The sequence below is a fragment of the Kitasatospora sp. NPDC127111 genome, assembly GCF_042677465.1.
In the GTDB taxonomy this organism is placed as follows: Bacteria; Actinomycetota; Actinomycetes; order Streptomycetales; family Streptomycetaceae; genus Kitasatospora.
This window is the reverse complement of record NZ_JBHXTG010000074.1, coordinates 1-47,085: the sequence shown is the minus strand read 5'-3', so window position 1 is coordinate 47,085 and position 47,085 is coordinate 1. Positions and strand designations below refer to the sequence as shown.

The window sequence follows — 47,085 nt, the reverse complement described above, 5'->3', positions numbered from 1 at the left end:
CTGTCGGGGTCGTTCTGGTCGCCGAGGAGTTCGTTCTGCCAGAGGGTGTAGTCGGCGTACTGGACGGGCAGCGGGGTCCAGTCGGGGGCGTGGCCCTCGGCGCGGGCGGCGTACGCCTCGGTCAGCTCGCGGGAGAGCGGTCCCATCGACCAGCCGTCCGCCGCGATGTGGTGGGCGACGACCAGCAGGGCGTGCTCCCGCACGGACAGCTCGAACAGCTCGGCTCGCAGCGGTGGTTCGGCCGCCAGGTCGAAGGCGTACCGGGCGCCCGCAGCCAGCGCGTCGGGCAGTTCGGCCTCGGTGGTCGGGGTGACGGTCAGCCGTGGCGCCGCCTCCGCCGCAGCCAGCACCCGCTGGTACGGCGTGCCGTCGGCCTCGGGGAAGACCGTGCGCAGGCTCTCGTGCCGGGCGACGACGTCCGCCAGCGCGGCGCGCAGCGCCGGTACGTCGAGGCGGCCGGCGAGCCGGATCACGAGCGGGATGTTGTAGGTCGCGCTCGGCCCCTCCATCTTGTGGATGAACCAGAGCCGTCGCTGCGCGGAGGACAGCGGGATCACCGGCGGGCGTTCCCGCGCGGTCAGCGCCAACCGCCCCTTCCGGGCGCCGTCCAGGCGTGCGGCCACGGCGGCTGGGGTCGGTCCCTCGAACAGTGAGCGCAGCTCCAGTTCGACCCCCAGCTCCGTACGGACCCGGGCGATCAGCCGGGTGGCGAGCAGGGAGTGGCCGCCGAGCTCGAAGAAGTCGTCGTCGACGCCGACCCGCGGCAGGCCGAGGACCTGCGCGAACAGCTCGCAGACCGACTGCTCCCGCGGCGTGCGCGCCTCCCGGCCCGACCCGGCGAGGGTGAAGTCCGGCGCCGGCAGCGCAGCCCGGTCCAGCTTCCCGTTCGCCGTGAGGGGCAGTCGCTCCAGCGGGACGACGGCGGCCGGGACCATGTGGTCGGGCAGCCGGCCCCGCGTGAACTCCCTCACCTGCTCGGGCCGGAGGGCCTCCCGGCCGACCACGTAGGCGACCAGGCGGGAGTCGCCGGGCTGGTCCTGGCGGACCACCGCGGTCGCCTGGGTCACGGCCGGGTGCGCGAGCAGCGAGGCCTCGATCTCCCCGAGTTCGATGCGGAAGCCGCGGATCTTGACCTGGTGGTCGGCGCGGCCGACGAACTCCAGCTCGCCGTCCGGGTTCCGGCGGACGAGGTCGCCGGTGCGGTACATCCGGCCGCCGGGTTCGCGGCCGTAGGGGTCGGCGACGAAGCGTTCGGCGGTGAGGGCGGGCCGGCCCAGGTAGCCGCGCGCCAGACCCGGACCCGCGACGTACAGCTCGCCCACCACGCCGGGTGGGACCGGCTGGAGTCCGCCGTCCAGCACGTGGGTCCGCAGGTCGGGGATGCCGACGCCGATCACGCTCGCCGCCCCGGCGGTGACCCGGTCGTGGGTCAGCGGCTGGTGGGTCACGTGCACGGTGGTCTCGGTGATGCCGTACATGTTGACCAGGACCGGAGCGTCGTCCGGATGCCGGCGGTACCAGTCGGCGAGCCGGTCCGGTTGCAGCGCTTCTCCGCCGAACACGACCCTGCGCAGCGCGAGTTGGCGTTCCGGACGGGACGGTTCGGCCTCGGCCTGCGCCAACTGGTAGAAGGCGGAGGGGGTTTGGTTGAGGATGGTGACGCGCTGGTCGGCCAGCAGGTCCAGGAACGCGCCGGGCGTCCGGCTGGTCTCGTGGGGCACCACGACCAGCCGTCCGCCGTGCAGCAGGGGCCCCCACAGCTCCCAGACGGAGAAGTCGAAGGCGTAGGAGTGGAACAGCGTCCAGACGTCGTCCGGACCGAAGCCGAACCACCCGCGGGTCGCGTCGAACAGCCGCACCACGTTGCGGTGGGTGTTGACCACGCCCTTCGGCACGCCGGTGGAGCCGGACGTGTAGATGACGTAGGCCGGGTGGTCGGGGCGGAGCTCCACCGCGGTGGCCTGGGAGGGCTGCCCGGCGAGGTCGGCGAGGACGGCCGGATCGTCCAGGAGGAGGACGGGCGCGCCGTGTCCGTCGGGCAGTTTCGCCTCGGTCGCGGCAACGGCCAGGACGAGGGCCGGCCGGGCGTCGGTGATCATGTGCGCCAGACGGGCGACCGGGTACTCGGGGTCGAGGGGCAGGTAGGCGGCCCCGGCCTTGAGCGCGGCGAGGACGGCGACGACCAGGTCGGCCGAGCGTGGCAGGGCCAGGGCGATGATGCGCTCCGGGCCGGCGCCGCGGGCTGTGAGGAAGTGGGCCAGCCGGTTCGCCCGCTCGTCCAGCTCCCCGTACGTGAGCGTCGTCCCGCCGCAGACCACGGCCACCGAGGCCGGGTCCGCGGCCGCCCTGGCCTGGAACAGCTCCGGCAGGGTGGCCTCGCTGGTCGGAGGAGTCTCCTCGGCGCCGGCCGTTGCGGCGGCGCGCTCCTCGGCGGTCAGCAGGTCGATCCGGCCGAGCGGCTGGGTGGGTTCGGCCGCTGCGACGGCGCGCAGTGCGGTGATGAACCTGCCGTGGTGGGCGGCGAGTTCGGGCTCCGGGCAGAGCTCGGGGTGGGCGTTGAGGTCGACCGTGAGCCCGGTGCCGTCGCGGCGGTCCCAGACGGCGAGTGCGAGGTCGCCGACCAGTCCGGAGGAGAGGCTGTGCGCGGTGCTGGCCAGGCCGGCGAAGGCCGGCGCGGCGTCGAAGGACATGATGTTGACGACCGGGGCGTACCACGTCCCGAGGCCGCCCGGCAGGTCGAGGTCCCGTTGCAGGTCCTCGGACCGGTAGCGCTGGTGCCGGCCCAGTTCGACGATCCGCTCGGCGACCTGGCGCAGGAGCTGGTGCAGCGTCAGCTCGGGCCGGACGGTGAGCCGTAGCGGGAGCACGTTCGAGGCGGTGCCGGGCGTGCGGCGCTGGAGCCGGTCCAGTCGTGCGGGGACGGGCAGGCCGAGCACCACGTCGGTCACGCCGGTCACGCGGTGCAGGTGGACGGCCGCTGCCGCGATCACCAGGTGCGACCACGGCGCCCGGGCCCGTCGGGCGGCCTCGCGCAGCCCGTCCGACTCGCCGGGTGCGAGTGCCGTGCTCCGGCGGAGGTAGCGGTCCGGGACGGTCGACGGTCGGGCGACGATCCCGGTCGGTTCGGGGCGGTCGGCGAAGTGGCCGGTCCAGTACTCCCGGTCCCTGGTGAACTCTTCCGAGGCGCGGTAGTTCTGATCGGCGGTCAGAAAGCCGTCCAGTGACCCGAAGGTGCGCGGTGGCACCGGTCGGCCCTCGGTGAGCGCGGTGTACACCTCGGCGGTCCGGCGGGCGATCAGCACCGAGCCGAAGGCGTCCATCACGATGTGGTGGTAGCCCTGGTACCAGTAGTGGCGGTCGGTGCCCAGGCGCAGGAGCGCGTACTCGAACAAACGCTCCCGGAGGTCCATCGGCCGGGCGGCCGCGGCGGCCAGCCAGTCGCGGGCGGCCTCCTCGGGGTCGGCTTCGGCGCTGAGGTCGACCAGGGCCGGCGTCCAGTCGGTGGGCGGCCGGACGGCCTGCCGGACCTCGCCGGCTTCCTCGGTGAAGCGGACGTGCAGTGCCTCGGCCTCGGTGACGACCAGCCGCAGAGCCTGTTCGAAAAGTGCCGGATCCAGCTGTCCGTGGATTTCCAGATATTCGCCCACTCGAAATACCAGGTTCGCCTTCGGCAGCCGTTGCTCGGCGATCCAGATTTCGCGTTGCGCAGCCGTGAGCGGCAGCACGGAATCGGCATTGACAGACAAGTCTCCACCTCCGATAATTCCCCCGCGCGGACGGCTGGAGAGTGAAATGGTGAGAATCTTGCGACGGCCCGAACGGGGTGTGGCTCATTCGGGGAGCGTCGGAGAACCGGCGGCCGGTCGCCATTCGGGCGGAGGGCCGGCGCGCCCACCGGAATCGGGCGCGGCTGATCGGAAATCAAGGCCATCGGCAACCTAACCCGGGGGCGCGGGAGGGTCAAGGAGTTCACTCGCCGTTGTCCCGCCGGCGGGACAACGGAGCGAAGCATGGCCGGTCAGATGCCGTGTCGGGGGCGTCCTCCGCTGATCGTCGGCGTGCTTGCCCGCCGTCTCGCGGCCGTGTTAGCTTCACGGTCGCCAAATGCCGGAATCATTGTTCTCCGTGATCCGGCCTTCTCTGAATTTCCCCATAAGAGGAAGCGGGCATGGCGCATACATGGTGGGGGGACCGGCTGCTGGGTAGCGGCACGGACGACGAACTCTGGGCGATTTCCAGCGCGCCGATAACCCGGGGCGAACTCCGCGCCGGAGTCGAGGCCCGGCGTCGGATGTTTCAGGAGCGCGGTATCACCGAAGGTACTTCGGTGGTGTTGCGGATGACGCCGAGTTTCACTTACCTGCAGGTACTGCTGGCCCTGTGGAGCTGCGGCGCCCAGGTGGTTCTGGTCGATTTCCGGCTGAAACCGGCCGAGTTCGAGCCGCTGATCGAGCTGGTACGGCCGCAGTACCTGGTGCTGGCCGCAGGGGCGGGCGGGCCGGCGGCCGGATTCCGTCAGGAGTCCGCGTTCGAGGTCCGGCGGCTGGCCGGCGGGCGGCCGGCCGCCGACGGCGTCGTACTCGTGCAGTTCAGCTCGGGATCGACGGGCCGTCCCAAGGTGATCGGCCGGCCGGCCGGTTCCGTCCTGGCCGAACTCGACCGGCACGCTGCCGTCCCGGGCATCCCGGGCCGGGGCGAGCGGGTGCTGTTGCTGAACTCGGTCATGCACAACATGGGTCTGATGACCGGGGTGCTCCAGGCGCTGGCCGCCGGGGCGACGCTGGTCGTCCCGCCGACGTTCCGCCCGGCGGAGGTGCTGCGGCTGATGGCGCGGACCGAGGTGTCCGTCGTGTACGGGACGCCGGTCCACTACGACCTGCTGACCCGGACCGCGGACCGGCCCGACCTGCCGTCACTGCGGCTCGCGGTCTCCGGCGGCGAACGGATGCCGGAGGAGCTCCACGAGCGGTTCCGGTGGGGCTTCGGCCTGCCGATCGCCCAGGTCTACGGTCTCACCGAGATCGGGCTGATCGCCGGCGACCTGTCCGGGCGGTGCGTCCCTCCGGAGGTCGGGCCGCCCGTGCCGGGGGTCGAGGTGAAGCTGGCCGGCGAGGAACTGCTGGTCCGGATGGACCGTTCGCCCTACCTGTACGACGAGCACGCCGACCGCTTCAGCGACTGTTGGCTGCGGACCTTCGACCGGTTCCGGCAGGATCCGGCGACCGGGGTGCTGAGCATGCTCGGACGCTCCGACTCGCTGGCCGTCGTCGGTGGGTTGAAGGTCGACCTCACCGAGGTCGAGGCCGCCCTGCTGGAGCACCCGAGGGTGACCGAGGCGGTGGTGACCCACGGCGAGGCGATCGAGGCGTTCGTGGGCGGAGCGGAGGGACTCACCGCGAACGAGCTCACCGCCTGGTGCCGGCAACGGCTGAGTGCGGTCAAGATTCCGAAGCGGTTCTTCGTCACGCGGCAGCTGCCCCGCAACTCGATGGGGAAGCTGACCCGCAACCGCGAACTGATGTACGCGCACATCGTGTCGGAGCCGTCCGCCCCGCTCCGGCCGGCGCGGTCCCGGGAGGCTTCGTGATCTCGAAGGACGACATCAGGGCGATCCTCGCCGAGGGCGCCGACCTCGGCCGACCCGAAGAGCTGTCGGACGATGCCGAGCTGGTGATCGACTCTTTCGTCCTGGTCGTCCTCCAACACGGGCTGGAGGAGCGGCACGGAGTGGTCGTCGACCCGAACTTCGAGGACATGGAGCTGTTCACCTCCATCAACGGCATCCACGAGTACCTGACCGAACTCCTGCGGGAGCACTGACCGGTCACCCGCCCCGACCCCCGCCCACCGACCCGGCCCACCGACCCCGCCCACCGAACCCGGTCCACCGCCCACCGCCCACCGCCCACCGATCCCGAACCACCGTCCGCGAGGAGTGATCATGACCAACCCCTTCGAGAACCCCGACGGCCGCTACCTGGTGCTCGTCAACGACGAGGGCCAGTACTCGCTGTGGCCCGCCTTCGCCGAGGTGCCGGCGGGCTGGACGGTCGCGCTCGCCGAGACCGACCGCCAGTCCTGCCTGGACCACATCGAGGCGCACTGGACCGACATGCGCCCGCTCAGCCTCGTGCGCCGATAGGAGAGGACCACGATGGACGACACCGCGTTCCAGCGGCTGCTGCTGACCGAGGAGGACCTGGAGGAGTCGTTCTTCGGAGAGGAGCCCAGCGCCGCCTACGATCCACGCTTCGTCTCCGGCGACGAGTCCGGGCGCACCATCGTCGACCTGACGAACATGCTGACCCACGGCACGCACCCGGAGACCCGGCGGCACGGCTCCGCGCTCTTCACCAACGTGGTGGGCTCGGTGGTGTTCCACCACGTCGCGCAGTTCGACCAGCAGGCCTGCCGCCAGGTCTACCAGGAGCTGCTGGAGGCGGTGCACGCCTGCGGACAGTACCGGATGGAACTCAACGACGGGGTCCAGCTCGACATCACCAAGGTCGACTCGGAGCCGCTCGATCTGGGGGACGGCGGCATCCTGGTGCGCTGGCTGTCCGCCGTCGACCACTTCCGCATCGAGACCACCTGGGCGATCGCGGTCAAGGGCGACGTCCTGTCCTTCGTCAACACACGCATCCCGGACCCGGCCGAGGTCCACCGGCTCGCGCGGATCGCCGTCGGCCGGGTCTCGGAGCCGGCGAAGAGCTGAAGGCGGTATCTGATGAGTCCCACCGGATCCCTGGTCACCATCGAGTCCGCGCTGGCCACGGTCGATTCCTGGCTGACCGAGTACATCTCGGCCAGCCACCCGGAGATCGGCCGGACGGGCCCCATCTGCCCGTTCGTGGCGCCCTCCCGCAAGAACAACACCCTGGAGGTCCGCGTCCGGCTGGTCGGGCACGCCCCCACCGCCGAGCTGCTGGAGGAGCTCGCCCGGAGCAGCCTGCGCGAGTACCAGCTGCTCTCCTGGCAGGGCCGGAACCCGATGCTCCGCGCCCTGGTGGTGGTGCTGCCCGACCTCCGCGGTGCGGACACGGGGCTGCTCGACCAGGCCCAGGCCCGGGTCAAGGACGACTTCGTGGCACACGGCCTGATGATCGGCCAGTTCCACGAGAACTGCGAGGTGACGGCGGCGAGGAACCCGGGGTTCGCGGTCAGCAAGGCGCCGGTGCCGGTCTTCGCGATCCGCGCCATCGCCCTGCACGACATCTTCTTCCTGCACGACCGCCCGCACTGGTTCCACCAGTACCGCGAGAAGTTCGCCAAGTACTACGGCGCGGAGTCGACCGTGCTGGACCCCGCCCTGCTGGAGCTCTACCACCAGGCCGAGCGCTCGTACGGCCGGGCTTCCTGACCGCGCGAACGACGGCTCCGGACGCGGTCGCGAGGCGCGGGTGATCACGGCCAGGAGGCGGGTCGACTCCGCCCGGACCTCGGTGCCCGGTCCCGGTGAGGTGGTCCACTCCTCGAGGACGCACCAGCGCCGGGTACCGGGCGCCAGGCGTCAAGCACCGGGCACCGGGCGCGCGGTCGTCCCGGCGCTCGTCCGGTACCTGGGCCGCGCTCAGCGTGAGAGGCGGGCTTCGATGCCGTCGAGGAGGAAGTCGAGGCCGGCCCGGAAGGTCTGGTCGGCGCTCAGGTGGGGGCCGTCGCGCACGACCGTGGCCAGTGCGGGGAACCGGCCCGTGGCGAAGGTCCGCTCCAGGTACGGCCCGAAGGCGGCCTGCCACTGCTGCTTGTCCATCCCGGTGGCCCGCTCGGCGCGCCGCTCGGTGATCTCCCGGCGCACCGCGCCGATCACGTACGCGTTGACCGCGGCGATCGCCGGCACGGTGGCTTCGAGGTCGACGCCGCCCATCGCGGCCACCACGGCCTCCCCGCAGGCCAGGGTGTGCGGGCCGAGCTGCGGCCGTCCACCGATCAGGTCGGCGAACCATTCGTGCTGGTGAGCGGCCCGCCGGGTGGCTTCGGCCAGGGAGTGCAGGACCTCCCGCCAGCCGTCTCCGGTCGGCCGGATCTCGGCGTGGACCGCATCGACCATCAGATCGAGCAGCTCTTCCTTGGTGGCGATGTAGCCGTACAGCCGCATCGGACCGACGTCCAGCGCGGCCGCGACCTTGCGCAGCGACACCGCGGCCAGGCCGTCCGCGTCGGCCAGCCGGATCGCCGCTCGTACGATCCGCTCCCGGCTCAGCGGGGCAAGCACCGGTCGATCCGACGGCTCCGGCCGCTCCCACACCAACATGCCGCCGACAATACAGCGCGCGCTGTTACAGTGACATCGGTCGATACGGTGTATCGATCGATACGGTGAATCGGGGGGAACCATGACCATCGCCATCGTCGGAGCCGGCTTGGGCGGCCTGCTCCTCGCGCGGGTGCTGCGGGTGAACGGCATCGACGCCGTCGTGTACGAACGTGAATCCGCGCGCGGCGCGCGGGGCCAGGGCGGCATGCTCGACCTGCACTCCGGGACGGGCCAGCGGGCGATGCGCGAGGCCGGCCTGATCGACCGGTTCCACGCGATCGCCCGTCGTCAAGGCCAGGACCTGCGTCTTCTGGAGCCGGACGGCACCCTGCTGCTCCAGGAGGACACGCCCGACGACGCCCCGCTCGAACGACCGGAGGTCGACCGGGCCGACCTGCGCAACCTCCTGCTGGACTCCCTCCCCGAACACACGGTCCACTGGGGCCGCGCGTTCGAGTCCGCCGACAACGGGCACCTGCGGTTCGCCGACGGCACCAGCGCGGGGTACGACCTGCTGGTCGGCGCCGACGGCGCGCACTCCCGGGTCCGCGCACTGCTCACCGACGCCCGACCGGCGCACACCGGCCAGAACGTCGTCGAGCTCGGCATCCCCGACGTCGACCGCACGCACCCCGACCTCGCGGCGATGGTCGGGCGCGGCAACTACTGGGCGCTCGGCAGCGGGCAGTCCCTGGCGGCGCAGCGCAACGGCGACGGCCGGGTCCGCATCTACCTCAGCTTCTACGACACCGCCGAGGACTGGTTCGCCACCAGCGGGATCCCGTTCGACGACCCGGCCGCCGCCCGTGGGCGGCTGATCGACCTGTTCAGCGGCTGGGACCGGCGGTTCACCGCGCTGATCGCCGCCTGCGACGACACGATCCTGCCGCGGTCGATCACCACGCTCCCGGTCGGCCTGACCTGGCCGTCGACGCCGGGCGTCACGCTGCTCGGCGATGCCGCGCACCTGATGCCCCCGGTGGGGCAGGGCGCCAACATGGCGCTGCTCGACGGCGCCCTGCTCGGCCTCGCGCTGGCGGCGCACCCGGACGACCACGCCGCCGCCGTCAGGGACTACGAACGCGAGATGTTCGAACGCACCAGCGCTGCCGGCCGACAGTCCGCGCACATCCAGGAAGTCCTGGCGGCGCCGGACGCCGGCCGGAGGATGCTCGCCTTCTTCCAACCCGGCTGACGACGACCGACCACGGTCCTGAAGGCCACCGGATCCAACCGGGCGACCCGTCCGGGGCTTCGGCGTGGTGGCGTGGTCGCATAACCGCGTGCTGTCGGGTGCGTCGGGCTGACGGGCTGACGGGCTGTCGGGCAGGCGGCGCCGGGAACAGAAGCGGGCCCGGACTCCGGGAACGATCCCGACGTCGCGGCCGACCACGACGCCGTGCTCGGGCCTGCGCGGGACCTCCCGGCCGCCTAGCGTGGAAGGTGTCCGGTGCCACAGGTGGGCGGCACCACAGGTGGGCGGCGCCACAGGTGGGCGGGGGGCGCCCGGCCCGGACACCCCACGGGGGTGAGCCGAAGGTGCCAGGGGAGCGAGGAGCGATGCGGCGCTTGCCCGGCGGGCCGGAGCATCCGGGCCGAGCCCGCCCTGATCCGTCGGTGGTGCACCGTGCCGTCCGGGTCACGGCGGCCGCCTGCGCCGGCTTCTACACCTTCCGCTACGGCTTCCACCAGCCGGTGACGGCCACCTACGCGCTGTTCGGGGCGGTGGCGGTCGGCATCCTGGCCCGGGTGGAGGGCGGCGCGCGGAGCCGGGTGCGCACGCTGCTGAAGACGCTGCCGTTCGCCTGGGCGCTGGTGTGCCTGGGCACCGTCCTGGCCGTGCACGCCTGGACGGCGGCGCTCGGGATGGCGGGCGTGGGCTTCGCGGTGGCCTTCGGTTCGGTGGGCGGGCCGCGGCTGGTCGGGCTGGCGAACGGGCTGCAGCTCTTCTACATCCTGCCGTGCTTCCCGCCGTACGCCCCGGACGGCCTGCCGCAGCGGCTGGCGGGGGTGACGGCCGGACTGCTGCTGCTCGCCGTGGCCGAGCTGCTGCTGTGGCCGGAGCCGTCGCCGGAGGACTACCGCGAGCGCCTGGCCCGCACGGCCCGGGCACTCGCCCGGCTGGCGGACCTGGCCGCCGACTGCACCGGCAGCCCCCGCACCGGCAGCCCCCGCACCGGCGGCCCGCCCGGCGCGGTCGGCCCGCCCGGCGTGGTCGGCCCGCCCGGCGTGGGCCCGCCCCCGGCACCGCCGGGCGGACGTGCCCCGCCGGGGGCGGACGGCGGGGCGCCGAGCACGTCGACGGGCGGGGCACCGAGCACGGCGGCACCCGAGGTGACCGGCGCCGCGGCGGACGTGCCGGAGCAGGCCACGGCGCTCCTGGACGGTCTGCGGTTCTCCCGGATCCCGATGATGGAACGGCCCGCCGGGCCCGGCGCGGTCGACCGCGCGCTCAGCCACTGCGCGACCACCCTGCACTACGTCGGTGCCGAGCTGCTGCGGGTCCGCCGCCTCGGCGCCGTCGGCGGGCCCTACCCGCAGGCGGCCGCGCTGGTGACGGCCACCGCGCACACCCTGCGCGCGGCCGCGGACGGGCTGCGCCCGGGTGGGCCGGTCCCGTCCGCCGCGCCGATCGAGGCCCGGATCGCCGCCTTCGAGGCCGCTCGCACCGCGCCCGTCCACGTCCCCGTCCCGGACCCCGCCCCTGACGGCCCCGGCACGCCGGGCAACCCCGGAAGCGCGAGTCATCCCGACACCCCCGCCGATCCCGGGCGGACGGCCGTGGCCCGCCTCGGCCTCGGCACGGTCGCCCTGAACGCCGCCGAGGGCGCCCGCTTCCTCACCCTCGCCACCCGCACCGCCCGCCACGCGCCGCCGGCGCCCGACGACACGCCCCCCGACCTGCGGCCCGGCCCGTTCTGGTACGCCCACCAGCCGGCCGTGATGCTCTGGTGGCGCCGCATCCGCGGCAACCTGACCAGCCACTCCGTCTACTTCCGCAACGCCCTGCGCACGGCCGGGGCGCTCAGCGCGGCCCGCCTGGTGGCCGGCGCCCTCGACCTCAGCCACGGCTTCTGGGTCCTGCTGGCCACCCTCACCCTGATGCGCACCAGCGCCGCCGACACCCGGATGACGCTGCGCCCGGCCCTGGCCGGCACCGCCGGGGGCGCCGCCGTGACCGCCGTGGTGCTGCTCGCGGTCGGCGAGCACCCCCTCTTCTACGCCGCCGCGCTGCCACCGGCGATGCTGTTCGCGTTCACCGTCGGCCCGGTGCTCGGGCTGGCCTGGGCCCAGGGGACGTTCACCGTCGTGGTCGCCATGGTCTTCACCCAGCTGGCGCCGGCCAGCTGGCGGCTGGCCGAGGCCCGGCTGGTCAACGTGGCCACCGGCGCCGCGATCGGCATCCTCGCCGGGCTCTGCGCCTGGCCGCGCGGCGGCGGCCACGACCTGCGGCGGCGCACCGCCGAGCTGCTCGACCGGAGCGCCGCGGCGCTGAGCGAGACGGTCGCCGTCGTCACCGGGACGGGACCGGTCCGGGGCGCGCTGCGCCGGGCCCGGCTCTCCGCGCTGCTCACCGAGGCGCTCTACGCCCAGTACCGCAGCGAGCGGCACGATCCGGCGGGGGACGAGCCGAACTGGCACGCCGCCGTGCTCACCGGGCAGCACACCGTCCGCGGCGCCGAACCGCTGCTCGCCCGCATCCCGCCCGGCACCGCGGCCGGCGGGCCGGACGGTGGGGCGGCGCTCGTCACCCGCGCGGGACAGGTCGCCGCGGCGTTCCGCCGGCAGGGCGCGGCGCTGCTGGCCCGCGCGCCCGCCGGAACCACGGACCGGGCCCTGGCCGGGGCCCGGGTCGCGCTGCACGACGAGCGGGTGACGCTCGCGGGGATGCCCGCCGACCCGGCCTCGCTGCACACCGTCGACGTGTCCCTCTGGCTCACCGCGCTGCTTGACGACCTGTCCCGGGTCCACGCCGCCGACCCGGCCCCCGGAACCCGCCCGGCCCCCGGAACCCGCCCGGCCCCCGGCACCCGCCCGGCCCCCGGCACCCGCCCGGCCCAGGGTGGCGACGCATCGGGAACACCGACGTGACCACCCTCCGCCGCCGCGCCGGAACGGCGACGGGCCGTCAGACCGTTATCTCCGTCCGGACATCGGCCGGCTCGCCGCTTCCTCCTGCCTCGTAGGATGCCGGTCATGACGACGACGGCACCGTCCCTGGCCACGGAGCAGCGTTCCCTCGGCGATCCGCAGGTCCGCTACCCGCTGTTTCCCCCGCTGACCCACGGCTGCCCGCGCACCAGCACCGCGAGCGTGTCCTACCCGGTGGAGGTGGACTACGACTACGCCCGCGTGCCGGCCGACTTCCTCACCGCGCGGCCCGCCGGCCCCGGGCTCGACCGCTGGGCGGCGCTGCTGCCGCCGCTGACCGCGCCCGGGCTCGGCGAGGGCGGCACGCCGCTGGTCGACCTCGGCGACGGGGTGTACGTCAAGGACGAGTCGCGCAACCCCACCTGGAGCCACAAGGACCGGCTCAACCGCTGCACCGTCAGCGCCGCGCTCGCCACCGGCGCGCCCGGCGTGGTCGTCGCGTCCTCCGGCAACCACGGCGCCTCCGCCGCCGCCTACGCGGCCCGCGCCGGGCTGCGCTGCGTCGTGCTCACCTCGCCCGACGCCCCGCCGGCCGCGCTGTCCTTCCTCGACGCGTACGGCGCCGTCGTCCTGCCCGTTCCCGTCGAGGCGCGGTGGCCGCTGACCGAGCGGATCGTGACCGAGTTCGGCCTCTTCCCGGTCAGCAACCTGACGCCCTTCCACACCGGCAGCGCCTTCGGCCCGGAGGGTTACAAGACCGTCGCCTACGAGACGGCCGCCGACCTCGGGGTACCCGCGGCGGTGTTCGTCCCGACCGGCTACGGCGAACTGCTCTTCGGCATCGGCAAGGGCTTCGCCGAGCTGCGCCGCCTGGGGCTGACCGACCGCGTCCCGAGGCTGTTCAGCTGCGAACCGGCCGCCGGCGGCCCGCTCGCCGCCGCCGTCCGGGACGGACGGCCGGTCGCCCGGGTCGACGTCGGCGGCACCGACGCGTACGGCATCGACTGCCCGGTCAGCGGCTACCGCGGGGTCCTGGCCCTGCGCGGCAGCGGCGGCCGGCCGCTGTTGCTCGACGACCGCCGACTGCGCGCCGCCCAGGCCGAACTGGCCGCCAACGGCCTGTGGGTGGAGCTGTCGGCCGCGGCCGGACTGGCCGGCCTGCGCGCCCTGGACGAGCCGATCGAGGGCCCGGTGGTGTGCGTGTCCACCTCCAGCGGCTTCAAGGACCGCGGAGTCGGCCGCAACCTCCCGGCCCCCGCCGACCCCGCCTGGGACGCCGTCCGCACCCGCCTGCGCGCCGCCGGCCTCAAGGACTGACCGCACCGGCGCGCACGATTGCGGCCCGCTGCCGCCTCTCGGGCTGCTCCACCGCGAGCGGTCGGCAGACCGGCCGGGAGGCCGGAGGTCCGCCGGTTCGCCGATGTCGGGCCGTACCCCGAGACCGGAGTCATTCCGGGTGGATCAGGCGGCTCTCGTAGGCGAAGATCACGGCCTGTATCCGGTCGCGGAGTTCGAGCTTCTGCAGGATCCGCCCCAGGTGGGACTTCACGGTCGCCTCCGCGAGGTACAGGGTGGCCGCGATCTCGGTGTTGGACAGGCCGCGGCCCACCTCGACGAGCACCTCGCGTTCACGGGCGCTGAGCCGGCTCAGCCGCTCGTCACGGTCGCGTCCGCTGCCGTCGGCGCTGCCGCCGCCGGGGATGTGCGGGCGGAAGGTCTCCAGCAGGCGGCGGGTGATCCGCGGGGAGACCACCGCGTCGCCCGCGGCGACACTGCGGATCGCGGCGAGGAGTTCCTCGGGCCTGGTGTTCTTCAGCAGGAAGCCCGAGGCGCCGGCGTCGAGCCCGGCGAAGGCGTACTCGTCCAGGTCGAAGGTGGTGAGGATCAGCACTCTGACCCGCGGGGAGATCCCGACGATCTGCCGGGTCGCCTCGATCCCGTCCGTCCCGGGCATCCGGACGTCCATGAGGACGACATCGGGGCGCAGCTCGCGCGCGAGGCGGATGGCCTGCATGCCGTCCGCGGCTTCGCCGACCGGTGCCATGTCGGGCTGGGCCTCCAGCACGGTGCTGAAGGCCATCCGGAGCAGCGCTTCGTCGTCGGCGATCAGGATGCGGATCGTCATGCGGACTCCGCTCCGGCGCCGTCGAGGAGGAGACGGGTCCGGACTCCCCAGCCGCCGCCCGGCAGCGGTCCGGCGTGCAACGTCCCCCCGTAGGCGGCCGAGCGCTCGCGCATGCCGGGGATGCCGTGGCCGGACGGTGTGGCGGCGGGGCGTGGCGGGCGGGCGCCGCTGTCGGTGACGTCCACGGTGACGGCCGTGGTCGAGCACCGTACCCGGACCTTCGCGCGGGTGCCCGGGGGTGTGTGCTTGAGGGCGTTGGTCAAGGCTTCCTGTACCAGTCGGTAGACGGTGAGTTGTGCGGTGGCGGGGACGTGCGCGTGGCCGCCGTGGACCTCCAGGCGGGTCGGCAGCCCGGCCGCGCACATCTGGTCGGCGAGGGCTTCCAGTTGGGCGATGCCGGGCAACGGGTGGCGCTCCGCGTCCGGTTCGTCGGTCCGCAGGACGCCCAACGCGCGCCGCATGTCGGTCAGGGCCTGTCGGCCGGTCTCGGAGACCTGGAGCATCGCGGCGGTGGTCTTGTCGGGCGACCGGTGCTGCGCGTAGACGGCGGCGTCGGTGAGCGCGACCATGACGGAGAGGTTGTGGGTGACGATGTCGTGCATCTCCCGGGTGATGCGGGTCCTTTCCTCCGCGACGGCCAGTCGCGCCTGCTGTTCGTGTTCTCGCTCCAGGCGTGCGGCCCGTTCCTCCAGGGCCGCGAGGTAGGCGCGCGTGGTCCGCGCGTTCTCACCGAGGACGGCGGCGGCCACGACCATCGCGGTGACCGCGACGAAGGGGGTCAGGAACGCGCCTTCCGTCGCCCAGCGCAGGCAGGCCAGGAGGACCCCGGCCTCCACGACGGCACCGGCGAGCAGCGTGCCGCGGCGGTCCGAGTTCGCGGCCGCCGTGTAGAGGGCCACCAGCAGGGCGACGTCGGCCGGCAGTTGGACGTCCATCAGCCACTGGACGAAGGCCGCGGCCGCCACGGCGCCGAACACCGCGAGCGGGGCCCGGCGCCGCCACAGCAGGGGCAGCGCGAGGGCGGCGGTGAGGGCCACGGCCACCGGCAGCTCGTGCGGCGCGCGTGTGGTCAGGACGTTGGCGAGGAGGAGCGCCGGCAGCAGCGCGTCCCCCACCACGGGCGGCAGCCGGGAGCCCCGGCGCCCGGCGGCTGCCACCGGTCGCGCCGCTCGCGCGGAGACCGGGTCGGCGTACGTCGTCGGTCGTCCGGCCGCCCTGGTCCACCGCACCCCGCCCCGGTCCGGCTCCTGGTCCCGCTCCCGTTCGAGGCCCCGGTAGCGCAGCCGGCGGCGCACCTGGTGGGCATGGCCGGGTTCCGCCGCCGCCTCGGTCATCACACGTCCCCGTCGATTCAGCCCCGCGCCGCCCGGCACCTACCGCGGCCCTGTCACGGTAGGCCGCGGGCCCCGCGGAGCACATGAGTCCACCGGCTGATGACACCGTGCCGGGATACGACCGCAGGAGGAGGCCGGTTACCTCCCGTGGTCGCAGGGCGGCCGCTGGTCCGACGCACTCGATTGCTGCTCCGGTCGCACCGGGACGCGCCTCGGGTGCCACCCCGGTCGGACCCGACGGCGACCCGGGATCGATGTGGCGGGGCGTGCCCGGCGCCGACCATGGCCGGGTGACCGAGATCATCACGGGACTGTTCATGTCCCCCCTGGAAATCCTCGCCCTGCTGGGTGCCGTCGCGCTGGTGGTGGCGCGCTGGCTTCCCCCCGCCGTCCGCCCGCGCGTCACGATCGCGGCGGGGGCGGCTCTCGTGCTGTCCGCGATCGTGCTGAGCGTGGCGGGGATCCGCTGGCAGCTGCTGCCGGTCCTGGCGGGCGCCGCCTTCGCGTCGCCGTTCGCCCTCTCCCCCCTGCTGCGACGCCGTGCCGGCCGGCCGGCACGGCGGGCCCGCTGGTGGCTGGCGCTGCCGGGATCGGTGGCCTGCGTCGGACTGATCGCCACGGGTCCGGTGGCCGCCTGGGCCTTCCCCGTCCCCGTGTTCCCCGAACCGTCGGGTGACTTCGCGGTCGGCACCCGCGTGGTGCAGTGGACGGACCCGCGCCGCCCCGAGACCTTCACCGCCGATCCGGACGACCGGCGCACGGTCGTGGTCCAGCTCTGGTACCCCGCGCGGCGGAGCCCCGGAGGCGCGCGGCGGGCCCAGTACCTCGGACGCACGGAGCAGGAGGCGCGCACCGTCGCCGACGCCCTCGCCCGCGGAGTCGGCCTGCCGGGCTTCCTGGTCGACGGGGTTCCGCGTGCCCGCACCCGTGCGGTCTTCGACGCCCCGGTGGACAGCAGCGGGGGACGGTTCCCCGTCGTCCTGTTCTCGCCCGGGTCGGGCGGAGTGCGCACCCAGAACACCGCCTGGGCGGAGGAACTGGCCAGCCACGGCTACGTGGTCGCCGCCCTCGACCACCCGTACGACTCCGCCGCCGTCGTCCTCGCCGACGGCCGCACGGTCACCACCGAGACCGCCTCCAGCGGCGACCCGGACGAGGACGAGGAGCTGGCGGCCGGCTGGACGGCGGTCCGGGCCGCCGACCTCAGCTTCGTCCTCTCCCAGCTGGAGAGTCTGGACCGGGATGGGACCGCAGGCCCGCTGGCCGGACGCCTGGACACCGGCCGGGCCGCGGTGACCGGCCACTCCATGGGGGGTGCCGCCGCCCTGCAGGCGGCCCGGCAGGATCGCCGGTTCGCCGCCGTCATCGATCTGGACGGCTACCCCCACGGCCCGACGTCGCCGTCCCTCGACCGGCCGACGCTCGCGCTCACCCAGGCCATCACCCCGGGGACCGACCCGCGCTACCTGCCGCGCCTCACCGAGGTGCTCGACTCCGCCACCGCCACGAGTTACCGGCTCACCATCCCCGGCGCCGCGCATCTCACGTTCATGGACGGCCCGTTGTACCTGCCGCCCGTGCCCTCGATCGTCGGCTCCCTGGGCCGCACCGAGAGCCCGCGGGTCGTCGCGGCGGCCACCCTCGCCTTCCTGGACGCCGTTCTGCGGGGCGAGCCCGGCGACCTGGCCGGCGTTCTGCGGGCCTACGGCGACCTCACCGTCCACCACCCGGGCGACGGCCGCTGATCGGCCTTCCGGGGCAGCTCAGTGATGCCGCCGGGTGTGCGGCATCCTGAGCTGGTCGACCAGCCGCCGGGCGGCCTCGCGTCCGTCGGGGCGGGGTGCGGGCACCCGGGGGCCGGCCAGGTGGCGCTCGGTGAGCGACTTGGCGGCGACGGCGGCCCAGTCCGGCCGGCTCACCACGGCGACGTGCCCCTCCCGGTGGGCCTCGGCGTCCTTGTGGTCGTCGAAGGGGGCCATGAGGATCCGGAGGTCGTGGTCGTTCAGCCACTTCAGCCCGAGGACCTGCCGGCCGAAGTCGTGCCGGATGAGCGAGCGGGCGGCACCGGAGTCCAGGTCCAGGAGGAGGAGCTCGCCCTCGAAGTGGTAGCCGCCGTCGTACGCGCCGGTCCCCACCGCGAGCAGCGGGAGCCGCGGGTGGAAGGCCATCGCGTGCACGGGGAAGTCCGTGGTGAGGAGCAGGCGTTGGCGGGCACGGTCGGTGACGTGGAAGAGGCCGACCGTCCTGGCCTCGTCGTACTCGTGCGCGCCGGCCACGGCCAGCAGCTGCCGCCGCCTGTCCATGACGGCGAGGAGGGGATCGCCGATCCGGGCGAAGGGGTCGTCAGGGCCGTCCTGGTCGACGGGGAGCGCGGTCATGCGGAGGATCTTCGCAGGGGCCGGGTCAGTTCTGCGCGAGGAGTTCGAGCGTGTCGATGACGCGGTTGGAGAAGCCCCACTCGTTGTCGTACCAGGCGACGACCTTGACGTGCTTGCCGTCGACGCGGGTGAGCGCGGAGTCGAAGATCGACGAGGCGGGCTGGCCGGTGATGTCGCCGGAGACCAGCGGCTCGTCGGAGTAGTCGAGGATGCCCTTGAGCCGTCCGTCGGCGGCCTCGCGGTAGGCGGCGAGGATCTCGTCGCGGGTGACCTCGCGGGCGACCGTGGTGTTCAGCTCCACGATCGAGCCGACCGGGACGGGGACGCGGATGGAGTCGCCGGACAGCTTGCCGTCGAGCTTCGGCAGGACGAGGCCGATGGCCTTGGCGGCGCCGGTGGTGGTCGGCACGATGTTCACGCCGGCGGCCCGGGCGCGGCGCATGTCGCGGTGGGGGCCGTCCTGGAGGTTCTGCTCCTGGGTGTAGGCGTGGACCGTGGTCATGAAGCCGTGCTCGATGCCGGCCAGGTCGTCCAGCACGGACGCCAGCGGGGCCAGCGCGTTGGTGGTGCACGAGGCGTTGGAGACGATGACGTGCGCGGCCGGGTCGTAGGACTCGGTGTTGACGCCGTAGGCCAGCGTGACGTCGGCGCCGTCGGAGGGGGCACTCACCAGGACGCGCTTGGCGCCGGCCCGCAGGTGCGCGCGGGCGGCCTCGGCCGAGGTGAAGCGGCCGGTCGACTCCAGCACGAGGTCGACGCCGAGCTCGGCCCACGGCAGGGCGGCGGGGTCGCGCTCGGCGAGCACCTTGATGCGGCGGCCGTCGACCACCAGATCGGTTCCGTCGACCGTCACCGGGCGGTTGAAACGGCCGAGCGCGCTGTCGAACTTCAGCAGGTGGGCGAGGGCGTCCGGGGCGGTGAGGTCGTTGACGGCGACCACCTCGAGCTTGCTGTCGCGTTCGAGCAGGGCGCGCAGGCTGTTGCGTCCGATGCGGCCGAAACCGTTGATGGCGATGCGGGTCATGGTGGCTTCCCTTTCGTTCGTTCCGCGATCCATGGTCGGCGCCGGACCGCGGGCCGGACAGGGGCCGGATCGACAAGGTGCGCAAGGATCTCGCCAAGGCGGGTGGACGTCGCCGGGCACCCGAGCGGGCGTCAGGTGGCGGGCGGGGGTGGCGGCACCGGCCGGGCGTCAGGCCTCCGGGGCCGAGAAGGTGTGCCGGTACTCCGTGGGCGAGGTGCCGAGGATGCGCTGGAAGTGCAGCCGCAGGTTCGCGCCCGTGCCGAGACCGACCCGGTCGGCGACCTGCTCGACGCCCAGGTCGGTGCGTTCCAGCAGCTCGCGGGCGAGGTCCACCCGGGCCCGCAGCACCCACTGCATGGGGGTGTAGCCGGTGTCCTCCACGAAGCGCCGGGAGAAGGTGCGCGCCGACACCTGCGCGGTGCGGGCCAGCGCTTCCAGGGTCAGCGGTTCGTCGAGGTGGGCCAGGGCCCATTCGCGGGTGCTCGCGAAGAGGTCGCCGAGCGGCTCGGGCACGCTCCGCGGGACGTACTGGGCCTGGCCCCCGCTGCGGTAGGGCGCGGCGACCAGGCGCCTCGCCACGTGGTTGGAGAGCCCGACGCCGTGGTCGCGCCGCACCAGGTGCAGGCACAGGTCGATGCCGGAGGCCGCGCCCGCCGAGGTGAGCAGGTCACCCTCGTCCACGAAGAGCACGTTCTCGTCGACGGACACCAGCGGGTGCAGATCGGCGAGGGCCTTCGTGTAGTGCCAGTGGGTCGTCGCCTTCCTCCCGTCGAGCAGGCCGGTGGCGGCCAGCGCGAACGCGCCCGTCGAGATGGCCGCCAGCCGGGCTCCCCGGTGGTGGGCGGCCACGAGCGCCTCGACGACCGCGGCCGGCGGCTCGGTGGTGGAGGGGTCCCGGTAGCCGGGGACGAAGACGGTGTCGACGTGCTCCAGGGCCTCCAGGCCGTCGGCCACGTGGTAGGCGAGGCCGTCGCCGCCGGTCACCAGCCCGGGCGCGGCTCCGCAGACCCGCACCTCGTAGGGCATGCTCGGCCGGCTGGAGAACACCTGCGCGGGGATGCCCACGTCGAGCGGCTTCGCCCCTTCGAGCACGAGCACGGCGACGCGGTGCTTCCTGCGGGCCATCGGATCCTCCACTCCCGCCTTCGGGCTACCGGTCGTTGTCCTGCCAGGGGAACGGCGTGAGGTCGGGTTCGACCCAGCCGGCCCTGGCCGCGTCGCCGGCCAGGGTCGCCGGGCGGTAGTGGCGGGTGAGCAGGTGCTTGTCGAGGAGGGCGGGGTGGCGGTCGACGAAGGCGGGGAAGTCGTCCTCGCCGGGCCCGGCCGTGTGGTGCGCGACGAGTTCCACCCAGGCGCGGCTGACGGTGGCGTGGAACTTCTCGGGTGCGCCGGCCTGCCGGGCGGTGCGCCGGATGCCCTCGCTGACCACGTCGATCGCCGCGGGCAGGCCGTGGTGCCGGACGGCCAGCCAGGTCAGGTGGACGTGCTCGCGGTGGCCGAACCGTTCGGCGCCGGCCGTCACTTCGGCCATCAGGTCCTCGAACGCGGGCGTGCCGCCGGTGGGGGCCGGATCGCGCTGGGCGCTCTGCGCGTTCGGTGCGTTCTGCGCGTTCGGTGCGTTCTGTGTGTTCTGTTCGTTCTGCACGGTCATCGGGAGACCTCCGTCAGGGACTGCAGGGCCGCGCGCAGAGCGGTGATCGTCTCGGCGGGCAGGCCGTCGAGTGCGCGCTGCTCGATGCCGGTGACGGCCTTGCGGATCGTGTCGGCGGCACGGCGCCCGGACGGAGTGAGTTCGACGAGCACCGCCCGCCGGTCCTGGGCACTGGCGACGCGGGTGATGTGGCCGCGCTTCTCCAGGCGGTCCAGCACGCTGGTCAGCGTGGTCGGCCTGGTCCCCGCGGCCGCGCCGAGCTCGGACACCGTGCGCGCGCGGCCGTCGGCCAGGTTGGCCAGCGCGTTGATCTCCGAGGGGGTCAGCCCGAGCTCGGCGAGCTCGGTGGCCAGCACGTGCAGCGTGGCGTGGGTGGCCCGCTGCAGCGCCAGCAGCGGCGACCAGTCGGAGGGCGTCGTTCCATCGTTCACGATTTCGGACTATACGATTTCGTACTACCTGTCCGCAAACGAGCCCGCCCGCCCGCGCCGCGCCCGGCGATGTCCCGGGACCGCTGCCGGGGCACGAACGGGACGCCCACCTCAGGTGCCGGGGGCCTCCGGCGCGCGACGGTGGGGAGCGAAAGCGCCCCCCTCCCGGAGGACAGACGCATGCTGCACTACTCGCTCCACCAGCTGCGCGAGGCCGATCTGCTGCGCGAGGCGGACCGGCGGCGGGCCGTCCGGGCCGTGGTCGACCGCCGGTCGCACCGCGCCGAGGCCGCGGAGCGCGTTCGCCGACTCGTCCCCGCCCGGCTGCGGCGGCGGGCCGCCCGCGCCTGAACCCGCCCCGTGCCGCGGGCCCGGTCCACACCGCCGGACCGGGCCCGCGCCCTGCTCGTCAGAGGCTCCTCGGCGGAGTCCCCGGTGGCACGTCGGCCGGCCAGGACCGGCGTGCAGAGTCGCGAGAGCCTGCCGTTCGCGCGAGGACGGGCAGGCGGCCGCGTCGTGCTGCCGGTCGATCGGGCGGTGCTCGGTCCGTGTCGGATCCGGCCCTCCATGCGGGGCGGAGCTGCACCGGGGCCTGCTGTTCGACCTCGCGACCACCGGCGACCGCGACCGCACCGACCGCGCCCTGGGCCGCTTCTGCGAACTCCTCCGCCAGTGACACCGGTGGTCGGCGCGGGCGGCCGTTGTGCGTCCGAGCGTCCGCACGGCCGGGGTGCGGCCGGTGTGCCGGAACGTCTGGCGGGCCGTCAGCTGTCGATGTACTGTCACATTTCATGACCATAGCCCGCCCCGCCACACTGGCCGTCACCCTCGCCGGCGCCCTGGCCGCGCTGCTGCTCCCGACCGCCGTCCCGGCTCAGGCGCAGTCCGCCTGTTCCGCCACGTCCGCCCCGGCCGGGGCCGCGATCGGCATGTCCACCGACGGGGGAGCGGACCCCGAGCAGGCCCGGCTGCGGGACACCCGGACCGCCGCCTTCACCGAACGGGCCGGCCTCGGTGACTTCGTCCGCCGCTTCCCGGCCGCGCTGTGCGCCACCCGCAGCGCCGCGGAGGCCGAGCGGCTGGTCGACGCCTGGGGCGAGGCGCTCTGGTGGGCGGCGGTCGACCGGGCCCAGGGCCGGCGCGGCGGCGGCGACCTGCCCGCCCAGGACGACCGCCCGCTGTACTGGACCCGGCTGGCCATGACCGTCCAACTCGCCAAGTGGCAGCCCGACTTCACCGTGGACGCCAGCCGGTTGCGGCAGCGGTTCGAGGACGCCTCGCGCGGGCTGCGGGACAACGGCTTCAGCGGCGCCGCGGGCGTGCGCCGGGTGTTCGTCAGCGGCTTCGACCCGTTCGGCCTGGACACCGAACTGCGCCGGGCCAACCCCTCCGGCTCGGCCGTCCTCCAGCTGAACGGCCGGCGGATCACCCTGGCCGACGGCACCCGGGCCGAGATCCGGGCCGTCGTGCTGCCGGTGCGCTACGGCGACTTCGACCGCGGCATCGTCGAGCGCGCCTTCGGCCCGCGCCTCGCGCCCGGCTCGCGCGCCGCCGACCAGATCACCACGATCAGCCAGGGCTACCCCGGACTGTTCACCCTGGAGGCGTGGGCGGGCCGCGCCCGCTCCGCGGACCCCTACCCGGACAACGTCGACGCCCTCGCCGGCGGCACCCGCGACCACCCGGTCACCGCCCCGGGCCTGGGCCCCGGCGCGGAGTTCATCGCCACCACGCTGCCCGCCGACGGGATGACCGCCGTGCAGCAGCCGTACCCGGTCCGACTGAACACCGCCGTCACCGAGATCCCGGCCGGTGGCGGCGAGCCGGTCGACCGCGAGGACGGCCCGACCCCCGGCTCGCGCGCCGTGGCGGGGGGCGGCGGCGGGTACCTCTCCAACGAAGTCGCCTACCGCTCCAACCGGTTGCGGCTCGAACTCGCCCCGGCGGTGCCGGGCGGCCACCTGCACACCCCCGTGCTGACCGGCCTGCCCGCACAGCCCGAGCAGCTCACCGGCCCCGACCTGGAACGGAACGAGGCCGCGATCACCGGCGAGGTGCTGGACATCCTGCGCCACGCGACCCCCTGAGTCGCCCCGCCGGTACCCGGGGCGCCTCGGCGAAGCGCACTCCGGCCACGGGGTCGGTCCCGGAACCGACGAGGCGCTCTCGCGCGCGGCGCCCGCGCCACCGCACATCGCCTGCCGGTGCAGCCCCCTCGGCGCGTCGTCGACGGGGTGGCTGCGCCTTCCCCGAGGCGTCATGGCGAACGCGCCGAGGAGCTCGGCGGCACCTTCACCGCGACCAACGCCGCCGTCGGCGCCGTCGTCCGCGCCGTCCTGCCGCGCGGCCGGGCCGGCTGATCCACCGCCCGGCCGTCCCGGCCGTATCCGGCCGCCCCCGGTCGGGCCCCGGTCCGCCCGCGGCGCGCAGCCGGCGTGCGGGGGGTCAGCCGGCCGGCGGTCCGGGCCGGCCCGGCACCCAGAGCGGTACGAGGCCGCCGGGCCTCATGCACCGGGCGGCCTCCTCCTCCAGCCACCGGTCCGCCCGGCCGGCGTCGCCGTCGCTCGCCTCCACCAGCGCGGCGGCGGCGATCCGGGCGCAGGAGAGCAGCAGCGCCAGGGTGTCCTGGCGGTGGTGCCGTTCGCGGACGTACGCGTCGCGGCGTTCGGCGATCCGCCGGTCGTGCGGCTCCCGGCCCTCGGCGGTGTGGGCGCCGAGGGCGGTGATCGCCTGGACGCCGTGCCAGACCAGGGCCAGCGCGGCCGGTTCGGCCGGGTGCGCGGCACCCGTCCGGCACGCCCGGTCACGGGCCTCGGCCGACCGCAGGCCGAGCCACTCCAGCGCGGCCGGAGCGTCCTCCGCGCGGGCGTCGAGGACCAGCTCCGCCGCCCGGTACGCGACGGCCCGCACGACCGTTCCCGCCGGCGCCCGCAGCCCCGGCGCCGCCGGTCCGGCGAACGCCAGCCAGGTGTCCGCGAACGAGGCCGCCCGCAACTGCCACACCCACGCCGGGGCCCCGGCCGCTTCGCCCAGCCACTCGTTCGTGGCCAGACGAACCAGTCCCACCGCGGCGAGCCGGACCGCGTCCGCGTCCAGCCCGGCCCCCAGCAGCCGTCCACTCCTCAACCCGCACCCCCGTCAGCGGCCATCACCTCGTGACGGCACATCCCACCACATCGGGACGGGGACGAACCAGACGGGGGCGCCGATGAGACGCGGGACACACCCGGCCCACCCGGGGCTCACCCGGCGGGGCGGGCCCGGCGGACGGTCAGCATGTCCTGGGTGTGGCCGATGGCGTAGCCGCCGTCCGGCCGGGTGAAGTGGCGCCGGACGTAGGCGGCCAGGTCGGCCCGGTCGGGCAGCGGGTCCACGGTGGCCAGTTCGGCCACGTTGACCATGAACTCGGCGACGTCCAGCGCCTCGTCCAGGCGGTCGGTCCGGTAGTGGAGGTCGAGCGATTCGAGCGCGTACTCGTGGGCGGGCTCGCGCTCGCGCAGGCGGTCGGCCAGCGGCCGCAGGTCGTACCGGACGCCGGTGAAGTGCGCGGCCATCCGCATGCACGGGCTCTCCGGGTTCTGCAGCACCACCAGCAGGGTGCCGCCGGATGCCGTCCAGTCCAGGAGCCGGCGGACCGCGGGCAGCCAGTCCTGCGGCGGCACGTAGTACAGCACGTGCGAGAGGTGGACCAGGTCGGCCGGCTCGGGCGGCTGCGCCCGGTCGATCGGGTCCGGCAGGACCACGGCGTCGGGGCAGGCCAGGCGCAGCTTCTCGCGCATCGCCGCGCTGGGTTCGACGGCCACCGTGCGCTCGAAGTACTGCCCCAGGTACGCGGTGGTGCGGCCCTCGCCGGCACCCACGTCCAGCAGCACCCGGCGGTTCTCCAGCCCGGCGACGACCTCGCCGAGGCGCGCGTGGGTGAGCGGCTTCTCGTCGGTGCCGGCGAGGAACTGCTCGAACGCGCGGCGGTAGTCGGCGCCGGAGACGTCCAGCACCCGGACCGGACCGGATTCCGCGGTCTTCACTTCCATCTGGCACTCCCCGTTCGACGGCGCGCTGTCGCCCGGTCATTGCACCGCGGGCGGGCGCGCCGCGACTGCAGGGACGTTCCTGCCCGCGTGTCGGAACAGCCGACATCCCGTCAAGCCAGCGGCTCCGTCACGCCTCTGATGTTCAGTCGTCATGCGCCGGGCCGGAGTCCGGTTGTCGCACGCCGGGGTCGACGCCGAGCCGGCGGAGGGCGGTCTCGGCGGCGTTGGCGCCGCACATGCCGTGGACACCGGGGCCGGGTGGGGTGGCCGCCGAGCAGAGGTAGTGGCCCGGGACGCCGGTGTCGTACGGGCGGAGGGTGATCCGGGGGCCGAACAGCAGCTGGGGGACGTCCTTGGCCCCGGTCATGATGTCGCCGCCGGTGAAGTTCGGGTTGTCGGCGGCGAACCCGGCCGTGGAACGGACGCAGCGCCCGACGACGCGGTCCCGGAACCCGGGGGCGAACCGTTCGATCTGGGCCGTGATGGCCTCGGTGGCGTCGCCGGAGTAGCCGTGCGGCACGTGGGCGTAGCTCCACACCGGGTGGACGTCACCGACCGAGCGTTGCGGGTCGGCCAGGTATTGCTGGCCGACCAGGACGAACGGCCGCGGGGGCATCCGTCCGGCGGTGATCTCCCGCTCGGCGGCGGCGACTTCGTCGAAGGTGCCGCCGAGGTGCACCGTGCCGGCCCGCCGCGCTGGTTCGGCCGTCCACGGGACGCCGCCGGCCACGGCGAAGTCGACCTTGAAGGCGCCCGGCCCGTGCCGGAACCGGCGGTAGGCGCGGGCGACGCGGGGCGGCAGCCGGTCGCCGAGGAGGTCGGCCGCGGCACTCGGCGCGAGATCGAGCATGGTGAGGTCGGCGGGCGGCAGCTGCGCCGCCGACCGGATCCGCCGGCCGGTCTCGATCGTGCCGCCGAGGTCGACGAGCAGGGCGGCCAGGGCCCGGCTGATCGAGCCGGATCCGCCGGCGGCCACCGCCCATCCGTGCCGGTGGCCGGCGGCCAGGATGCCGAGACCGACGGCCGAACTGAGCGGTCGGTCCAGGGGCCGGAAGGCGTGGGCGGCCACACCGCCGAACAGCGCCCGGGCCTGCTCGCCGGCGAACGCGCGCGCCAGGGTGGCGGCCGGCAGCAGGGCCGGGGCGCCGAAGCGGGCGAGGCGCAGCGGGTGGCGGGGGAGGCGCGGCAGCGGGCGCATGATGTCCTCGGCGAGTTCGTCGTACGTCGCGGCGGGGGCCGCGAACAGGCGGCTCCAGCGGGCTCCGTCCGTGCCGAGCCCGGCCGCGGTCTTCGCGACGGAGCGGTGCAGGACGCCCGCGGTGCCGTCGTCGAGCGGGTGGACGCAGTCGATCTCGGGGAGGCGCCACTCGAGTCCGTAGCGGTGCAGGCCGAGTCCGCGCAGGAACGGCGAGCCGACGGTGATCAGGTGGACGGCGGAACAGTGGTCGTGCAGGAGTCCGGGGAGGATCGCCTCGCCGCTGCGGGCGCCGCCGCCGATCTCGTCGGCGGCCTCCAGGACGGTGACGCGGACGCCGGACCGGGCGAGCCGGACGGCGGCGGCCAGTCCGTTCGGGCCGGATCCGACCACGACGGCGGTGGGCCGGTCGGCGCGCGCCGACCGGCCGCGTCCACCGCTGCCGGCTCCGTTCGTGCCCGGTCCGCCGCTGCCGGCTCCACCGCTGCCGGGTCCGCCCGTGCCGCGTCCACCCGTGCCGGGTCCGCCGTCCATGGCACCAGTCTCCCGTGCGGGGTCGGCGGGAGCGCGGTGACCGCGCCGCGCGGGCGGTGTCCGGGGCGGGCCGGGGGTAACCGGCTGCCGCCCGCCTGCACCACTCGCAGCCGTGCTCGCGGAGGAGCGCGGGTGTCCGGCCGGCGCGAGCAGGGCGCCGCCGCGTCAGGCGAGGGCGGCCGCCTTGCGCAGCAGCACCGACCGCTCGCGGGTGTTGCGGCACAGCCGGGCGGCCAGCTGCAGCTCGGCCCGCGCCTCGGCGGTGCGGCCGAGCCGGGTGAGCAGCTCGCCGCGCACGCCCGGCAGCAGGTGGGAGCCCGACAGGCGGCCGGAGGCGGCCAGGCCGTCGACGATGTCCAGCGCCTCCTGCGGTCCGGTGGCCATGGCGACGGCGACGGCCCGGTTGAGCTCGACGACGGGGGAGGGCGCGACCCGGCCGAGCGCCTCGTAGAGGAGCACGATCCGGTCCCAGTCGGTCGCCGGGACGGACGGGGCCTCGGCGTGGCAGGCGGCGATCGCCGCCTGGAGGCCGTACGGCCCGAGGCCGCGCCCGGCGGCCGTCGCCCGGCCGAGCGCGGCCAGGCCGCGTCGGACCGCGGCGCGGTCCCAGAGCCGGCGGTCCTGGTCCTCCAGCAGGACCGCCTCGCCGTCGGGCCCGGTGCGCGCGGGGAACCGCGCGGCGGTGAGCTCGAACAGTGCGAGCAGCCCGGACACCTCCGGCTCGTCGGGCAGCAGCGCGGCCAGCGTCCGGGCCAGTCGGATCGCCTCGTAGGCGAGGTCCGGCCGCAGCAGCCGGTCGCCGGTGGTCGCCGTCGAGCCCTCCGTGAAGATCACGTACAGCACGCTCAGGACGCCGCCGAGACGCTCGCGCCGCTCCCGCGCCGGCGGCACCTCGAAGGGCACCCCGGCGGCGGCGATCGTCCGCTTCGCCCGGGTGATCCGCGCCTGGACGGTCGGCACGGGTACGAGGAACGCGCGGGCGATCTCCTCGCTGGTGAGGCCGGCGACCACGCGCAGGGTCAGCGCCGTGCGGGCCTCGGGGGAGAGCACGGGGTGGCAGGCCACGAACATCAGCGCGAGGACGTCGTCCTCGATCCGGTCCGGGTCCCAGGGCGGGTCGTCCGAGCGGTCCGGAGCGGGCTCGGCACCGGAGCTGGCCTCGCCCTCGGCGAGCCGGCCCGCCAGCGCGGCGTACCGGTCGTCGAGGGCGGAGCGGCGGCGGAACCGGTCGATGGCGCGCCGCCGCGCGGTGGCGAGCAGCCAGCCCACCGGGCTGGCCGGTTCGCCGTCGCGCGCCCAGGCGACGAGTGCCTGCTCCAGGGCCTCCTGGGCGACGTCCTCGGCGAGGTCGAAGTCGCCGGTGTAGCGGGTGAGCGCGCCGACGATCCGCGCGGACTCGATCCGCCAGAGGGCCTCGACGGCCCGCCGGGCCGACGCGGCGCCCGGCCGGTCGTCGGTCGGGGGGCCGTCGCCCGGCGGGGCGCCGGTCGGCGGGCCGTCGGTCGGCGGGCCGTCGGGTGGCGCGGGCGTCAGACCTGGCCGGTCCGCTCGCGCCATGCCCGCTCCTTGATGATCCACTCGTTGTCCTGCGGGAACTCGTCGATGCCCGGCACCCGCCGGATCTCGATCTTCGTGCCGGGGAAGGGCGGCATGCGCTTGGCCCAGGCGACCGCCTCCTCCTTCGAGGCCACGTCGAGGATGTAGAAGCCGCCGAACAGCTCCTTGGTCTCGCCGTACGGGCCGTCGGTGACCACCGGGGTCTCCCCGCCGAGGTCGACCACCACGCCCTTCGAAGGGTCGTCCAGACCCTCGGCCGCGACGAGCACGCCCGCCCGGATCAGCTCCTCGTTGTAGCGCCCCATCGTTTCGAGCATCTCCTCGAAGGGCGTCTCCGTCATCTTCGCGACCGACTCGTCGCTGCCCCGCATGATCAACATGTACTTGGCCATGGCTGGTCTCCTCACGTCCGGGGGTCCGCTGTCCGACCCTCTCTATCCCAGGTCGAACGGGGCGGCCGCGGATCGACACGGCGGAGAGCCGGAACTCCTTCTTCCCGCCGTCCCGCCGCCCCGCCGCCGGGTCCGCGTCCGCCGCCCCGCCCCCGTCCGAGCTACACCGTGGCCCGCCCGTCCGCCGTCGCCCGGCGGACCGGCGGTGCCGCCTCGCCCCGGCCGTCCGCGTCGAGCGCGCGGAGGATCTCCTCGACGCTCTGCTTCGCGTCGCCGAAGAGCATCCCGCTGTTCTCCCGGAAGAACAGCGGGTTCTGGACCCCCGCGTAGCCGGAGGCCATCGACCGCTTGAAGACGATCACCTGCTCCGCCTCCCACACCCGCAGCACCGGCATGCCGGCGATCGGGCTGGACGGGTCGTCGGTGGCGGCCGGGTTGACGGTGTCGTTGGCGCCGATAACGAGGACGACGGAGGTCTCCGCGAAGTCGTCGTTGATCTCGTCCATCTCCAGCACGATGTCGTACGGCACCTTCGCCTCGGCGAGCAGCACGTTCATGTGACCGGGCAGCCGACCGGCGACGGGGTGGACGCCGAAGCGGACCTCGACACCGCGCTCGCGCAGCCGGCGGGTGAGCTCCGCGACCGGGTGCTGCGCCTGCGCCACCGCCATCCCGTAACCGGGGGTGATGACGACCGACCGGGCCTGCGCGAGCTGCCGGGCCGCCTCCTCGGCGCGGATCTCGCGGTGCTCACCCTGCTCCTCGCCCCCGCTCGCGGAGGCCTCGATGCCGAAGCCGCCGGCGATGACGGAGAGGAACGAGCGGTTCATCGCCTTGCACATGATGTACGACAGGTAGGCGCCGGAGGAGCCGACCAGGGCGCCGGTGACGATGAGCAGGTTGTTGTCGAGCAGGAACCCGGCGGCCGCCGCCGCCCAGCCGGAGTAGCTGTTGAGCATGGAGACGACGACGGGCATGTCGCCGCCGCCGATCGAGGCGACCAGGTGCCAGCCCAGCGCCAGCGCGAGCACGGTCACCGCGATCATCAGGCCGAGGCCCGGGCTGACGGTGAACCAGACCGTCAGCCCCGCGAACGCGCCGAGCGCGCCGAGGTTGAGCGCGTTCTTGCCGGGCAGCACCAGCGGACGGGAGGCGATCCGGGCGGACAGCTTGAGGAAGGCGACGACGGAGCCGGTGAAGGTGACCGCTCCGATGAAAATGCCGATGAAGACCTCGGCGTGGTGGATGCCCAGCAGGTCGGCCGGGACGGCGGTCTGGGCCGAGCCGTGCGACTCCACCTCCAGGTAGCTGTTCCAGCCCACCAGCACCGCGGCGAGGCCGACGAAGCTGTGCAGGACGGCGATCAGTTCCGGCATCTGCGTCATCTCGACCTGCCGCGCCCGCAACAGGCCGATCGCGCCGCCCAGCGCCATCGCGAGGACGATCAGGGCGACCGCGCCGGCGGTGATGCTCTGCGCCGCCACCACGACGGTGGCGACCAGGGCGAGGGCCATGCCGGCGATGCCGTAGCCGACGCCGGCGCGGGAGGTGCGGTGCTGGGACAGCCCGGCCAGACTGAGGATGAACAACAGCGCGGCGACCAGGTCCGCGGCGTGGGCGGCCGTCGTGGAAGTCATCGGGCTCAGCGCCTTTCCGGGGACGTCGAGAACATGTTCAGCATGCGGCGGGTGACGGCGAAGCCGCCGAAGATGTTCACGCTGGTCAGCAGGACCGCCACGAAGGACAGCACGGTGACGAGCACGCCCTGGTGCCCGATCTGCAGCAGCGCGCCGACCACCACGATCCCGGAGATCGCGTTGGTCACCGACATCAGCGGGGTGTGCAGGGCGTGGTGGACCTTCCCGATGACGTAGTAGCCGATCACCACCGCTAGCGCGAACACCGTGAAGTTCTCGGCGAGTTGGGCCGGGGCGAAGGCGACCAGCAGGAACGTCGCCAGCATGCCGAGGCCGATCAGGCCGAACCGGGCCGCCGGGGTGAGCCGGGGCCGCTTCGGCTCCGGCACCGCCGGCGCGGCCGCGGGCGGCGCGGCGGGGGCGGCCGAGACGGCCACCGGCGGTGGGGGCCAGGTGACCTCGCCGGCCCGGACCACGGTCACCGCGCGCTGGACGACGTCGTCGAAGTCGACCACCAACTGCCCGTCCTTGCCCGGCGTCAGCAGCGTGAGCAGGTTGACCAGGTTGGTGCCGAACAGCTGGGACGCCTGGGCGGGCAGCCGGGACGCGAGATCGGTGTAGCCGATGATGGTCACGCCGTTGCCGGTGACCACCGTGCGGCCCGCGACCGTGCCCTCGACGTTGCCGCCCTGGGCGGCGGCCATGTCGACGATGACGCTCCCGGGCTTCATCGCCGCCACGTCCGCGGCGGTGAGCAGGCGCGGCGCGGGCCGCCCGGGGATCAGCGCGGTGGTGATGACGATGTCCACGTCCGCGGCCTGCTCGTGGTAGAGCGCGGCCGCGGCGCGGTCGTAGTCGGCCGACGTCGCCTTGGCGTAGCCGTCGGTGCTCGCCTCCTGGACGACGTTCACCGCCAGGTACTCGCCGCCCAACGACTTGACCTGGTCGGCGACCTCGGGCCGCGGGTCGGTCGCGCGGACGATCGCCCCCAGGCTGGAGGCGGCCCCGATCGCGGCGAGCCCGGCCACCCCGGCCCCCGCCACCAGGACCTTCGCCGGCGGGACCTTGCCCGCGGCCGTGACCTGGCCGGTGAAGAAACGCCCGAACACGTGGGCCGCCTCGATCACGGCCCGGTACCCGGCGATGTTCGCCATCGAGCTGAGCACGTCCATCGACTGCGCCCGCGAGATCCGCGGCACCGCGTCCAGCGCGAGCGCGGTGATCGGGCGCGACGACAGCGCCTCCAGCAGTTCGGGCCGCTGCGCCGGGGCGAGCAGGCCGACCAGCGTCGCGCCGTCACGCAACCGGGCGATCTCCGCGGTCGACGGCGCGTTGACCTTCAGGACGATGTCGGCCGACCAGGCGTCCCCGATGTGCGCGCCGGCCTCGGTGTAGGCCGCGTCGGTGAAGCCGGCGGCCTCACCGGCCCCGGAGTCGACCACGACCTCGTAGCCGAGCCCGAGCAGCCCGCGGACCGTCGACGGCGTCGCGGCGACCCGGGTCTCCCCGGCGGCTGACTCGGCGACCACACCGACGCGCCGCGGGGGGTGGTGGGTGGAGTCCTGTGCAGACATCACTCGTGCCTCTCTCGTCGGAGGAGCCGTTGACGGCGGGATCCGCATCCGAGGGGGGTCCTCCCCCTTGGACGCAGGAACCTACCCGTCCAGGCCCCGCGAGGGCACAGGGCGCAGCAGTGACATGCTTCACCCGTTCGCGCTCCACCCGGCGGTCCGGACCGGTCCACGGGCGGGATCGGCCGGGTCGCGCAGCCGCGTCCGCGTCGCCCGGGCGGGCTACACCGGGGTGGTGCGAACGTGCTGGTGGCCGAGGACGTGCGGCTTCTCGGCCGGGTCCGGCCCGGAGCGGATCACGCTGCCGGTGTCGGCGAATCCGAGCCGCCGGGAGCCGGCCCGGGCGCGCGGGCGGCCCTCGTGGACCCCCGGCATCAGCCGTGCGGCGTCGGTGTCGTCCCGGGCGAAGCCGATCGCCGCGTCCATCAGCGCGCCGGCCGGCCCGCCCGGGCCGTGGTGTGCGCGGGGGAGCCGTGGACGCCGTGCACGCAGACGTGGTCGGGGGTACGACCCGTCCCGCGTTCCCTCGTGCGGCGTACTTGCGGTGGTGGCCCTCCTTCGTGGTCGATCAGGGTGTCACCCGCCCCGTCAGCGCGCCCGCGCCCGCCGGGGCCGGAACCATAAGTGCGAGGCCCCGTCCGGTCCCGGGGGCTGAGCCCGGGTCAGGAGGTGTGGTCGGGCCAGGGGACGTCGGTGGCGACCGCGGCGGTGTAGTCGACGCCCGGCACGGAGAACCCGTACAGGCGCTGGACCTCGGCGTGGAACCAGTCGAGGTCGGCGAGCCGGGCGATGGTGGCGGTGTCGGCGGTCTCCCAGCGCTCGGCGACGGCCGCCTGGACGTCGTCGGTGAGTTCCCAGGTGTCCAGGCGGATCCGGCCCTCGTCGTCCAGGGCGAGCGGGGCGGCGCCGGTGAGCTGGTCCCACAGGGCGGCGAGCTGGCGGATCGGCGGGACGACGCCCTCGCCGAGGACACCGCGCAGCAGGCCGGTGTACAGGGCGATGCCGGGGATGGCGGTGGAGGACTGGGTGACGGCGGCGCCGTTGACGGAGGTCACGGCGCGCCCGCCCACCGTCTTGCCGAGCCGCTCGTTCAGGGTGCGGGCGGTGGCCTCCAGGTGGGCCTTGGCCGCGCCGATGGTGCCCTGCCGGTAGATCGCGGCCGTCAGCGGCGAACCGATGTACGACAGCGCGGCGGTGGTGAAGCCGTCGGCCAGCAGGCCCCGGCCGGCGAGGTGGTCGATCCAGCGTTCCCAGTCCGCGCCGCCCATCACGGCCACGGTCTGCTCGACGTCGTCCCCCTCGGCCGGCCCGGTCTCGACCTCACGGACCTCGGGAACGCCCTGGTCGTCGAAGACGAGGGTCTTGGTGCGGTTGGCCCGGCCGATCGGCCTGAGGACGGAGGCGTAGGTGGCGCCGGTGTCGGGATCGGTGCGCCGCGGTGCGGCCACCGAGTAGATCAGGTGGTCCAGCCCGCCGCCGAAACGCCGCTCGATGAGGTCGGCGACCCGGTTCTTCATCGCGTCGGAGAACGCGTCGCCGTTGAGGAACACCAGGTCCCGCCCGGCCTCGCGGGCGAGGTCGGCGGTGGCCGCCGTGCGGTACCAGCCGGCGGTGGCGGTGCGCCGCTCGGTGGGGGCCTTCTCGAAGCACACCGCGATGCCCCGGATGCCGGCGCGCTTGAGTCCGGCGAGGGTCGCGGCGAGGCCGTACCCGGCCGAGGAGCCGATGACCAGCGCCACCGGCCCGTCGCCGGACGGGACGTCCGCGGGGGCGGGGCAGGCCTGCCACATGTCGGCGACCGACTGCCGGCAGCCCGCCGGGTGGGAGTCGAGGAAGAGGAAGCCCCGGTTGCGGGGGGTGAGAACGCGCTCGTTCACGACGGCAGTCCTTGGTCGGCTGGGCGGGGGTGGTGGCTGCCGGCTGGGACGCCACCGCATCCCCGCCAGTCTGCGACGGCGGCGCTGCGGGCGGGGGCCGCGTCAGGGAACAATGATCATGAGTCGGTTTTGGAGTGTTGCCACACGTCCGGCCCGGCGGGAAGCGGCCCTGATCACGGCAGACGGTCGACGAAGATCATCTGGCGCCCTATGCTGGCGCGATGTCCGACAGCACACCACCGACCCTGCTCTTCGTCATCGGCCCGGCCGCGGTCGGGAAGATGACCGTGGGCGGCGCCATAGCCGAGCGCACGGGTTTCAAGCTCTTCCACAACCACCTGACCATCGAGCCGCTGCTGCGCCTGTTCCCGTACGAGTCGCCGCAGTTCCAGCGGCTCAACCACGCCTTCCGCGAGCAGATCTTCGCCGAGGCCGCCGCCAGCGGCCTGCCGGGCCTGGTGTTCACCCTCGTCTGGGACTTCGACGACCCCGAGGACGCCGCACTGGTCGAACGCTACGCGGCCCCGTTCCGCGAGCGCGGCTCGCGGGTGCTGTTCCTGGAGCTGTCCGCCGACCAGGACGTCCGGCTGGTGCGCAACGGCGGCGAGTCCCGCCTGGCGGAGAAGCCCTCCAAGCGGGACCTGGAGTGGTCCGACGCCAACCTGATCGGCATGGACGCCGAGTACCGCCTCAACTCGGTCGACGACTTCGCCGCCGTGCCCGAGTCGCACCTGCTGATCGACAACACGCACCTGGGGCCCCACGAGGTCGCCGCACGGGCCGTGGAGTACTTCGGGCTCTGACCGCAGGCCGGTGGTGACGCGAGCGGGCCCCGGGCCGGTACCGAAGCGGGACCGGCCCGGGGCCCGTCGGGCCGGGGCCCGCCGTGGCCGGGGGGGTGCGGGGGCGGTGGGGAGCGGGGGGGGGTGCTCGGTGAGGCGGTAGCGGCGGACGATCGTCTCGAAGGCCTGCCCGTCGACCGGCTTGCCCTCCAGGAAGTCGTCGATGTCGTCGTAGGTGACCCCGAGCGCGTCCTCGTCGGCCTTGCCCGGGTCGAGGGTCTCCAGGTCGGCCGTCGGGGTCTTCCACACCAGCTCGGCCGGGGCGCCCAGGGCGTCCGCGACGGCGCGGACCCGGCGCTTGGTCAGGCCGGTCAGCGGGACGAGGTCGGCGGCGCCGTCGCCGAACTTGGTGAAGAAGCCGGAGACCGCCTCGGCGGCGTGGTCCGTGCCGACGACCAGGCCGTCGTACGCGCCGGCCACCGCGTACTGGGCGATCATGCGCTGGCGGGCCTTGATGTTGCCGCCCACGAAGTCCTGGTGGTGGGCGTCGCGGAAGGTCACGCCGGCGGCCAGCGCGGCCTGGAGCGCGGCGTCGCTCGCGGGCTTGACGTCCACGGTCAGCACGTGGTCGGCGCGGATGAAGGAGAGCGCGAGCTGGGCGTCGTGCTCGTCGGCCTGGACCCCGTAGGGCAGCCGCATCGCGTAGAAGCGCGCCTCGTGGCCGGCGGCCCGGGCCCGCTCGACGGCGAGCTGGCACAGCCGGCCGGCCGTGGTGGAGTCGACGCCGCCGCTGATGCCGAGCACGAGCGAGCGCAGCCCGGTGGAGATCAGCCGGTCGGCGAGGAAGGCCACCCGGCGCTCGACCTCCTGCTCCGGGTCGAAGGTCTCGGCGACCTGGAGTTCCCGGGCGATCTCCTGCTGCAGGGCGATGGGTGCCGCCTCGCTCACGTCTGCTCCTCGTTCCCGGTCCACGGTGTGCTGTCCCGCCCACCCTATCCAGCGCCGTCCGCCGAACGGCGGGCGGGTGGCGGGCCGGGGCGCGCCCGGCCCCACGTCCACGACCCCGCGCCCACCAGCAGGGCCGCCCCGGCGCGTGCACCGGGAGCCGGCGTGTGGTCGTCGACGCCGGCAGTCGCCGACGGCCTGCCGGCTCTGGGTCCGCTGGGCGCGCACCAGTGCGTCACCGGCCCGGTCGGCCGGCTTCCCCGGAGCGGCCCGCGTCGATGGGCTCTCGTACTGGCAGCAGACGCCCGGGCAGCGGACGGGTCGGCCGGGAGTCGTCGTCCGCCGCCCGGGCGTGGGCGGTTGATGTGGCGTCAGAGCGTCCAGACCTGGTCCGCGTACTGGGGGACGCAGTCGTACTGGGTCAGCTTCGAACCCGGGGAGGTGTCGCCCGACCAGGCCACCATGCACTTGTTGGAGTAGGTGTTGCGGATCTGGTAGCCGGTGTCGACCTTCTCCAGCTTCCACACCTGGTCCGGGTACTGCGGGTCGCAGTCGGCCTGGACGACCGGGCCGCCGTTGTCCGGGGTCCGCCAGGAGACCAGCATGCACTTGTTGGAGTAGGTGTTGCGGATCTGGTAGCCGCCGTTCGCGGTCTTCTGGAAGTCCCAGACCTGATCGACGTACTGCTTGTCGCAGCCGATCTGGACGACCGGCGCGCCCCACTCCGGGGTTCGCCAGGACACGTAGGCGCACAGCCCGCTCAAGCTGTTGACCACCGAGGCGGTGTGCAGGCGGGTGTCGAACAGCCAGCTCGCCAGGTCGTCGACCCGGCTCTCCTCCGCACCGGTTCGAGTCTCCGTCGAGCCGAAGCAACCACCCTGCCAGGAACGGCTGTTGACAGCAGCCAGCTCCACCTTTCCGCCGACGGCGCGCAGCGCCGGGCCACCGGCGTCGCCCTTGCAGATCGCGTCCTTGCCGGCCGTCTTCCCGCTGACCGAGACCGTGGTGGCGGCCGCCGACTGCACGGTGAAGGACGCCGTGTGCAGCGCGGTCGGCACCCACTCGCTCTTGGTGCGGCCGTAACCGGTAACGGTCAGGGTCTCGCCGGCGGCCGGCGCGGCGCCCAGACCGACGGTCGGAATGCCCTGGGCGGGTTTGGCCAGCTTGGCCAGCACCAGGTCGCGGTCGGCTCGGGGCACCAGCTCGGAGACCTCGGTGACGAACCCGGCCGTGGTGTTCAGGTCGGTGCGGCCGACCGTGGCGACCGTCTTCAGTTTGGGGGCGCCGGCCGCCAGGGCCAGCGGCTGGGCCGGGTCGTCGGCGAAGCAGCTGCTCGCGGTCAGCACCCAGTACGGGTCCACCAGCGCGCCGGTGCACGAGCGCTGACCGTCACCGATGTCGAGCTTGGTGGTGAACGTGTAGTCGCCGTTCGGAACGGTGTCACCGGCGACCGCACCCGCGGGGGCGGACGAGAAGAGGGCGAGCGCGCCGGCGGCCGCGGCGGCCGCCGTGACGCATGCCCGCCAGGCGCGCGGCGAGGTCTTGCGAAGCACGTGTGGATTCCTGTCAGTCGTGGATCGGACGCCGGGCGCTGGTCGCCGGGCGTCGGGATGGAGTGGCGGGATGGGGCGGCGGGGCTCAGCCGGTGATGCGCAGGTCGACGAGGGTGCTCGGAGCCTGGCCGGTACCTTCGCCCACGCCCTGGAAGCCGTCCTTGGGTACATCGAGGGTCTGGGCGGCGCCGCCGACTGTGAGGCCGACGCGTACAGCGCGGCCGCTGGTCTGGACGGCGAACACGTCGGGCAGCTCGAGGGTGAGTGTCCCGACGGTACCGGCGGCGGTGAAGCACACCTTGTTGTCGGGATTTCCGGGTGCACGGGTCCAGATCTGGATCTCGCTGGGCTGGGCGCAGTCGGTCAGCAGGACGTGCCCGTCGCCGCGCAGCAGTTTGACCTTGGTGATTCCGCCGGCGCCGGGGTAACCGAAGTCCTCGACCGCCGACGGCGGCGCCGAGGCGTCGGCCGGCGGCGGGGCCGGGGTGGTGTCGGCGGCGGCGAGAGAGGAGGCGCCGATCACGGCCGGCACGGCCACGGCGGCTGCGGCGAGCCAGCGGCGGGCGCGGGAAGGGCCGGCCTTCCCGGACCGGGGGAGGAAGCTGTGAAGCACCTGGGGCTCCATGGGGTCGGTGGGTGGCGGGGACCGGTCAGCCGGTGACGCGCAACTCGAGGAGCGTGGTCGGCTTTCCGTTGCCGGTGCCACTGCCGATCCCGACGCTCACCGCAGCACCCTTGGCGATGTCGATGTTCTGCGTGACGCCTTCGCTGGTGAGCTTGGCGTTGACCGCGTAGTCGTCCGTACGGATGCGGATGACGTTGGGGACCTCGACCGCGAGGTAGCCGGTGCCGGCCGTGGCGCGGAAGCAGATCTGGTTGCCGCTGCTGTTGGGGAGGTCGAAGCTCAGCACGCTGATCTGGTCGTCGACGGCACAGTCGGAGAGGATGATGTGGCCGTCACCGCGTAGCAGCTTGACGTTGCTGAAGGGCGAGGGACCGGGGTAGTTGAAGTCCTCGACGGCAGGCGGCGCAGTGGAGTTGTCGGAGGGGGCGGTCTCCGCCGACGCGAGTGCCGAGGCGCCCAGCGTGGCTGCGAGGGCGATGGCGCCGGCCGCCAGCCAGCGGGACACGTTGTTTCCCACGGTGATTCCTTTCGTTCATCCGAGCCGTCCCGGCAGGTGCATTCCGGCGATTGACGAAGGCGGCTCGAAAAGTCCGACCGGCAGCACATTGACGAGAGGTCAATTGCTCGATCGGCCACCACCCGGGGAAGGCCGTCGCTCGCCTGCATCCAGGGGGCGAAGTCTGGGGTATCGAACCAGATTCTCTGACGCCGTGCCACCTGCCTTACAGCCCGTGAACACCTGGTGCAGTCGGACGTTTCGTCTCCGGAGGGTTTTTGGGGGGAGCCCGGCACATATGTCGGTATATGTTCATCCACATTCGGCGGCGGTGCCGGACTGGTCTGATTCACCATCAGTGATGGCGCGGTAGAAGTTTGCTGTCGATGCATCAGGTGCGGATAGGCTCCCGATCGGCCGTGGTTCCCGGTCGAAGTCGAGAGCGGAGGTTTTCTGGTGCACGATTCGACAGCCCGATTGCGCCGTGGGAGGAGGGGGAGGCCACCGCTGCTCGGGAGGGTCTCCCTTCGGCTGCTGCCGCTCGCGCTCCTGACCGGTCTGGTGGGCAGCGGCCTCCCCGCCGCCGCGGCCGGCGAACCTGTCGGTGGTCAGGTCCAGCTGAGCGACCGGGAGCGTGCCGTTCAGGCCTGGCTCTCCGGTGGCCCGCGCGTCCACACGCTTGCCGAGGCGGCGCTGGCCGGCTCCGACCAGGACGTGCGGCGGTTCCTTCAGGACGAGTTCGCCGGAGCACAGCACGCCGACGAGCTGCTCGCGGCCTCCCAGATCTTCAGCGTCGGCGGGCCGAAGGTCCGCGAGGAGGCCAACAGGGCGATCGAGAGCAGCGCCGCCGACCTGCACACGTTTCTGCAGAGCGGCTGGCAGCAAGCGCTTGAGACGGATCAGCGCCTGTGGACCGTCCGGATCATCGACGGTGCCGGCCGCGGCGTTCGGGCCGCCGGCGACGCCGCACTGCGCGGCTCGATCACCGATGTCCAGAAGTTCCTGACCGAAGGTCAGTACAGCGCCCGGGACGCAGACGACCGGGTAAGGCTCGTCCAGATCCTCAGTGCCGGCGGGCCCAACGTCCAGGCGGCGGCGCGCAACGCGCTCAACGGCTCGATCGAGGACGTCCGCGAGTTCCTCGCCGTCGGCCAGTACGTCGCCCAGAACCGGGATCAGGAGCGCGCGAGCATAGCGCAGCTGGCCCAGCAGGCGAAGGACGCCGGCGCCCAGGCGGCCCGCGAGACCCAGGCCGCGGCCGAGGCCTCGAACACCGCCGTGGCCAACGCCCAGCGGGCCAAGGACGACGCCGCCCGGGCCGCCGACGAGACCCGGGCCGCGGGCAACGACACCGCCAAGGCCACCGCCGCGGCCAACAGCGCCGCGTCCGCTGCCGAACGCGCCGGAGCGGCTGCTCAGACAGCCATCACCGCCGCCCGCGCGGCCAACAACTCGGCGCGTACCGCCGCCTACGCCGCTTCGCAGGCTGCGGCGGCGGCCTCCGCTGCCTCCCGGGCCGCCGCCCGGGCCCGCGCCGCGGCGTCCGCCGCCGCGGGTGACGCGACCAAGGCCGCTGCCGCGCGCGAGGCGGCCGAGGCAGCCGATGCGGCGGCCAAGATCGCCGCGGACTCGAAGGCCGCGCTGGAGCAGGCGGACAAGGCTGCCGCCGGCAGCAAGGACGCGGCAGGCGCCGCGTTGAGCGCCAAGGCCAACGCCGACGCGGCCGCAGGCTCTGCCGAGCAGGCGGGCGCCTATGCGGACAGCGCCGGTGCGCAGTCCGCGAAGGCCAGGCGAGCCGCAGAGGCGACCCGGCGCCAGGCGGCGGAGGCCGGCCGCGCCGCCCAGGCCTCGCAGGGTCTGGCCGGGGAGGCGGCGCAGGCCGCTGCCGCCGCCAAGGATCTGCTGTCGTCCGCTGCGACCCATGCCGCGGCCGCGGCCCAGGCTGCTCGCGACGCGGCCGACCACGCCGGCGCCAGCGCCAACGCGGCTCAGGAGTCGACTGACCACGCAGCGGCTGCCGCGGGCTTTGCCAAGGACGCCCAGGACGCGGTCGACAAGGCCAACGGCATCCAGGACCTGGCACGCCGGACCGAGGCCGAGGATCTGACGAGCCGCACCGCCGTTGCCGTCGAGGCGGCTCGCAAGACCAAGGCCGCCGACGCCGAGAAGCAGGCCGAGATCGACCAGGCGCGCCAGGACGTCCAGAAGGCCAGGACCGAGGCCGACCGGCTGGCCCGGCTCGTCGACCAGCCCGGTACCGCCCCGGAGCAGGTCGTCACCGACGGCCGCAAGCTCGCCCTGATCTCCCGGAAGATCTCCGGCGCCTGGGGAACAGCCGCAGCCGAGGCCGCATTGTCCGGCACCGACGCGGTCGTCCTGTCCTACGTCAGGACCGAGCGCCGCAAGGCCGCCGATCGCGACGAACGCGAGCGCACGCAGCAGATCTACCTCGACTCCGAGAACGCGGCGGTCCGAACTGCTGCCTACGAGGCCCTGCAAGGCGACCCGGCCCGGATCAGCGCGTTCGTGGCCACAGGCCAGTACCAGGCCGCCGCCCCGGACAACCGCCTCGCGATCGCCCGGATCACGGACAAGGCCGGCCCTGCTGTGAAGGCCGCCGGCGATGCCGCCCTTCGGGTGAACACCCCTGAGGCCCTGCGGGACTTCCTCGACCAGGGCGTGATCGACGCTCAGGCCGCCGACGACCGTGTCACGGCCACCCAGCTCGAGGACAGCCCGGCCACCGAGCCCGAACTGAGGGCTGCCGCCCGGATCGCCCTCGAAGGCCCCGCCCGGCAGCTGCGCGCCTTCGTGGCCGAAGGCCAGTACGGAGCCCAGCGGAAGGACCGGCTGACCGCCGTCCACATCGCCGACGTCAAGGGCCTCATCGCCGAGGCTACCGCAGCCTCCGCCACCGCCCAGCAGAACGCCGCCGAGGCGCAGCGGGTGGCCGCCGTCGCCCGCGACGCCGCCGCCGAGGCCAACGGCTACGCCAACACCGCCCAGCAGGCGGCGAACACCGCCGCGGACTTCGTGACCAAGGCCCGGGCCGCCGCCGACACGGCTCAGTCCGAGGCGACGAAGGCCGCCCAGGCCGCCCAGAAGGCGACCGCCGCCCAGGCCTCCGCCAAACACGATGCGGCCTCCGCCACGTACTCCGCGCAGCGGGCCGAACGGTCGGCCGCCAAGGCGCGCCGCTCTGCGGCTGAGGCCAATGACTCCGCGAACGCCGCCCGGGCTTCCGCCGAGGCGGCCGGGAAGGACGCCGTAGCCGCGGAGCAGGCCCGGATCGACGCCTTCGCCAGCTACCAGACCCAGCGGGAGGCCGAGGACAAGGCCCGGCTGGCGAAGCTCGAGGAGGAGCGCAAGGCGGCCGAGGAACTCCGCAAGCAGCAGGACGCGGCGCAGAAGGCCAAGGACGAGAAGGCCGCCAAGGACAAGCAGGACGCGATCGCCGCGATCGAGGAGGAGATCAAGAAGCAGAAGGAGGACAGCGACAACGTCAACCTCCTCTACCACCTCTTCTCCGAGACCATCCACCTGACCCTCGACGTCATCGGAGGCGCCGGGGGTGTCATCGCCCCCGGTCTCGCCGACATCGCCGACCTCGTCAACTGCGCGTACTACGCCGTCGAGGGCAGGGCGGCGGAGGCGGCCGTCTCGTGCATCGCGGCGATTCCCCTCGTGGGCGACGGCGCGGCCGTGGCCAAGCTCGTCCAGTGGGCCAAGAAGTTCGGGTCCTGGGGCGAGAAGGCCGCCGAGTTCGTCAAGAAGCTGGTCACCCGGGTCCCGCCGTCCTGCCCCCTGCCGAACAGCTTCCCGGCCGGCACCCGCGTCCTGATGGGCGACGGCACCAGCCGCCCGATCGAGACCGTCAAGGTGGGGGACAGCGTCCTCGCCACCGACCCCACGAGCGGAGTGACGGGCCCGCGCCGCGTCTCGGCCACCATCTACACACCCGACGACCGTGACTTCACGGACATCACCCTGGACGCCGGGCGATCGCTCACCAGCACTGACCACCACCCGTTCTGGTCGGAGAACCGGAGGACGTGGCTCGACGCCGCCGACCTGGAGTCCGGCGACGACCTGAGGGACCCGGCCGGCCAATCGCACCGGATCGACGGCGTCCGGCACTGGAACACGCTCCAGCCCGCCTACAACCTCACCGTCGACGAGCTCCACACGTACTACGTGCTGGCAGGCGACACCCCGGTGCTGGTGCACAACGCGCCCTACTGCCCGGAACGTCTCGCCCTCGGCCTCACCGAGACCCTGGAGAACGGTGACCTCCTGTGGGACTTCGCCAAGTCCCGCAACGCGAAGTCGCATCTCTCGTTCCCCGCGAACGTGAACTGGAAGGACGTCATCCGCGAGGCCGTCAAGCCGGAGAACAAGTCCGACATCTTCTTCAACCTCGACCACATCGGGAGGGAAAAGGCGAGGGAATGGGCCGAGTCGGCCAAGGACGTCGTCGACCCGAAGGGCAATTACACTTCCTGGGAGCTGGCACTGATCAAGAATGCGCCGCCCGAGGTGCAGAAACGAGTGAAATGGTACGAGAACGGGGTGGAGGTGAAGAGCCCCTTCGAATGAGCAACGACACGACATTCCTGGCCGGCCTGGGCAACCTCCCGCTGCGGATCGAGCGCGCGTTCCGGCCCTGGTCCTATTCGGTGTCGCACCGCCGGCTGGTGCTGCGTACCTGGGACGACGGAGCGGACGGAGCCCTGGAGGTCGAATTCCTGAACGTCGCGGCGATGAAGGTCCGGCGCAGCTTCGATGAACTGCGTATTGTTCGAGCCGGCGAAGCCCCCGAGATCGAGGAGTTCGCCGACATCCCCGAGCGAAACCGCGAGATTTACCACACCCTGCTCCTGTCCGATGCCACCCACGAGGGCTTCGTGGTCTGCGGCGGCATGCGCGTCCTGCGCATCTGACCCCCGCTCACCGGAGGCCCGTGGACCCGAGGCGCCCCGCCGGACCTCTCCGACGGGGCGCCTCGGCGCGAACGTCACGCGCCCGGTCCTGCCAACGTCATGGTGTTGCCCGGGTGGCAGCCACTCTGCCGGGCGCGGTGCCCGGCACGCCGGGGATCGGCGCCCACGCCCCGTCCCCGCGCCGCTGCCGGGCGGTGGCCGGGCGCGACCGGCTCGGCGCCGGGTGAGCCGAGGCCGGTGACGGCCGCCCCGGGCCGTGGCACCCGCCACGGTCCCGGGGCGGGGCCGGTCAGTGGAGCGCGCCGCGGACCGCCTCGGGGTCGGTGGGCGCGAGCGGGCCGGCGCCGGTGCCGCCGGCGGCCGCGCCGGTGGCGGCCTTGCCGGTGGGGGCCGGCGGCGGGGTCACGTAGACGGGGTCGGGATCGGCCTCGGGGGCGCAGGTCTTGGCGATGCGGCCGCCGCCGGCGGGGAGGCTGCCGTCGCGGAGGTAGGCGGTGAAGGTGTCGTCCAGGCAGGCGTTGCCGTGGAAGAGGATCTCGTGGAAGCTGCCGCCGTTCTGCACGACCAGCTTCGAGCCGGGCAGCGCGTCGTGCATGGCGAGCCCGCCCTCGTACGGGGTGGCGGCGTCCTCGGTGGCCTGGAACAGCAGGACGGGCGGCAGCCCCTTCCCGGTGATCTTCGTGCGGCCCGCCGGGTTGCCCTGGTAGGGCCAGAACATGCAGGCGGCGTTGTACCACATGTTGTTGTACGTGTAGAAGGGCGCGACCGCGTTGACCTTGGCCTGGTCCTTCTTCCAGAACTCCCAGTCGCGCGGCCACGCGTTCTCGGTGCACTGCGCCGCGTTGTAGGCCGGGAAGGCGCCGTCGTCACCGCCCGGCGCCGCGTACCGGTTGTACGCGATGGCGAGCGGGCGGGTGTCGTGCTGGGTGACGTAGGCGGAGAGGACGGTGGCCATCCGGGGCCAGCGCAGGAAGTTGTAGCCGCCGCCGTAGAAGGTGTCCTCGAACTCGGCCGGGCCGATCTTGCCCGGAGCCGGCGCGGCGTCCACCGGTTCGGTCCGCAGCGCGGCCTCGACCAGGTCGTACGCCTTCTTGACGGACCCGGCGTCGGTGCCCAGGTGGTAGACGGAGTCGGCCTTGGCCGCCCAGGCCGCGAAGGCGTCGAAGCGGCGCTGGTGCTCCTTGTCCTGCAGGATGTTGTGGTCGTACCAGCTGATGGTCGGTCCGACGATGCTGTCCAGCACCATCCGCCGCACGTGCGAGGGGAAGAGCTGGCCGTACGTGGAGCCCAGTGAGGTGCCCCAGGACCCGCCGTAGAAGCTGATCTGCCGGACGCCGAGCGCCCGCCGGATGCTGTCCATGTCGCGCGCGCTGTCGGCGGTGGTCATGTGCGGCAGGAGCCACGACCAGTCGGCCGCGCAGTTCGCGGCGTACCCGGCCGCCTTCGCCAGCCAGGCCTTCGAACTGCCCTGGCTCACCTGGTAGTCGGGGCGCTCGCCGTCGAAGTAGTGGGCGTCGCAGACGACGTGGGGCTCGCTCGCGTTGGTGCCGCGGATGTCGAAGCCGATCCAGTCGTAGGTCGAGGCGACGTCCTGCGGGAGCTTCCCGGAGACGAAGGCGGGCATCCAGAGCCCGGAGGACCCGGGCCCGCCGGGGTTGAGCAGGATCGGGCCCTGCTGCTTCTCCTTGGGCGCGGTGGCGGGCAGGCGGTTCACCTTGATCTTGATCTTGCGGCCGCGCGGGTCGGCGTAGTCCACCGGCACCTCGAGCATCGCGCACTGCAGCGCGGGGGTGTCGGCGTCGTTGCAGGAGCTCCAGACGAGCTTCCCCTGGCCGACGTCCTCGGGGGCGGGTGCGTCGGAGGCGGCACTGGCGGACGTACCGCCGAAGGCGGCGACGGCCGCGGCCGCCGAGAGCAGGGCTACGACTTTTCTCATGGGGAGCATGATGTGATATGTGCAATGTCACATCCAGTCAGCTGGCGGGACGTTACCAAGCTGTGATCGGGTCGGAGTCGGCGGACCGGCGCGCCGTATCCGGCCGAACTCCCCGCCGCCTGCTGTGATCCCGCGGGTTTGATGCTCCGTCCGGCCTCGGGGTGCGACGTGTGCATCCGACGGCCGGCTGCCGCCGGTGGCGCGATCGGGCGTTCGGATGCTCTCAACTGGCCGTTTCCGCTGGGTGTTTAGTGCGCGGCGGTGCGTGGGTACAGGTGCGGTCGCCTGTCCGGGGACGGGCCCCGGGGGGTGCCGAGAGGGGGAGGGCTTGCGTATGCCTGATTGTCGGGTACATGGCGGACGGATGCGGTGGTTGCGCCGGATCCGCGCCGGGGGAGCGGTGCTCGTGGCCGCGCTCATGATGGCGGTGGGGGCTGTTCCGCAGGGCGCACAGGCGGTGCCGGTGCGGGGCAACACCGGCTGGTCGATCCTGATGTGCAAGGTCTCGGACAACGCGTCCGAGCCGCACAGCGCGACCTGGCTGAAGAACTTCTTCACCGACTCCGGGGCCGGCACCGGAGGCATGGACGACTACTTCAAGAGCATCTCCGGCGGCGCGGTGCGGATCCGCAACTCCAACGCCGCGGGCTGGTTCACGATGCCCTACACCCTCGCCCAGGAACAGGCCCGGGACCGGTGGACCAGGTACAACGACTGCGTCAACGCGGCGAGCGCCGGCGGGTACACCGTGCCGGCCGGGCACCGCACGGTCGTCGTGACGAACGTGAGCATCGACTGGTGGGGCGCGGGCGGCGCGATCTACCTGGACGGCACGGGCCTCGGCTCGGTGTCCGTCGCCCACGAGATGCTGCACGGGTACGGGCTCGGGCACTCCTTCTCCAACGACACCGGCTACCGCAACGCCCCGTGGTCCCAGCCGGGTGAGTACGACGACCCGTGGGACGAGATGAGCGCGGCCAACGTCTACGCCTCGGGCACCGGCAGCTCCTACGGCAACACGCAGCCGGTGGGCCTGGTCGGCTTCCAGCTCGACAAGCTCGGCTGGGTCGACCACGGCCGGGTGGCGGTCGCCCCGGCCGGCTGGAGCAGTTACACCCTCAGCTCGTTCCAGAGCGACGACGGCTCCCACCCGCTGCTGCTGCGGGTGCCGATCGGCTCGGACCCGTTCCACTACTACACGGTGGAGTTCACCCGGAAGGCCGGCTACTCCGCCGGGATCCCGAACGACGTGGTGCTGATCCACGAGGTCGTCAACGGGACGCCCTACCTGCAGCGCACGCTGGACGGCGGCGCCCGGCTGCCGGTCACCTCGCTGAACGCCAACGGCGACTCGATCACCACGTCGATCAGCGGCGGCACCGCCAGCGTGACGGTCTACTCGGCGACGTCGGTGGCGATCTACGGGCCGAACACCTGCGTCTCGGGGTACGTCTGGCGGGACGGCGACTTCCGCGACTACACCTGCGTGACGCCGGCGACCCGCAGCCAGACGGCCGCCGACAACGCGGCCCGCTACAGCCGCTGGGTGTCCGGGCCGTACGGGCCGCACACCTGCGTCGCCGGCTACGTGTGGCGGGAGGCCTGGCCGGGCGACGACGTCTGCGTCACCGGCGCCGTCCGCTCCCAGGCGGCGGCCGACAACGCGGCGGCGCCCTCACGCGTCCTGCATCCCTGATCCCCTGGGACCGGCCCCCGGCCCCGCGC

At 73.8% G+C, this 47,085-nt stretch carries 38 protein-coding genes and 1 pseudogene; 16 read left to right on the top strand and 23 right to left on the bottom strand.

Features of this window, described 5'->3' with window-relative positions; genetic code table 11:
- The coding region (locus ACFVHB_RS32675) for an amino acid adenylation domain-containing protein (protein WP_380329441.1) at positions 1-3,746 on the bottom strand (3,746 nt) is incomplete at its 3' end.
- A 422-nt stretch (positions 3,747-4,168) separates the two neighbouring features.
- Here ACFVHB_RS32675 and ACFVHB_RS32670 point away from each other — a divergent pair.
- The 5 genes from ACFVHB_RS32670 to ACFVHB_RS32650 all read left to right on the top strand — a co-directional run bounded on the left by ACFVHB_RS32670 (position 4,169) and on the right by ACFVHB_RS32650 (position 7,360).
- Positions 4,169-5,587, top strand: a complete 1,419-nt coding sequence (locus tag ACFVHB_RS32670) for a class I adenylate-forming enzyme family protein (RefSeq protein WP_380329439.1) — start codon at positions 4,169-4,171, stop codon at positions 5,585-5,587.
- A complete protein-coding gene (locus tag ACFVHB_RS32665; protein ID WP_380329437.1) occupies positions 5,584-5,820 on the top strand; it encodes an acyl carrier protein in 237 nt (78 codons plus the stop codon). The genes ACFVHB_RS32670 and ACFVHB_RS32665 overlap by 4 nt, the downstream gene beginning before the upstream one ends.
- Before the next feature lie 121 nt (positions 5,821-5,941).
- Positions 5,942-6,142, top strand: coding sequence for an MbtH family protein (locus ACFVHB_RS32660; RefSeq protein WP_380329435.1), 201 nt, complete (start codon positions 5,942-5,944; stop codon positions 6,140-6,142).
- A 12-nt stretch (positions 6,143-6,154) separates the two neighbouring features.
- Positions 6,155-6,715 (top strand): hypothetical protein, encoded by a 561-nt coding sequence (locus tag ACFVHB_RS32655; RefSeq protein ID WP_380329433.1) that lies wholly within the window; start codon positions 6,155-6,157, stop codon positions 6,713-6,715.
- A gap of 12 nt (positions 6,716-6,727) precedes the next feature.
- Complete coding sequence (locus tag ACFVHB_RS32650) at positions 6,728-7,360, top strand: DUF6875 domain-containing protein (protein ID WP_380329431.1); 633 nt, start codon at positions 6,728-6,730, stop codon at positions 7,358-7,360.
- 210 nt (positions 7,361-7,570) lie between these two features.
- Here the strand turns inward: ACFVHB_RS32650 and ACFVHB_RS32645 are convergent, their stop codons facing one another.
- Complete coding sequence (locus ACFVHB_RS32645) at positions 7,571-8,251, bottom strand: TetR/AcrR family transcriptional regulator (protein ID WP_380329429.1); 681 nt, start codon at positions 8,249-8,251, stop codon at positions 7,571-7,573.
- Positions 8,252-8,333: 82 nt separating this feature from the next.
- On the opposite strand from ACFVHB_RS32645, the gene ACFVHB_RS32640 reads away from it, so the two are divergent.
- The 3 genes from ACFVHB_RS32640 to ACFVHB_RS32630 all read left to right on the top strand — a co-directional run bounded on the left by ACFVHB_RS32640 (position 8,334) and on the right by ACFVHB_RS32630 (position 13,663).
- A complete protein-coding gene (locus ACFVHB_RS32640) occupies positions 8,334-9,449 on the top strand; it encodes an FAD-dependent oxidoreductase (protein ID WP_380329427.1) in 1,116 nt (371 codons plus the stop codon).
- 422 nt (positions 9,450-9,871) lie between these two features.
- Positions 9,872-12,346, top strand: a complete 2,475-nt coding sequence (locus tag ACFVHB_RS32635) for an FUSC family protein (RefSeq protein WP_380329425.1) — start codon at positions 9,872-9,874, stop codon at positions 12,344-12,346.
- 105 nt (positions 12,347-12,451) lie between these two features.
- Entirely contained in the window at positions 12,452-13,663 is a 1,212-nt protein-coding gene (locus tag ACFVHB_RS32630; protein WP_380329423.1) for a pyridoxal-phosphate dependent enzyme, read from the top strand.
- A gap of 130 nt (positions 13,664-13,793) precedes the next feature.
- On the opposite strand, the gene ACFVHB_RS32625 is transcribed toward ACFVHB_RS32630, so the two are convergent.
- On the bottom strand, positions 13,794-14,471 hold the full coding sequence (locus tag ACFVHB_RS32625; protein WP_380329421.1) for a response regulator: 678 nt from the start codon (positions 14,469-14,471) through the stop codon (positions 13,794-13,796).
- On the bottom strand, positions 14,468-15,805 hold the full coding sequence (locus tag ACFVHB_RS32620) for a sensor histidine kinase (protein ID WP_380329419.1): 1,338 nt from the start codon (positions 15,803-15,805) through the stop codon (positions 14,468-14,470). The genes ACFVHB_RS32625 and ACFVHB_RS32620 overlap by 4 nt, the downstream gene beginning before the upstream one ends.
- Before the next feature lie 254 nt (positions 15,806-16,059).
- On the opposite strand from ACFVHB_RS32620, the gene ACFVHB_RS32615 reads away from it, so the two are divergent.
- Positions 16,060-17,550: an alpha/beta hydrolase family protein gene (locus tag ACFVHB_RS32615; protein ID WP_380329417.1), complete on the top strand. Its 1,491-nt coding sequence runs from the start codon at positions 16,060-16,062 to the stop codon at positions 17,548-17,550.
- An 18-nt stretch (positions 17,551-17,568) separates the two neighbouring features.
- On the opposite strand, the gene ACFVHB_RS32610 is transcribed toward ACFVHB_RS32615, so the two are convergent.
- The 5 genes from ACFVHB_RS32610 to ACFVHB_RS32590 form a co-directional block, all read right to left on the bottom strand.
- The gene (locus tag ACFVHB_RS32610; RefSeq protein ID WP_380329415.1) at positions 17,569-18,183 is read right to left on the bottom strand and encodes a hypothetical protein; all 615 of its coding nucleotides are present in this window, start codon (positions 18,181-18,183) and stop codon (positions 17,569-17,571) included.
- Positions 18,184-18,208: 25 nt separating this feature from the next.
- Positions 18,209-19,207: a type I glyceraldehyde-3-phosphate dehydrogenase gene (gene gap, locus ACFVHB_RS32605; RefSeq protein WP_380329413.1), complete on the bottom strand. Its 999-nt coding sequence runs from the start codon at positions 19,205-19,207 to the stop codon at positions 18,209-18,211.
- A gap of 168 nt (positions 19,208-19,375) precedes the next feature.
- Positions 19,376-20,332, bottom strand: a complete 957-nt coding sequence (locus ACFVHB_RS32600) for a GlxA family transcriptional regulator (protein WP_380329411.1) — start codon at positions 20,330-20,332, stop codon at positions 19,376-19,378.
- 25 nt (positions 20,333-20,357) lie between these two features.
- Positions 20,358-20,858, bottom strand: a complete 501-nt coding sequence (locus tag ACFVHB_RS32595) for a hypothetical protein (RefSeq protein WP_380329409.1) — start codon at positions 20,856-20,858, stop codon at positions 20,358-20,360.
- Entirely contained in the window at positions 20,855-21,289 is a 435-nt protein-coding gene (locus ACFVHB_RS32590) for a MarR family winged helix-turn-helix transcriptional regulator (protein ID WP_380329407.1), read from the bottom strand. Before ACFVHB_RS32590 ends, ACFVHB_RS32595 begins: the two co-directional genes overlap by 4 nt.
- A 180-nt stretch (positions 21,290-21,469) precedes the next feature.
- On the opposite strand from ACFVHB_RS32590, the gene ACFVHB_RS32585 reads away from it, so the two are divergent.
- From ACFVHB_RS32585 to ACFVHB_RS32575, 3 genes are all read left to right on the top strand, one after another.
- Entirely contained in the window at positions 21,470-21,640 is a 171-nt protein-coding gene (locus tag ACFVHB_RS32585; RefSeq protein ID WP_380329405.1) for a hypothetical protein, read from the top strand.
- A gap of 440 nt (positions 21,641-22,080) precedes the next feature.
- The gene (locus ACFVHB_RS32580) at positions 22,081-23,376 is read left to right on the top strand and encodes a pyroglutamyl peptidase (protein ID WP_380329404.1); all 1,296 of its coding nucleotides are present in this window, start codon (positions 22,081-22,083) and stop codon (positions 23,374-23,376) included.
- Positions 23,377-23,523: 147 nt separating this feature from the next.
- Positions 23,524-23,649 (top strand): hypothetical protein, encoded by a 126-nt coding sequence (locus ACFVHB_RS32575; RefSeq protein ID WP_380329402.1) that lies wholly within the window; start codon positions 23,524-23,526, stop codon positions 23,647-23,649.
- An 85-nt stretch (positions 23,650-23,734) separates the two neighbouring features.
- Here ACFVHB_RS32575 and ACFVHB_RS32570 read toward each other — a convergent pair whose 3' ends face one another.
- The 9 genes from ACFVHB_RS32570 to fabV all read right to left on the bottom strand — a co-directional run bounded on the left by ACFVHB_RS32570 (position 23,735) and on the right by fabV (position 34,083).
- On the bottom strand, positions 23,735-24,415 hold the full coding sequence (locus tag ACFVHB_RS32570; RefSeq protein WP_380329400.1) for a hypothetical protein: 681 nt from the start codon (positions 24,413-24,415) through the stop codon (positions 23,735-23,737).
- A gap of 116 nt (positions 24,416-24,531) precedes the next feature.
- Positions 24,532-25,320 carry a class I SAM-dependent methyltransferase gene (locus tag ACFVHB_RS32565; protein WP_380329398.1) on the bottom strand — a complete coding sequence of 263 codons (789 nt, stop codon included), beginning with the start codon at positions 25,318-25,320 and terminating at the stop codon, positions 24,532-24,534.
- Between the two features lie 142 nt (positions 25,321-25,462).
- Entirely contained in the window at positions 25,463-27,049 is a 1,587-nt protein-coding gene (locus ACFVHB_RS32560; protein ID WP_380329396.1) for a phytoene desaturase family protein, read from the bottom strand.
- Between the two features lie 165 nt (positions 27,050-27,214).
- Positions 27,215-28,606, bottom strand: coding sequence for an RNA polymerase sigma factor (locus ACFVHB_RS32555; RefSeq protein WP_380329394.1), 1,392 nt, complete (start codon positions 28,604-28,606; stop codon positions 27,215-27,217).
- The gene (locus tag ACFVHB_RS32550) at positions 28,579-28,998 is read right to left on the bottom strand and encodes a YciI family protein (RefSeq protein ID WP_380329392.1); all 420 of its coding nucleotides are present in this window, start codon (positions 28,996-28,998) and stop codon (positions 28,579-28,581) included. Before ACFVHB_RS32550 ends, ACFVHB_RS32555 begins: the two co-directional genes overlap by 28 nt.
- A 161-nt stretch (positions 28,999-29,159) precedes the next feature.
- Positions 29,160-30,635 (bottom strand): Re/Si-specific NAD(P)(+) transhydrogenase subunit beta, encoded by a 1,476-nt coding sequence (gene pntB, locus ACFVHB_RS32545; RefSeq protein ID WP_380329390.1) that lies wholly within the window; start codon positions 30,633-30,635, stop codon positions 29,160-29,162.
- Positions 30,636-30,640: 5 nt separating this feature from the next.
- Positions 30,641-32,209, bottom strand: coding sequence for a Re/Si-specific NAD(P)(+) transhydrogenase subunit alpha (locus ACFVHB_RS32540; RefSeq protein ID WP_380329388.1), 1,569 nt, complete (start codon positions 32,207-32,209; stop codon positions 30,641-30,643).
- A gap of 219 nt (positions 32,210-32,428) precedes the next feature.
- Positions 32,429-32,632, bottom strand: a complete 204-nt coding sequence (locus tag ACFVHB_RS32535; protein ID WP_380329386.1) for a hypothetical protein — start codon at positions 32,630-32,632, stop codon at positions 32,429-32,431.
- A 236-nt stretch (positions 32,633-32,868) separates the two neighbouring features.
- On the bottom strand, positions 32,869-34,083 hold the full coding sequence (gene fabV, locus ACFVHB_RS32530; protein ID WP_380329384.1) for an enoyl-[acyl-carrier-protein] reductase FabV: 1,215 nt from the start codon (positions 34,081-34,083) through the stop codon (positions 32,869-32,871).
- 221 nt (positions 34,084-34,304) lie between these two features.
- On the opposite strand from fabV, the gene ACFVHB_RS32525 reads away from it, so the two are divergent.
- Entirely contained in the window at positions 34,305-34,886 is a 582-nt protein-coding gene (locus ACFVHB_RS32525) for a hypothetical protein (protein WP_380329443.1), read from the top strand.
- A gap of 99 nt (positions 34,887-34,985) precedes the next feature.
- Here ACFVHB_RS32525 and nadE read toward each other — a convergent pair.
- The 4 genes and pseudogenes from nadE to ACFVHB_RS32505 all read right to left on the bottom strand — a co-directional run.
- A pseudogene (gene nadE, locus ACFVHB_RS32520) lies at positions 34,986-35,813 on the bottom strand (ammonia-dependent NAD(+) synthetase); the annotation flags it as partial.
- 368 nt (positions 35,814-36,181) lie between these two features.
- The gene (locus ACFVHB_RS32515) at positions 36,182-37,363 is read right to left on the bottom strand and encodes a trypsin-like serine protease (RefSeq protein WP_380329382.1); all 1,182 of its coding nucleotides are present in this window, start codon (positions 37,361-37,363) and stop codon (positions 36,182-36,184) included.
- An 85-nt stretch (positions 37,364-37,448) separates the two neighbouring features.
- On the bottom strand, positions 37,449-37,976 hold the full coding sequence (locus tag ACFVHB_RS32510) for a hypothetical protein (protein ID WP_380329380.1): 528 nt from the start codon (positions 37,974-37,976) through the stop codon (positions 37,449-37,451).
- Positions 37,977-38,013: 37 nt separating this feature from the next.
- A complete protein-coding gene (locus tag ACFVHB_RS32505; RefSeq protein WP_380329378.1) occupies positions 38,014-38,505 on the bottom strand; it encodes a hypothetical protein in 492 nt (163 codons plus the stop codon).
- Between the two features lie 435 nt (positions 38,506-38,940).
- Here ACFVHB_RS32505 and ACFVHB_RS32500 point away from each other — a divergent pair, with 435 nt between their 5' ends.
- Both ACFVHB_RS32500 and ACFVHB_RS32495 read left to right on the top strand, forming a co-directional pair.
- A complete protein-coding gene (locus ACFVHB_RS32500) occupies positions 38,941-43,080 on the top strand; it encodes a polymorphic toxin-type HINT domain-containing protein (protein ID WP_380329376.1) in 4,140 nt (1,379 codons plus the stop codon).
- A complete protein-coding gene (locus ACFVHB_RS32495; protein WP_380329374.1) occupies positions 43,077-43,424 on the top strand; it encodes a hypothetical protein in 348 nt (115 codons plus the stop codon). Before ACFVHB_RS32500 ends, ACFVHB_RS32495 begins: the two co-directional genes overlap by 4 nt.
- A 289-nt stretch (positions 43,425-43,713) precedes the next feature.
- Here ACFVHB_RS32495 and ACFVHB_RS32490 read toward each other — a convergent pair whose 3' ends face one another.
- Positions 43,714-45,360, bottom strand: a complete 1,647-nt coding sequence (locus ACFVHB_RS32490) for an alpha/beta hydrolase (RefSeq protein WP_380329372.1) — start codon at positions 45,358-45,360, stop codon at positions 43,714-43,716.
- Positions 45,361-45,766: 406 nt separating this feature from the next.
- Here ACFVHB_RS32490 and ACFVHB_RS32485 point away from each other — a divergent pair, with 406 nt between their 5' ends.
- Positions 45,767-47,056: a hypothetical protein gene (locus ACFVHB_RS32485; protein WP_380329370.1), complete on the top strand. Its 1,290-nt coding sequence runs from the start codon at positions 45,767-45,769 to the stop codon at positions 47,054-47,056.
- Positions 47,057-47,085: the final 29 nt, after the last annotated feature.

What these genes read in the sequence shown, in the direction of transcription:
- ACFVHB_RS32560 (WP_380329396.1), bottom strand. Translation starts at nt 27,049, where the DNA reads ATGGACGGCGGACCCGGCACGGGTGGACGCGGCACGGGCGGACCCGGC.
- ACFVHB_RS32595 (WP_380329409.1), bottom strand. Translation starts at nt 20,858, where the DNA reads ATGACCGTGCAGAACGAACAGAACACACAGAACGCACCGAACGCGCAG.
- ACFVHB_RS32655 (WP_380329433.1), top strand. Translation starts at nt 6,155, where the DNA reads ATGGACGACACCGCGTTCCAGCGGCTGCTGCTGACCGAGGAGGACCTG.
- ACFVHB_RS32650 (WP_380329431.1), top strand. Translation starts at nt 6,728, where the DNA reads ATGAGTCCCACCGGATCCCTGGTCACCATCGAGTCCGCGCTGGCCACG.
- ACFVHB_RS32620 (WP_380329419.1), bottom strand. Translation starts at nt 15,805, where the DNA reads ATGACCGAGGCGGCGGCGGAACCCGGCCATGCCCACCAGGTGCGCCGC.
- ACFVHB_RS32600 (WP_380329411.1), bottom strand. Translation starts at nt 20,332, where the DNA reads ATGGCCCGCAGGAAGCACCGCGTCGCCGTGCTCGTGCTCGAAGGGGCG.
- ACFVHB_RS32490 (WP_380329372.1), bottom strand. Translation starts at nt 45,360, where the DNA reads ATGAGAAAAGTCGTAGCCCTGCTCTCGGCGGCCGCGGCCGTCGCCGCC.
- ACFVHB_RS32645 (WP_380329429.1), bottom strand. Translation starts at nt 8,251, where the DNA reads ATGTTGGTGTGGGAGCGGCCGGAGCCGTCGGATCGACCGGTGCTTGCC.
- ACFVHB_RS32640 (WP_380329427.1), top strand. Translation starts at nt 8,334, where the DNA reads ATGACCATCGCCATCGTCGGAGCCGGCTTGGGCGGCCTGCTCCTCGCG.
- ACFVHB_RS32630 (WP_380329423.1), top strand. Translation starts at nt 12,452, where the DNA reads ATGACGACGACGGCACCGTCCCTGGCCACGGAGCAGCGTTCCCTCGGC.
- ACFVHB_RS32555 (WP_380329394.1), bottom strand. Translation starts at nt 28,606, where the DNA reads ATGGCGCGAGCGGACCGGCCAGGTCTGACGCCCGCGCCACCCGACGGC.
- ACFVHB_RS32585 (WP_380329405.1), top strand. Translation starts at nt 21,470, where the DNA reads ATGCTGCACTACTCGCTCCACCAGCTGCGCGAGGCCGATCTGCTGCGC.
- ACFVHB_RS32540 (WP_380329388.1), bottom strand. Translation starts at nt 32,209, where the DNA reads ATGTCTGCACAGGACTCCACCCACCACCCCCCGCGGCGCGTCGGTGTG.
- ACFVHB_RS32535 (WP_380329386.1), bottom strand. Translation starts at nt 32,632, where the DNA reads ATGGACGCGGCGATCGGCTTCGCCCGGGACGACACCGACGCCGCACGG.
- ACFVHB_RS32525 (WP_380329443.1), top strand. Translation starts at nt 34,305, where the DNA reads ATGTCCGACAGCACACCACCGACCCTGCTCTTCGTCATCGGCCCGGCC.
- ACFVHB_RS32565 (WP_380329398.1), bottom strand. Translation starts at nt 25,320, where the DNA reads ATGGAAGTGAAGACCGCGGAATCCGGTCCGGTCCGGGTGCTGGACGTC.
- ACFVHB_RS32615 (WP_380329417.1), top strand. Translation starts at nt 16,060, where the DNA reads ATGTGGCGGGGCGTGCCCGGCGCCGACCATGGCCGGGTGACCGAGATC.
- ACFVHB_RS32625 (WP_380329421.1), bottom strand. Translation starts at nt 14,471, where the DNA reads ATGACGATCCGCATCCTGATCGCCGACGACGAAGCGCTGCTCCGGATG.
- pntB (WP_380329390.1), bottom strand. Translation starts at nt 30,635, where the DNA reads ATGACTTCCACGACGGCCGCCCACGCCGCGGACCTGGTCGCCGCGCTG.
- ACFVHB_RS32670 (WP_380329439.1), top strand. Translation starts at nt 4,169, where the DNA reads ATGGCGCATACATGGTGGGGGGACCGGCTGCTGGGTAGCGGCACGGAC.
- ACFVHB_RS32610 (WP_380329415.1), bottom strand. Translation starts at nt 18,183, where the DNA reads ATGACCGCGCTCCCCGTCGACCAGGACGGCCCTGACGACCCCTTCGCC.
- ACFVHB_RS32580 (WP_380329404.1), top strand. Translation starts at nt 22,081, where the DNA reads ATGACCATAGCCCGCCCCGCCACACTGGCCGTCACCCTCGCCGGCGCC.
- ACFVHB_RS32660 (WP_380329435.1), top strand. Translation starts at nt 5,942, where the DNA reads ATGACCAACCCCTTCGAGAACCCCGACGGCCGCTACCTGGTGCTCGTC.
- ACFVHB_RS32550 (WP_380329392.1), bottom strand. Translation starts at nt 28,998, where the DNA reads ATGGCCAAGTACATGTTGATCATGCGGGGCAGCGACGAGTCGGTCGCG.
- gap (WP_380329413.1), bottom strand. Translation starts at nt 19,207, where the DNA reads ATGACCCGCATCGCCATCAACGGTTTCGGCCGCATCGGACGCAACAGC.
- ACFVHB_RS32495 (WP_380329374.1), top strand. Translation starts at nt 43,077, where the DNA reads ATGAGCAACGACACGACATTCCTGGCCGGCCTGGGCAACCTCCCGCTG.